Origin of the sequence: Duganella sp. HH101, assembly GCF_001758795.1 — a bacterium.
In the GTDB taxonomy this organism is placed as follows: domain Bacteria; phylum Pseudomonadota; class Gammaproteobacteria; order Burkholderiales; family Burkholderiaceae_D; genus Rugamonas; species Rugamonas rivuli.
In genome coordinates this window covers 338749-383360 of record NZ_LRON01000006.1, presented here as the reverse complement: position 1 = coordinate 383360, position 44612 = coordinate 338749, and the positions used below count along the sequence as shown (strand labels likewise).

At 65.5% G+C, this 44612-nt stretch carries 50 protein-coding genes (1 of these 50 running past the window's edge); 34 read left to right on the top strand and 16 right to left on the bottom strand.

Annotated features, from left to right (window positions below; genetic code table 11):
* Both DUGA2_RS13030 and DUGA2_RS13025 read right to left on the bottom strand, forming a co-directional pair.
* Positions 1 to 1245 (bottom strand): DEAD/DEAH box helicase (locus DUGA2_RS13030; RefSeq protein ID WP_070269688.1); only part of this gene is annotated, 1245 nt, incomplete at its 3' end.
* Between the two features lie 211 nt (positions 1246 to 1456).
* Positions 1457 to 2254: an inositol monophosphatase family protein gene (locus DUGA2_RS13025; RefSeq protein ID WP_043479992.1), complete on the bottom strand. Its 798-nt coding sequence runs from the start codon at positions 2252 to 2254 to the stop codon at positions 1457 to 1459.
* A 301-nt stretch (positions 2255 to 2555) separates the two neighbouring features.
* Here DUGA2_RS13025 and DUGA2_RS13020 point away from each other — a divergent pair, with 301 nt between their 5' ends.
* The 3 genes from DUGA2_RS13020 (at position 2556) to DUGA2_RS13010 (ending at position 4589) form a co-directional block, all read left to right on the top strand.
* Positions 2556 to 3080, top strand: a complete 525-nt coding sequence (locus tag DUGA2_RS13020) for a hypothetical protein (protein WP_229214680.1) — start codon at positions 2556 to 2558, stop codon at positions 3078 to 3080.
* A gap of 46 nt (positions 3081 to 3126) precedes the next feature.
* Positions 3127 to 3483 carry a MarR family transcriptional regulator gene (locus DUGA2_RS13015; protein WP_070269661.1) on the top strand — a complete coding sequence of 119 codons (357 nt, stop codon included), beginning with the start codon at positions 3127 to 3129 and terminating at the stop codon, positions 3481 to 3483.
* A 317-nt stretch (positions 3484 to 3800) separates the two neighbouring features.
* Positions 3801 to 4589 carry an RNA methyltransferase gene (locus DUGA2_RS13010; RefSeq protein WP_070269660.1) on the top strand — a complete coding sequence of 263 codons (789 nt, stop codon included), beginning with the start codon at positions 3801 to 3803 and terminating at the stop codon, positions 4587 to 4589.
* A gap of 5 nt (positions 4590 to 4594) precedes the next feature.
* Here the strand turns inward: DUGA2_RS13010 and DUGA2_RS13005 are convergent, their stop codons facing one another.
* Positions 4595 to 5386 carry a hypothetical protein gene (locus DUGA2_RS13005; protein ID WP_141753253.1) on the bottom strand — a complete coding sequence of 264 codons (792 nt, stop codon included), beginning with the start codon at positions 5384 to 5386 and terminating at the stop codon, positions 4595 to 4597.
* 135 nt (positions 5387 to 5521) lie between these two features.
* On the opposite strand from DUGA2_RS13005, the gene DUGA2_RS13000 reads away from it, so the two are divergent.
* The 16 genes from DUGA2_RS13000 (at position 5522) to DUGA2_RS12930 (ending at position 24751) form a co-directional block, all read left to right on the top strand.
* On the top strand, positions 5522 to 8173 hold the full coding sequence (locus tag DUGA2_RS13000) for a M1 family metallopeptidase (RefSeq protein WP_083296309.1): 2652 nt from the start codon (positions 5522 to 5524) through the stop codon (positions 8171 to 8173).
* A gap of 86 nt (positions 8174 to 8259) precedes the next feature.
* Positions 8260 to 8784 (top strand): twin-arginine translocation signal domain-containing protein, encoded by a 525-nt coding sequence (locus DUGA2_RS12995; protein ID WP_070269657.1) that lies wholly within the window; start codon positions 8260 to 8262, stop codon positions 8782 to 8784.
* Positions 8781 to 10442, top strand: coding sequence for a GMC family oxidoreductase (locus DUGA2_RS12990; protein ID WP_070269656.1), 1662 nt, complete (start codon positions 8781 to 8783; stop codon positions 10440 to 10442). The genes DUGA2_RS12995 and DUGA2_RS12990 overlap by 4 nt, the downstream gene beginning before the upstream one ends.
* 27 nt (positions 10443 to 10469) lie before the next feature.
* Positions 10470 to 11414 carry an alpha/beta fold hydrolase gene (locus DUGA2_RS12985; protein ID WP_070269655.1) on the top strand — a complete coding sequence of 315 codons (945 nt, stop codon included), beginning with the start codon at positions 10470 to 10472 and terminating at the stop codon, positions 11412 to 11414.
* A gap of 70 nt (positions 11415 to 11484) precedes the next feature.
* A complete protein-coding gene (locus DUGA2_RS34905; protein ID WP_307170231.1) occupies positions 11485 to 11823 on the top strand; it encodes a PAS domain-containing protein in 339 nt (112 codons plus the stop codon).
* Positions 11811 to 12974 carry a HAMP domain-containing sensor histidine kinase gene (locus tag DUGA2_RS12980; protein ID WP_307170229.1) on the top strand — a complete coding sequence of 388 codons (1164 nt, stop codon included), beginning with the start codon at positions 11811 to 11813 and terminating at the stop codon, positions 12972 to 12974. Before DUGA2_RS34905 ends, DUGA2_RS12980 begins: the two co-directional genes overlap by 13 nt.
* A 16-nt stretch (positions 12975 to 12990) precedes the next feature.
* Positions 12991 to 16647: an EAL domain-containing protein gene (locus DUGA2_RS12975; RefSeq protein WP_070269654.1), complete on the top strand. Its 3657-nt coding sequence runs from the start codon at positions 12991 to 12993 to the stop codon at positions 16645 to 16647.
* A 2-nt stretch (positions 16648 to 16649) separates the two neighbouring features.
* Positions 16650 to 17873 (top strand): hypothetical protein, encoded by a 1224-nt coding sequence (locus tag DUGA2_RS12970; protein ID WP_070269653.1) that lies wholly within the window; start codon positions 16650 to 16652, stop codon positions 17871 to 17873.
* 67 nt (positions 17874 to 17940) lie between these two features.
* The gene (locus DUGA2_RS12965) at positions 17941 to 19821 is read left to right on the top strand and encodes a S9 family peptidase (protein ID WP_070269652.1); all 1881 of its coding nucleotides are present in this window, start codon (positions 17941 to 17943) and stop codon (positions 19819 to 19821) included.
* A gap of 77 nt (positions 19822 to 19898) precedes the next feature.
* On the top strand, positions 19899 to 20537 hold the full coding sequence (locus DUGA2_RS12960) for a DOPA 4,5-dioxygenase family protein (RefSeq protein ID WP_070269651.1): 639 nt from the start codon (positions 19899 to 19901) through the stop codon (positions 20535 to 20537).
* 66 nt (positions 20538 to 20603) lie between these two features.
* The gene (locus DUGA2_RS12955) at positions 20604 to 21347 is read left to right on the top strand and encodes an ABC transporter substrate-binding protein (protein WP_229214679.1); all 744 of its coding nucleotides are present in this window, start codon (positions 20604 to 20606) and stop codon (positions 21345 to 21347) included.
* 63 nt (positions 21348 to 21410) lie between these two features.
* Positions 21411 to 21821 (top strand): phasin family protein, encoded by a 411-nt coding sequence (locus DUGA2_RS12950; protein WP_070269649.1) that lies wholly within the window; start codon positions 21411 to 21413, stop codon positions 21819 to 21821.
* 132 nt (positions 21822 to 21953) lie between these two features.
* On the top strand, positions 21954 to 22619 hold the full coding sequence (locus tag DUGA2_RS12945) for a TetR/AcrR family transcriptional regulator (protein WP_008446927.1): 666 nt from the start codon (positions 21954 to 21956) through the stop codon (positions 22617 to 22619).
* A 16-nt stretch (positions 22620 to 22635) separates the two neighbouring features.
* Entirely contained in the window at positions 22636 to 23418 is a 783-nt protein-coding gene (locus tag DUGA2_RS12940; protein WP_070269648.1) for a hypothetical protein, read from the top strand.
* Positions 23418 to 23954, top strand: a complete 537-nt coding sequence (locus DUGA2_RS12935) for a TIGR00730 family Rossman fold protein (RefSeq protein WP_070269647.1) — start codon at positions 23418 to 23420, stop codon at positions 23952 to 23954. Before DUGA2_RS12940 ends, DUGA2_RS12935 begins: the two co-directional genes overlap by 1 nt.
* 2 nt (positions 23955 to 23956) lie before the next feature.
* Positions 23957 to 24751, top strand: a complete 795-nt coding sequence (locus tag DUGA2_RS12930; RefSeq protein WP_070269646.1) for an ABC transporter substrate-binding protein — start codon at positions 23957 to 23959, stop codon at positions 24749 to 24751.
* Position 24752: 1 nt separating this feature from the next.
* On the opposite strand, the gene DUGA2_RS12925 is transcribed toward DUGA2_RS12930, so the two are convergent.
* Positions 24753 to 25262, bottom strand: coding sequence for a YgjP-like metallopeptidase domain-containing protein (locus DUGA2_RS12925; protein WP_070269645.1), 510 nt, complete (start codon positions 25260 to 25262; stop codon positions 24753 to 24755).
* A gap of 78 nt (positions 25263 to 25340) precedes the next feature.
* On the opposite strand from DUGA2_RS12925, the gene DUGA2_RS12920 reads away from it, so the two are divergent.
* Entirely contained in the window at positions 25341 to 25691 is a 351-nt protein-coding gene (locus DUGA2_RS12920; protein ID WP_008446934.1) for a VOC family protein, read from the top strand.
* Here DUGA2_RS12920 and DUGA2_RS12915 read toward each other — a convergent pair.
* The 3 genes from DUGA2_RS12915 to DUGA2_RS12905 form a co-directional block, all read right to left on the bottom strand.
* The gene (locus DUGA2_RS12915; protein WP_070269644.1) at positions 25688 to 26053 is read right to left on the bottom strand and encodes a cupin domain-containing protein; all 366 of its coding nucleotides are present in this window, start codon (positions 26051 to 26053) and stop codon (positions 25688 to 25690) included. The two genes, DUGA2_RS12920 and DUGA2_RS12915, sit on opposite strands and share 4 nt — an antisense overlap.
* Positions 26054 to 26153: 100 nt before the next feature.
* Positions 26154 to 26384, bottom strand: coding sequence for a hypothetical protein (locus tag DUGA2_RS12910; RefSeq protein ID WP_070269643.1), 231 nt, complete (start codon positions 26382 to 26384; stop codon positions 26154 to 26156).
* Between the two features lie 18 nt (positions 26385 to 26402).
* A complete protein-coding gene (locus tag DUGA2_RS12905; RefSeq protein WP_070269642.1) occupies positions 26403 to 27212 on the bottom strand; it encodes an AraC family transcriptional regulator in 810 nt (269 codons plus the stop codon).
* Between the two features lie 129 nt (positions 27213 to 27341).
* Here DUGA2_RS12905 and modA point away from each other — a divergent pair, with 129 nt between their 5' ends.
* Genes modA through DUGA2_RS12885 form a run of 4 tightly spaced genes read left to right on the top strand, consistent with a single transcriptional unit; the run spans position 27342 to position 30287 of the window.
* On the top strand, positions 27342 to 28091 hold the full coding sequence (modA, locus tag DUGA2_RS12900) for a molybdate ABC transporter substrate-binding protein (RefSeq protein ID WP_070269641.1): 750 nt from the start codon (positions 27342 to 27344) through the stop codon (positions 28089 to 28091).
* Positions 28092 to 28094: 3 nt separating this feature from the next.
* Positions 28095 to 28781, top strand: coding sequence for a molybdate ABC transporter permease subunit (gene modB / locus DUGA2_RS12895; protein WP_070269640.1), 687 nt, complete (start codon positions 28095 to 28097; stop codon positions 28779 to 28781).
* Between the two features lie 2 nt (positions 28782 to 28783).
* Complete coding sequence (locus DUGA2_RS12890) at positions 28784 to 29485, top strand: ABC transporter ATP-binding protein (RefSeq protein ID WP_070269639.1); 702 nt, start codon at positions 28784 to 28786, stop codon at positions 29483 to 29485.
* Positions 29475 to 30287 (top strand): TOBE domain-containing protein, encoded by an 813-nt coding sequence (locus DUGA2_RS12885; RefSeq protein ID WP_070269638.1) that lies wholly within the window; start codon positions 29475 to 29477, stop codon positions 30285 to 30287. The genes DUGA2_RS12890 and DUGA2_RS12885 overlap by 11 nt, the downstream gene beginning before the upstream one ends.
* Here the strand turns inward: DUGA2_RS12885 and DUGA2_RS12880 are convergent, their stop codons facing one another.
* A complete protein-coding gene (locus DUGA2_RS12880; RefSeq protein ID WP_070269637.1) occupies positions 30288 to 31085 on the bottom strand; it encodes an AraC family transcriptional regulator in 798 nt (265 codons plus the stop codon).
* 98 nt (positions 31086 to 31183) lie between these two features.
* Here DUGA2_RS12880 and DUGA2_RS12875 point away from each other — a divergent pair, with 98 nt between their 5' ends.
* Positions 31184 to 32008: an inositol monophosphatase family protein gene (locus DUGA2_RS12875; RefSeq protein ID WP_070269636.1), complete on the top strand. Its 825-nt coding sequence runs from the start codon at positions 31184 to 31186 to the stop codon at positions 32006 to 32008.
* Positions 32009 to 32040: 32 nt separating this feature from the next.
* Here the strand turns inward: DUGA2_RS12875 and DUGA2_RS12870 are convergent, their stop codons facing one another.
* From DUGA2_RS12870 to DUGA2_RS12860, 3 genes are all read right to left on the bottom strand, one after another.
* On the bottom strand, positions 32041 to 32397 hold the full coding sequence (locus DUGA2_RS12870; RefSeq protein WP_070269635.1) for a KGG domain-containing protein: 357 nt from the start codon (positions 32395 to 32397) through the stop codon (positions 32041 to 32043).
* 122 nt (positions 32398 to 32519) lie between these two features.
* Complete coding sequence (gene phaP / locus DUGA2_RS12865) at positions 32520 to 32963, bottom strand: TIGR01841 family phasin (protein WP_070269634.1); 444 nt, start codon at positions 32961 to 32963, stop codon at positions 32520 to 32522.
* Positions 32964 to 33069: 106 nt separating this feature from the next.
* Entirely contained in the window at positions 33070 to 34098 is a 1029-nt protein-coding gene (locus tag DUGA2_RS12860; RefSeq protein WP_070269633.1) for an NADP-dependent oxidoreductase, read from the bottom strand.
* Between the two features lie 124 nt (positions 34099 to 34222).
* Here DUGA2_RS12860 and purU point away from each other — a divergent pair, with 124 nt between their 5' ends.
* From purU to DUGA2_RS12840, 4 genes are read left to right on the top strand one after another with little or no spacing between them, the layout of a single operon-like run.
* Entirely contained in the window at positions 34223 to 35092 is an 870-nt protein-coding gene (gene purU / locus DUGA2_RS12855; protein ID WP_070269687.1) for a formyltetrahydrofolate deformylase, read from the top strand.
* A 31-nt stretch (positions 35093 to 35123) separates the two neighbouring features.
* Entirely contained in the window at positions 35124 to 35666 is a 543-nt protein-coding gene (locus DUGA2_RS12850) for a YaeQ family protein (RefSeq protein WP_008446962.1), read from the top strand.
* Positions 35667 to 35689: 23 nt separating this feature from the next.
* On the top strand, positions 35690 to 36130 hold the full coding sequence (locus DUGA2_RS12845; RefSeq protein ID WP_070269632.1) for a copper chaperone PCu(A)C: 441 nt from the start codon (positions 35690 to 35692) through the stop codon (positions 36128 to 36130).
* The gene (locus tag DUGA2_RS12840; protein ID WP_083296308.1) at positions 36130 to 36621 is read left to right on the top strand and encodes a YcnI family protein; all 492 of its coding nucleotides are present in this window, start codon (positions 36130 to 36132) and stop codon (positions 36619 to 36621) included. The genes DUGA2_RS12845 and DUGA2_RS12840 overlap by 1 nt, the downstream gene beginning before the upstream one ends.
* Positions 36622 to 36636: 15 nt before the next feature.
* On the opposite strand, the gene DUGA2_RS12835 is transcribed toward DUGA2_RS12840, so the two are convergent.
* Positions 36637 to 37941, bottom strand: a complete 1305-nt coding sequence (locus DUGA2_RS12835) for an amidohydrolase family protein (protein WP_070269630.1) — start codon at positions 37939 to 37941, stop codon at positions 36637 to 36639.
* 105 nt (positions 37942 to 38046) lie between these two features.
* Here DUGA2_RS12835 and DUGA2_RS34470 point away from each other — a divergent pair, with 105 nt between their 5' ends.
* Complete coding sequence (locus tag DUGA2_RS34470; RefSeq protein ID WP_229214678.1) at positions 38047 to 38289, top strand: Rpn family recombination-promoting nuclease/putative transposase; 243 nt, start codon at positions 38047 to 38049, stop codon at positions 38287 to 38289.
* Positions 38258 to 38701 carry a hypothetical protein gene (locus DUGA2_RS12830; RefSeq protein WP_229214677.1) on the top strand — a complete coding sequence of 148 codons (444 nt, stop codon included), beginning with the start codon at positions 38258 to 38260 and terminating at the stop codon, positions 38699 to 38701. Before DUGA2_RS34470 ends, DUGA2_RS12830 begins: the two co-directional genes overlap by 32 nt.
* Here DUGA2_RS12830 and DUGA2_RS12825 read toward each other — a convergent pair.
* Entirely contained in the window at positions 38688 to 39467 is a 780-nt protein-coding gene (locus DUGA2_RS12825) for a head GIN domain-containing protein (protein ID WP_070269629.1), read from the bottom strand. The genes DUGA2_RS12830 and DUGA2_RS12825 overlap by 14 nt on opposite strands.
* A 219-nt stretch (positions 39468 to 39686) precedes the next feature.
* Here DUGA2_RS12825 and DUGA2_RS12820 point away from each other — a divergent pair, with 219 nt between their 5' ends.
* The 3 genes from DUGA2_RS12820 to DUGA2_RS12810 all read left to right on the top strand — a co-directional run bounded on the left by DUGA2_RS12820 (position 39687) and on the right by DUGA2_RS12810 (position 42247).
* Positions 39687 to 40331, top strand: coding sequence for a hypothetical protein (locus DUGA2_RS12820; RefSeq protein ID WP_008446972.1), 645 nt, complete (start codon positions 39687 to 39689; stop codon positions 40329 to 40331).
* A 76-nt stretch (positions 40332 to 40407) separates the two neighbouring features.
* Complete coding sequence (locus DUGA2_RS12815) at positions 40408 to 41529, top strand: type IV pilus twitching motility protein PilT (protein WP_070269628.1); 1122 nt, start codon at positions 40408 to 40410, stop codon at positions 41527 to 41529.
* Between the two features lie 4 nt (positions 41530 to 41533).
* A complete protein-coding gene (locus DUGA2_RS12810) occupies positions 41534 to 42247 on the top strand; it encodes a YjjG family noncanonical pyrimidine nucleotidase (protein WP_070269627.1) in 714 nt (237 codons plus the stop codon).
* On the opposite strand, the gene arr is transcribed toward DUGA2_RS12810, so the two are convergent.
* From arr to DUGA2_RS12795, 3 genes are all read right to left on the bottom strand, one after another.
* Positions 42213 to 42602, bottom strand: a complete 390-nt coding sequence (gene arr, locus DUGA2_RS12805) for an NAD(+)--rifampin ADP-ribosyltransferase (protein ID WP_070269626.1) — start codon at positions 42600 to 42602, stop codon at positions 42213 to 42215. The two genes, DUGA2_RS12810 and arr, sit on opposite strands and share 35 nt — an antisense overlap.
* Positions 42603 to 42714: 112 nt before the next feature.
* On the bottom strand, positions 42715 to 43989 hold the full coding sequence (locus DUGA2_RS12800; protein WP_070269625.1) for a cytochrome c: 1275 nt from the start codon (positions 43987 to 43989) through the stop codon (positions 42715 to 42717).
* A gap of 10 nt (positions 43990 to 43999) precedes the next feature.
* Positions 44000 to 44612: the 3' portion of a c-type cytochrome gene (locus DUGA2_RS12795; RefSeq protein ID WP_070269624.1), read on the bottom strand. It continues 110 nt past the right edge of the window; the window shows 613 of its 723 coding nt (coding positions 111-723); the start codon falls outside the window, past its right edge; the stop codon is at positions 44000 to 44002.

Below are 44612 nucleotides of genomic sequence, written 5' to 3'. Positions count from 1 at the left end.
CGGTGCAGCTGCGCAGCGGCCGCCGCCGCCACCGCCGTTGCGATGGCCGGGGCCGCCGCTGCGCAGCTGCACCGGTTGCGGACGGGCGTTCAGGTCCGGCTCGAAGCCAGGGATCACTTCACGCGGCAGGGTTTGCTTGATCAGCTTTTCGATATCCTTCAGCATCTCGTGCTCGTCCACGCAGACCAGCGACACGGCTTCGCCGGTGGCGCCGGCGCGGCCGGTACGGCCGATGCGGTGCACATAGTCCTCCGGAATGTTCGGCAGGTCGTAGTTGACCACGTGCGGCAGCTGGTCGATGTCGATGCCGCGCGCGGCGATATCGGTGGCCACCAGCACTTGCAGCTTGTTGTCCTTGAACTCGGACAACGCCTTGGTGCGCGCCGACTGGCTCTTGTTGCCGTGGATCGCCATGGCGCCGATGCCGTCGTGGCCCAGCTGTTCGACCAGCTTGTTGGCGCCGTGCTTGGTGCGGGTGAACACCAGCACCTGGTGCCAGTCGTTGGCCTTGATCAGGTGCGCCAGCATCGGGTGCTTCTTGTCGCGGTCGACCGGGTGGATCAGCTGGGCGATCACTTCGACCGCCGAATTGCGGCGCGCCACTTCGATCATGGCGGGCTTGTTCAGCAGGCCGTCGGCCAGGGCCTTGATCTCGTCCGAGAAGGTGGCCGAGAACAGCAGGTTCTGGCGTTTCGGCGGCAGCGCGGCCAGCACTTTCTTGATGTCGCGGATGAAGCCCATGTCCAGCATGCGGTCGGCTTCGTCCAGGATCAGGATTTCCACGTGCGACAGGTTGACGGTGCGCTGTTCCATGTGGTCCAGCAGGCGGCCCGGGGTGGCGACCAGGATGTCGACGCCGTGCTTGAGCTGCTTGATCTGCGGGTTGATGCCGACGCCGCCGAAGATCACGGTGGAGTTCAGCTTGGTGTACTTGCCGTAGGTGCGCACGCTTTCCTCGACCTGGGCCGCGAGTTCGCGGGTCGGGGTCAGGATCAGCGCGCGGATCGGACGGGCGGTGGTGTTGCTGGTGATGGCCGCGCCTTTGGCGTCGGTCGACAGACGGTGCAGGATGGGCAGCGTGAAGCCGGCGGTCTTGCCGGTGCCGGTTTGTGCGCCTGCCAGCAGGTCGCCGCCATTCAGCACCGCAGGGATGGCCTGCTGCTGGATGGGGGTGGGCGTGGTGTAGCCGGCTTCGGTAACAGCGCGGACAATAGCGTCGGACAAACCGAGGGTAGAGAATGACATGATGACTTTTTGTTAAGATAGGCCTGTCGCATTTGAAGCGCCAGTCGCAGGCAATCAGAGTGGATGACACTGCGGCTAAAGGACTGGTCAGAGCGCCGCAGGCCTGAGTATAACAGCTAAGCGCATGATTTATTTCATTTAGGAAATGAAAAAAGGGAGCAAACGCTTCGTTTTGCCCCCTTTTTTGTAACAAACATTCTACTTTTACTAATTATGCCTTCGGCTGCTCGCCAAACTGCGACAGCAGGCCGACCATCTGGCCGAAGATCTTCGGGCTGGCGGCGATGATGTCGCCCTTGTACAGGTAGTCGGACTCGCCGCTGAACTCGCCGACGATGCCGCCCGATTCCGTCACCATCAAGGCGCCGGCGGCGATATCCCAGGGCTTCAGGCCTTTTTCGTAGAAGCCGTCCAGGCGGCCGGCGGCCACGTAGGCCAGGTCCAGCGCGGCGCTGCCAGGGCGGCGCACGCCGTGGCAGCGTTCGGCCATGATGCCGTACATCTTCAGGTATTCGTCCAGGGCCTTGGCGTTGCCGGCCACGTAGCCGGTCGACAGCAGCGCGTTGGCGATGCGGTCCAGCTTGGTCACGCGGATGCGCTTGTCGTTCAGGTAGGCGCCGGCGCCCTTGGTGGCGGTGAACAGGTCGTTGCGGACCGGGTCGTAGATGACGGCCTGGGTGATCACGCCGCGCTGCGACAGCGCGATCGAGATCGAGTATTGCGGGAAGCCGTGCATGAAGTTGGTGGTGCCATCGAGCGGGTCGATGATCCAGGTGTATTCAGTCTCGTCGTTGGCGTTCTTGGACGGGCCCGACTCCTCGCACAGGAAGGCGTGGTCGGGATAAGCTTTGGACAGCACCTCGATGATGGCTTGTTCGGCCGCCTGGTCGACGTCGGTGACGAAGTCCTTGTGGTTTTTCTCGGTGACGATGACGCGGTCGAGGTCGAACGACGCGCGGTTGATGACGGCGGCGGCGCGGCGGGCGGCTTTGATCGCCGTGTTGAGCATTGGGTGCATGTAAGCTTTTCCGTTAAAAGAACGCTAACGCCCACCGGGGGCCTCAGCCTGCCCGGCAGCACGTAAGTGTACAAGAGTGAATTAAAGAGCGGAGCGGCGCCGACAGGGTAAAATCCCGGGGGATTTGTGTGTCGATACCGCGCAATAGCGCTATTTTAAATGAACCTGCCTCAAATCAACACCAATCTTTTCAAACAGCCCCGATTTATTCCGGCCGAGGCCGGAATTATCAATCTTGAAATGTCATAAGAGCATGAGTCAACCCCAGTCGTCGTTCCGTATGCATTTATCCATGGTTGCGGGAACGATCTGCCTGCATGGGGCGATGATGGTGGCCAACGAGCTGTTCTTTCGGCGCGCCGAATTCCTGCAAGGCATAGGCTGGATTTACCTGCCGGCCGGAACGCGGCTGCTGTGCACGCTGATGTTCGGCGAGGCGGGTGCCGTCGGGCTGTTGATCGCGGGATGGTTTGCCTGCTACTGGTATTATTTTCCCGGCGACGCCTTGCGCGCGACCACCGGCACGATCGCCGGCGCGCTGGGGCCTTACCTGGTCTACCTGCTCGCGCAATCCAGGCTGGGGCTGCGCTCGTCGCTGACCAATCTGACGCCGCAGCGGCTGCTGATTTGCGCGCTGGGCTGTTCGCTTGCCAGTCCGCTGCTGCACCATATCTGGTTCGCCGTGCACGACGACGCCAACCTGCTGCCGGGGTTGGTGGTCATGTTCGTCGGCGACTTGATCGGCACCCTGATCGTGCTGTACACGGCAAAATGGCTGCTCTCGCTGCTGCCGGCGCCACCGCAACGGCTCCGGTAGCGGCGGCTATTGTGCTAAAATTTGTAGCAATTAACCAGGCCACCTTATGACCTCTGCCAAACGACCCGCCGACATCTACCTGCGCTTCCTGCAACTGGCGGATGCCTTGCGCGGCTTGCCGTCCCTGCCGCCGCTCGATCCGCTGGAAGAACGCATCCTGGCCGTCGTCGCGCGCGCCAGCCAGGACGACGAACGCCTGTCGGTCCGCGACATGATGGGCAAGAAGGAATTGGGCGCCCCGGCGACGGTCCATACTCGCCTGACATCGATGCGGGAGAAGGGCTGGCTCATCCTGACCGATACCGAAGACAGCCGGCGCAAGCAGGTCGAGCTGACGCAGGATGCCTTGAAGTACTTCGACAAGCTGTCGAAGTGCATGGTCAAGGCCGCGTCCATGAACTGATTTTTCATTTGCATAGCCCGCGTATTTCGCGTAAATTGCTCTAAAAATTAGATCAATTTGCGATGCCGGATATGAGCGAAGAAAAACCTGTCCATACGGAAGCTTCGATAGAAAAAGCGTATGCGGCGTATCTGCTGGCCTTGGCCGCCCGCCGGCCGGATGGCATCGTTCCGGCGCCCGAGCCCGTCCCCGTCCCCGTCCCCGTCCCTGTCCCCGCCCAAGCTGATGCCAGCTTGGGGCAGGCGGCAGGCGGGTTAAAATGCGGACTGTAGGGTGGCATAGCCGCGACCCCTGGTCTCTCGATACTGAACAAATTAATGAACCTGCCCCCAATCAACACCAATCTATTCAAACAGCTGCGATTCATCCTGGTCGAGACCAGCCGCGCGGGCAACATCGGGGCGGTGGCGCGGGCCATGAAAACCATGGGTTTCAGCGACCTGGTGCTGGTGACGCCCCGCTTCGAACATGCGCTGCAAGATCCGGAGGCGGTGGCCTTCGCCAGCGGCGCCGGCGACATCCTGGCCGGCGCGCGCGTGGTCGGCAGCATGGCCGAGGCGCTGGACGGCGTCAATTTCGCCGCCGCCGTGTCGGCCCGGCTGCGCGAGTATTCGCCGCCGGTGCTCACGCCGCGCCAGGTGGCGGAACAGTTGTCGGCCCAGCCCGGGCTGCGCGCCGCCCTGATTTTCGGCAACGAGCGTTTCGGCTTGCCGAACGACATCGTCGAGAAATGCAATGTCCTGATCAATATTCCGGCCAACCCGGACTACTCGTCGCTGAACCTGTCGCAGGCGGCCCAGGTGCTGGCCTACGAATGCCGGATGGCGGTGCTCGATGGCGCCCCGCGCGCGATGAATGTGCGCCAGCCGGCCGGCGACGCCAACGAGATCGGCTTCCAGGGCGAGGCCGCCAGCGCGGCGCAGATCGAGGGCATGTACCAGCACCTCGAACAGTCGCTGGTGGAGATCGGCTTCCTCGACGCCGGCAATCCGCGCAAGCTGATGCCGCGCCTCAAGCGCATGTTCGCGCGCGCCCAGCTGGAGCAGGAGGAAGTCAACATCCTGCGCGGCATCGCCCGCCACATGGTGGGCAAGCGGCGCGACTGAAGCGCCTATTTTTCGCGGGCCAGGGTGTGCGCGGCGTCGACCGCCTTGCCGAATTCGTCGCCAAAGCCGCCAGCCGTCCTCCAGTTGCCGCTCCTGGGATCGCGTTCGAAGGTGAATTCGCTGTCGAGCAGCGTGTGCGGATCGCGGCCGGCCTGCGCCAGCGCGGCATCGTTGCGTTCGACCAGCAGCCGGCAGATCAATACGGTGGAACCCCTGGCCGGGCGGCATGCCGAGGCTGCCACGACCTCGCCGATTTCCGCGCTGTTATGCGGCCCGCCGTGCCGCAGGCGCAGCACGCCGTCGAGGAAGGCTTGCTTCAGCCGCGCCCGTCCTATGGGCCCTACATAGTCGGCGAACCGGCCTTCCCGGTCGAGGCGGCTGTAGCCCGCCGCCAACACGGCGGGGGCGGCGCCGGCGAGGTAGTAGCCGCGGTCGGAGGTTTTATCCAGATGGATGGTAAAGGCCATTGGGCGCTCACCGCCGGCGATGGACAGCTTACCCTTGCAGGCCCGCACGCCGCGCCTGCGCGCATAAGCCAGTTCCGCGACCGACTTCACTTGCGGCGCGCCGTCCAGGCTGCCGGCGCTGCCGGTGATCAAGGCGCGCGCCAGCAGGTCGTTTTGCATCGCGCCGCGCAGGGCGAGGGCCACGCCGGGGTCGTCGCAGTCGGGCGCCTGCCTGGGCCGGGATTGCAACATCGCGACCGAGGTCGCCAGCACGAACAGGGCCACCCATATCCAGCGCGGTCCCGGTATTAAGGCGGCAGGGAAGTCGTTGGGGGTGTGCTGGGATGGCATGGGGCGGCGTCGAATGGAATTGCCTATTTTACAATCCATGGCGCGCCGTCGGCGCACGGCTCACGGGCGGCAAGCGGTGTTATAGTCTGCCGTTGTTAATTGAACATTGATTGATCACTTGGACAGGAGTTGGATATGCGTGCTCGCAGTGTGTTGTGCCTGGCGTTGGCCTTGGCTTTCCCTGTAACGTCGGCGCTGGCGCAGAGCGCACCGCCGCCGCGCTTCGAATTTGCCAAGGCGCCGGGGCGCTTGCCGAAAAACGTGGTGCCGCTGGAGTACACCATCGCGCTCACGCCCAACGCCGCCGAACGCACCGTGGCCGGCACCGCCAGCATCGCGCTGTCGTTTAAAACGGCCAGCGCCACCATCCAGTTCAACTCGCTGAACCAGAAGCTGAGCAAAGTCCTGTTGGACGGCAAGCCGGTGAAGACCGTGGTGTCGGACGACAAGGCGCAGCTGACCACGGTCACGCTGGCCAGGCCGGCCGCGGCGGGTCCGCACACGCTCAGTTTCAACTACGTCGGCAAGATCGAAAAAGAACCGCGCGGCCTGTTCCTGCAGGAGTACGTGACGCCGGCCGGCGCGAAGGACGCGCTACTGACCACGCAGTTCGAGGCCACCGACGCGCGCCGCATGTTCCCCTGCTGGGACGAGCCGGCCTTCCGCGCCGTGTTCAAGCTCAGCGTGACGGTGCCGGCCAAGTGGGCCGTGTACTCCAACATGCCGGAGGCGGCCCGCAGCGTGCACGGCGAGCTGGCCACCACCCGCTTCGCGCCGACGCCGAAGATGCCGTCCTACCTGGTCGAATTCACCGGCGGCAACCTGGCCCACATCAGCGCCGAAAGCGGCGGCACCATCTTCCGCGTGGCCGCGGTCCAGGGCCAGGAGCAGGGCGGCCAACAGGCGCTGGCCAATGCCCGGCAGATCCTGGCCGACTACAACGACTACTTCGGCGTGCGCTATCCGCTGCCCAAGCTCGATTCGATCGCCATCCCCGGCGGTTTCGGCGGCGCCATGGAGAACTGGGGCGCGATCACCTACAACGACCAGGCCTTGCTGATCACGCCGTCCAGCACCATGGGCAACCGCCAGAACGTCTACAGCATCCAGGCGCACGAGATGGCGCACCAGTGGTTCGGCGACCTGGTGACGATGGGCTGGTGGGACGAGCTGTGGCTCAACGAAAGCTTCGCCTCGTGGATGGCCGCCAGGCAGACCGACCTGCGCAACCCGAGCTGGCGCTGGTGGGAACACCAGGACGAGAGCAAGGAGGGCGCGATGAACGCCGACTCGCGCGCCACCTCGCACGCCATCGTCCAGCATGTGACCAACGAGCTGGAGGCCACCAACGCCTTCGACCCGGCCATCACCTACAGCAAGGGGCAGGCGGTGCTGCGCATGCTGGAGGCCTACATGGGCCCCGACACTTTCCGCAACGGCATCCGCGCGTACATGAAGGCGCACGCCTATTCCAACACCTTCGGCGGCGACCTGTGGAAGGCGCTGGACGCGGCCGGCGCCGGCAATGTCAGCGACATCGCCACCGCCTGGACGTCGCAGCCGGGCTACCCGCTGGTGTCGGTCTCGGCCAGCTGCGACATCTTCGGCAGCCGCACCATCAACCTGATGCAGCAGCGCTTCCTGCTGCAGGGCATGGGCAGCGGCAAGGGGCGCTGGCCTGTGCCTCTGCAAGTGCGCAGCGGCACCGGCGCGGCGCGGCCGGTGCTGTTCGACGGCGACCAGCAAAGCATGGCGGCCGGCCGCTGCGACGAGCCGCTCAGTGTCAACGCCGGCGCGCTCGGCTACTACCGCGTTGCCTACGACGGCTTCACGCTGACGCAGAACACCGCCTCCTTCGGCACCTTGCCCGAGGCCGACCGCATCGCGCTGCTGGACGACCAGTGGGCGCTGGTGGGCGCCGGCGAACAGCCGCTGGGCAGCTACCTGGCGCTGGCCTCGGCCATGGGCGCCACGCCCAACCAGCGCGCGTGGGAGCAGATCACCGGCGCGCTGGACACGATAGAAACCGCCGAACGCGGCACGCCGGGCCACGCCGCCTTCGCCGCCTATGCGCGCGCGCTGATCAAGCCGCTGTCGACGCAGCTGGGCTGGGAGGCGCGGCCGGACGAAGCGCCCGGCATGCAGAAGCTGCGCCGCGCGCTGCTGGCCGACCTGGGCAAGTGGGGCGACCAGGAGGTGATCGCCGGCGCCCGCCAGCGCTTCGCCGCGTTCGTCGCCGACCGCAAGGCCATCGCCGCCGACGACCAGGCCATGGTGCTGCAGACCGTGGCCGCCAACGCCACGGCGGCCGATTTCGCCCAGCTGCGCGCGGTCGCCAAATCGGCCCGGAATGAAACGGAAATGCGGCGCTTCTACACGGCGCTGATGCGGGTGAGCGATCCGGCGCTGGCCAAACAGGCGGCCGCGATCGCCCTGTCCGACGAGATCCCGCAGCAGGCCGACATGGTGCGCATGACCTTGGTGGGCGTGCTGGCCGACGAGCATCCGCAGCTGGCCTGGTCGGTCTTCGCCGAGCACACCGAGCGCCTGCTGGCGCCGCACCAGCCGTTCGGGCCGATGATACTGGCCCAGTACAGCCCGGAAATGTTCTGGCGCGCGCTGCCGCCCGAAGCGCTGGAGGCCTGGATCAAGGGCCGGGTGCCGGCCGACCTGCTGCCCAACCTGGGGCGCGGCATGGAGGCGGCGCGCTTCAAGCTGGCCGAGAAGGCCATGCTGGTGCAGTCCGCCGACGCCTACCTGGGCAGCAAGGCGGCGCGCACCGACTAGACGGCGCCCTCTATTTTTTGCGATCGGGGTTTTTCGTTCGTTCACGTACACTAGCTGGATTAAAAAAATACCAGACGGACGGAGACATGACTACCCGCAGATCTTTCCTGAAGATCGGCGCAGCCGCTGCGATCACGCTCGCAGCCGGCGGCGCCATCTATCGCCTGGCGCATCCGCCGGCGCTGCCCAACCCCTTCACGCTGGACGGCGAGGCCAGGGCCGTGCTGGCTGCCATCGTGCCGACGATGCTGGGCCCGGTGCTGCCGGCCGAGCCGGCCGCGCGCGCGGCGGCCGTCGACGACGCCATGGCGCGCACGCTGGCCGCCATCCATGGCTTGCCGCTGTCCACCCAAAAAGAAGTGCAGGACCTGTTCGGCCTGCTGGCGCTGGGGCCGACGCGGCGCCTGCTGGCCGGCGTTTCCGGCAGCTGGGCGCAGGCCGCGCCGGAGCAGATCGCCGCCTTCCTGCAAAGCTGGCGCCACCACCGCCTCGCCATGCTGCAGACCGCCTACCTGGCGCTGCACGACCTGATCCTCGGCCCGTGGTATGCGGAGCCGTCGTCGTGGACCGCCATCGGCTATCCCGGCCCGCTGCAGGAGCTGCTGAAATGAGCCGGCCGAACACCAACATTCCCATCCTCCCCTCCAGGGGCGTGATCCCCGACCCGGTGCGGGCCGGGCTGGCCGCCGGCTGGCGCGTGACCGACTGCGCGCGGCTGGAGGCCGACCTGACGCTGGAGGCCGACGTCATCATCGTCGGCAGCGGCGCCGGCGGCGGCGTCACGGCCGAGATCTTGGCGCTGTCCGGCCTGCGCGTGCTGATCGTCGAGGAGGGCGCGCTGCGCTCGTCGTCGGACTTCAACATGAAGGAGGCCGAAGCCTATCCGCAGCTGTACCAGGAATCGGCGGCGCGCAAGACGCGCGACAAGGGCATCAACATCCTGCAGGGCCGCACCGTCGGCGGCACCACCACCGTCAACTGGACCAGCAGCTTCCGCACGCCGGACATCACGCTGGACTATTGGACTAAACAGTATGGCTTGAAGGACTACACGCCGGCAGCGCTGGCGCCGTGGTTCGGGATGATGGAGCAGCGCCTCAATATTTCCGACTGGGCGGCGGCGCCCAACGAGAACAACGACGTGCTGCGCCGCGGCGCCGCCAAGCTGGGCATCCCGACCGCGCTGATACGGCGCAACGTCAACGGCTGCTGGAACCTGGGCTACTGCGGCATGGGCTGTCCGACCAACGCCAAGCAGTCGATGCTGGTGACGACCATCCCGGGCGCGCTGGGGCAGGGCGCGACGCTGCTGACGCGGGCCCGCGCCGAACGCTTCGTCATCCACGGCGACAAGGTGGCGCAGCTGGACTGCGTGGCGCTGGACGCCGCCGGCCAGGCGCCCACCGGCCGCCGCATCACGCTGAAGGCGCGCCACTATGTGGTGGCCGGCGGCGCCATCAATTCGCCGGCGCTGCTGCTGCGCTCGGGCGCGCCCGATCCGCACGGCCTGCTGGGCAAGCGCACCTTCCTGCATCCGGTGGTGATTTCGGCCGGCACCTTCGCCCAGCGCGTGGACGGCTACGCGGGCGCGCCGCAGACGGTGTATTCCGACCACTTCCTGCACGACCAGCCGATCGACGGCCCGATGGGCTACAAGCTGGAGGTGCCGCCGCTGCATCCGCTGCTGCTGGCCACCACCACCGGCGGCTTCGGCGCCCAGCACGCGGCCGACATGGCGCAGTTCCCGCACAAGCAGGCCATCCTGGCGCTGCTGCGCGACGGCTTCCACGCCGAGGCCGCCGGCGGCAGCGTGGCGCTGGACGCCCACGGCGCCCCGGTGCTGGACTACCCGCTGACCGATTTCATCTGGGACGGCGCGCGCCGCGCCATGCTGACCATGGCCGAGATCCAGTTCGCCGCCGGCGCCCGGGACGTGTCGCCGGTGCACGAGTCGGGGCCGCGCTACACCAGCTGGGCGCAGGCCAAGGCCGGCATCGCGGCGCTGCCGCTGAAGGTGCTGGCCACGCGCGTGGTGTCGGCCCACGTGATGGGCGGCTGCACCATGTCGGACGACCCGCGCCAGGGCGTGGCCGGCGCCGACGGCCGCTACCACGGCCTGGCCAATCTGTCGGTGTACGACGGCTCGCTGTTCCCGACCTCGATCGGCGCCAACCCCCAGCTGTCGATCTTCGGCATCGTGGCGCGGCTGGCCAGCGGCCTGGCGCAGCAGCTGACCGGCAAGCCGGCGGCGAGGCCGGTGCGCACCTGATCCGCGCGGCGGGGGTATGATGGCGGCATGATCAAACGCTGGATTATCCTCTTGCTGCTGGTGCAAGCCGGCGCCGCGCTGGCGCTGGCGGCCGGCTTGCATCATGCGTGGCGGCCCGACTGGGTAGTACCGCTGAACCCGCCGTTGACGGCGCTGGCCTACGTCGCCGCCGGCCTGGCCGCCGTGCTGCTGCTGCGGGCGGCGATCTCCGCCAACAACTTCTTGCTCAGTTCGCGCGCGGGCAAGGGCGCGGCCACGCCGGCCGCGCATGCGCTCAACCCGGCGCGCGCCGCCAGCCTGTTCCTGCACGAATTCCGCGCCTCGCTGCTGGCCTCCTCCTACGACATGCTCAAGCCGCTCGGCCTGCAGCTGCAGCCGCAGCCGCGCGGCCTGCCGGTGCTGCTGATCCACGGCTACGCCTGCAACAGCGGCTACTGGCGGCCGCTGAGCGCGCGGCTGGCGCGGGCCGGCATCAGCCACTACGGCATCGACCTGGAGCCGCCCGGCGCCTCGATCGATGCCTACGCGCCGCAGGTGCAGGCGGCGGTCGAGCGCCTGTGTGCCGCCACCGGCAGCGCGCAGGTGATCATCGTCGGCCACAGCATGGGCGGGCTGGTGGCGCGCGCCTGGCTGCGCCGCTATGGCGCCGCCGCCGTGGCGCGCATCGTCACGCTGGGCACGCCGCACCACGGCACGGCGCTGGCGCTGTTCGGCCCCGGCGGCAACGCCGCGCAGATGCGCCACAACAGCGCATGGCTGGCGGAGCTGGCCGCATCTGAGGCAAATTTGCAACGTGGCCTGATCAGCTCCATCTATTCCGTTCACGACAATATCGTCGCGCCGCAGGACTCGGGCGCGTTGCCCGGCGCCCGCAATCTGGTCTTCGGCGCCATAGGCCATGTGGCGCTCGGCCGCCACCCCGACATCCTGGGCTGCACCATGGACGAAATCGCCGCCGCCGCCGGGCTGTGATTTTCTGTGAGTATTGGCGTGGCCCATTGCTGTATGTTTATCATGTGTAACGGGCAGAAAAGGCGACGCGATGGCAACGGACTTCGGCACCCTCATCCTGAATGAAACGCCAGACGCTGTCGTGCTGACATCGCTGGATGGCGAAGTCGTATGCTGGAGCAATGGCGCGCAGGCGGTGTTCGGCTACAGCAGCGAAGAGGCGTTGGGCCGCCGGCTGGCCGAGCTGATCGTCCCGTCCGGCATGGCCGACCAGGAAAACGCCGTCTTGCTGCAGACGCTGCAGGACGGCGCCGCCAATTATGAATCGATGCGCCACGCCAAGGATGGCTCGCTGGTGTGCATCGACAGCTCGTCCAAGCTGGTGCACGACGACGACGGCCGGCCCGTCTACATTTTGTGGAGCAAATAGCAAAAGACGTACACGCGCTCAAGGTGCTGCGCGACGCCAAGCTGGTCGAGGCGCGCTTCGACGGCTTGCTGGAGTCGCTGCCGGACGCCATCATCATGGCCAACGCCAGCGGCCGCATCGTGCTGGCCAACACCCAGGCCGAAGCCTTGTTCGGCTATCCGCGCGGCGCCCTGCGCGGCATTCCGCTTGAACAATTGATGCCGCCGCGCTTCCGCGCGCGCCACGTGCAGCACCGCAGCGGCTTCCAGCACCAGCCGGTGGTGCGGCCCATGGGCGGCGGCCGCGAGTTGTACGGCCTGCGCAGCGACGGCATGGAATTCCCCGTCGAAATCAGCCTGAGCCCGATCGAAACCCTGGAAGGCACGCTGGTCATGAGTGCGATCCGCGACACCAGCGAACGCAAGCGGATCGAGCGCTCGCTGCAGGAGAAAAACGCCGAACTGGCGCGCGCCAGCGCCGCCAAGGACCGCTTCCTGACCGGCATGTCGCACGAATTGCGCACGCCGTTGAACGCGATCATCGGTTTTACAGGTACTATGTTGATGAAGTTGCCTGGGCCAATAAATGGTGAACAGGAAAAACAATTGCGGACCGTGCAAAGCAGCGCTCGCCATCTGTTGTCGATGATCAACGACATGCTGGACTTGACCCGGATCGAAACGGGCAAGCTGGAACTGGACTTGATGCCGCTGCAATGCCGCCAGCTTATCGACGAGGTATTGTTGCTGTTTAAGCCACAGGCCCGCCACAAGGGGCTGGAGCTGGAATTCGTCAGCGCGCCGCAAGACCTGACGGTGGTCGCCGACCGCCGCGCGCTGCAACAGATACTGATGAATTTGCTCCACAACGCGATCAAGTTCACCGACCATGGCAAGGTGATGGTCCAGCTGGACACCGGCACCGTCAGCGACCGCTCGTGCGTGACGATCAGCGTCAGCGATACCGGCAGCGGCATCGATGAGGAAGAGCAGGGCACGCTGTTCCAGGCTTTTTCGCAGCTGGAGGCCGGCAAGATGCGGCAGGACGAGGGCACCGGGCTGGGTCTGCACCTGAGCCAGCGGCTGGCGGAAATGCTGCGTGGTGAGATTTTGTTTGACAGCGAGTCGGGCGTCGGGAGTGTGTTCACCCTGGCGCTGCCGCTGGAACGCTGAAGAAGGGGAGCCTAACGTGTCGGCACGTATCCTGATCATAGAAGACAACGCCACCAACATGGAATTGATGGTGTATTTATTGCGCGCCTTCGGTTACGTGCCGCTGTCGGCCAGCGACGGCGAGGCCGGCGTGCAGGCGGCGCGGCGGGAGTTGCCGGACCTGATCATCTGCGACGTCCACCTGCCCAAGCTGGACGGCTACGGCGTGGTGGCCGCGCTCAAGGCCGACCCGGCGGTGCGCCACATCCCGACGCTGGCGGTGACGGCGCTGGCCATGATGGGCGACCGCGAAAAACTGCTGGAGGCCGGCTTCGACGGCTACATCGGCAAGCCGGTCGAGCCGGACACCTTCGTCACGCAGATCGAGTCTTTTTTAAACGGGGCGGTGTCGACCCCGCCTAAAAACGACATCGCCACCATCCTGATCGTCGACGACCATGTGCTGAACCGCGAATTCCTGATGACCTTGCTGGGCTACGGCGGACACCGCCTGCTGGAGGCGGCCAACGGCGCCGAGGGCTTGACCATGGTGCAGGCCGAGAAGCCCGACCTGGTGATCTCCGACATCCTGATGCCGAACATGGACGGCTACGAATTCGTCACCCGGCTGCACGGCAACCCGGAGACGGCCGACGTGCCGGTGATCTTCTACACCGCCACCTACCGCGAGCGCGAGGCGATGGCGGTGGCGCAATCGTGCGGCGTGCGCTGGGTGCTGCCGAAGCCGTCCGATCCCGAAGTCATCCTGCGCACCGTGCACGAGGCGCTGGGCCTGGCCGGCGTGGCCGGCGACGGCGGCCTGCCGTCGTTCGCGCCGGAGCCGCCGCAGGAGGGGCGCTTCCACAACATCGACGACAAGGTGGCCGAATACCTGGGCGAGCTGGAATCGAGCAGCCAGCTGCTGTCGCGCTTTGCCCAGGACACCGACGACACGGCGCCGGAAAACCTGACGCGCATGACGCAGCGGCTCACCAGTTCGCTGTCCAGCCTGCAGGCGGTGAGCCTGCGGCTGACCGCGCTGATCGAGCTGGGCATCGAGCTGGGCGCCGAGCGCGACCCCGGCGCGCTGATCGAGATCGGCTGCCGCGTGGCGCAGAACATCTGCGTGTCCAAGTATGCGTGCATCGGCGTGCTGGAGCCGGACGCGGCCGAGCTGAGCTACTTCGCCAGCTGCGGCGCCGGCGTGCCGGCGCGGCAGATCGCGCTGGCGCCGCGTTCCGGCGTGCTGCGCGGCCTGCTCGAACAGCGCCAGCCTTGCCGCATCAACGACTTGAACGGCGATCCGGCCGGCATCGGCCTGCCGGCCAGCCATCCGCCCGTGCATTCCTTCCTCGGCGTGCCGATCGCCTCGCGCGAGCGCATCCACGGCTGGCTCTACCTGGTCGACAAGCTGGGCGCCGACGGTTTCTCCGAAGTCGACGAGCGGGTCGCCGCCACGGTGGCGGCGCAGATCTCGGTGGCCTACGAAAACCTGCTGCTGTACGATGAAATCAAGCGCCACCACGCCCAGCTGACGCTGGACATGAACGCCCGCATCCGCCTCGACGAAGACTTGCGCCGCTTCCGCCTGGCGATGGACGCTACCGCCGACGCCATCTTCCTGGTCGACCGCGCCGGCATGTGCTTCGTCGACGTCAACGTCACCGCCTGCCGCATGCTGGGCTACGAGCGCGAGGACTTCCTCAAGGTCGGCCCCAACAAGTCCATCGAGGGCGATCTCAACCGGCTGGAAGAACTGTACGACAAGCTGCTGGCCGGCGACCAGAGCGGCGCCATGACCGAGCTGCTGCTGTACCGCAAGGATGGCTCGCCGCTGTCGGTGGAAGTGCAGCGGCGCACGCTGCGCTCCGGCCCCAGCTGGATCCTGGTGGCGGTGGCGCGCGACATCACCGAACGCAAGGAGGCCGAGCAGCGCCTGCTCAAGCTGGCCCACTTCGACACGCTGACCGGCCTGCCCAACCGCAGCCAGTTCTACGATTCGCTGAGCCACTCGCTGCGCCAGGCCAACGACCACAAGTGGTCGCTGGCGGTGCTGTTCCTCGATGTCGACCGCTTCAAGAACGTCAACGACACGCTGGGCCACACCATCGGCGACGAACTGCTGCGGCAGTTCTCCAGCCGGCTGGTCGATTGCCTGCGGGTGCGCGACACCATCGGCCGCTTCGGCGGCGACGAGTTCGCCGCGATCCTGATGCTGCCCGAGGGTGCGCAGAACGCCATCGCCGTGGTCGACAAGATCCGCGAATCGATGCGCCGGCCGTTCGACCTGAAGGGCCACGAGGTGACGGTGACGGCCAGCATCGGCATCGCCGTCTATCCGGACGACGGCAACGACCCCGACACGCTGATCCAGTACGCCGACACCGCCATGTACCGCGCCAAGGAAGCGGGGCGCGACGCCTTCCGCTTCTTCACCTCGGAGATGAACGCGCAATCGCTGGCGCGGCTGGACCTGGAGAACGCGCTGCGGCGCGCCATCGACAACGAGGAATTCGTGCTGCATTTCCAGCCCAAGGTGCACATCGGCAGCGGCCGCATCAGCGGCGCCGAGGCGCTGATACGCTGGAAGCGGCCGGGCCACGGCATGGTGTCGCCGGCGCTGTTCATCCCCATCCTGGAAGAGACCGGGCTGATCGTGCGGGTCGGCAACTGGGTGCTGCAAGAGGCTTGCCGCAAGATCGCCGAATGGGGCAAGTCGGGCGTGGGCGCGGTGCACCTGTCGGTCAACGTCTCGGGCATCCAGTTCTTCGTCGGCGGGCTGGAGGAGGAGGTGCTCAAGGCCATCAAGGAGCACGACATCGCCCCCGAGCTGCTGGAGCTGGAGCTGACCGAGAGCTCGCTGATGTCCAACGCCGAAGAGACCATCACCGTGCTGCAGCACCTGAAGGCGCTGGGCATCCAGATCTCGATCGACGATTTCGGCACCGGCTACTCGTCGCTGGCCTACCTGAAGCGCTTCCCGATCGACAAGCTGAAGATCGACATCGCCTTCGTGCGCGAAGTGACCAGCAACCCGGACGACGCCGCCATCGTGCTGGCCATCATCAACATGGCGCACAGCATGAAGCTGGAGGTGATCGCCGAGGGCGTGGAGAAGGATGCCCAGCTGGCCTACCTGCGGCGCCACGGCTGCGACGAGATGCAGGGCTATTACTTCAGCCGTCCGCTGCCGGAGGAAGACTTCGAGGCCATGCTGCGCGAAGGCCGCTACCTGCAGGCGCCGGCCGACGAGAACGTGGTCGAGCAGCAGACCCTGCTGATCGTCGACGACGACGCCTTCATGCTCGACGTGCTGACCGACTTCCTGTCGCAGGACGGCTACCGCATCCTGACCGCGCAGACGGCGGCCGAGGGCTTCGACGTGCTGGCGCAGAACCGCGTGCAGGTGATCCTGTGCGACCAGTGCATGCCGCTGATGAGCGGCACCGAGTTCATGGAACGCGTCAAGAACCTGGCGCCCGACACCTTCCGCATCATGCTGTCGGCCTATGCCGACCTGACTCCCATCATGGCCGCCATCAACCACGGCGCCATCGACCGCTTCTACACCAAGCCGTGGAAGGGCGCGGTGCTGCGCGAGAACATCCGTGAAGGCTTCCGCCTGCACGCGCAGGTGCACGGCGGACCGTTGCCGGCGCCGCTGGCGGTGGTCGAAAACGTCATCGAGGAGTGAGTTTGGGTATTTTCGACTTTTTCGCATCGACACCCACGCCCGAAAAATTTGCCCGGCTGGCCCTGCGGGCCTTTGCCGACGGCGGCCATCCGGGGCCGCTCAGCTACGACGCCGACGAGTTCCGGCTGGTCGGCGGCAGCGGCGGCGCCGAGATCTACCATCTGCACAATGCCTACCGCGACTACTGCGCGGCCCCGCGCAAGCAGCGGCCCGACGTGCTGGCCCATTACATCCGCAGCATGCAGGCGCCGGCCTTGCCGGCCACCTTCGCCGAGGCGCGCAGCGGCCTGCGGCCGGTGCTGCGCGGGCGCGCCATCATCGAATACATGCGCTTGACGCAGGCGGCCCAGGGCACGGGCAAGCCTTACCAGGACGGCTCGGCGCCGTTCAGCGCGGACAGCGTGCTGATGCTGGCCTACGACAGCCCGCACTCGATCCAGACGCTGTCGCAGACGGCATTGACGGACTGGGGCGTGTCCTTCGACGCCGCGCTGGCGGCCGCGCTCGACAACCTGCGCGACATCAGCGTCGCCAACTTCGTGCAGGTCGCGCCCGGCGTGCAGATGGCGGCGTGGGACGACTCGTATGAAGCCTCGCGCATCCTGCTGGCCGACCTGTTCTTCCGGCTCGACGTCGGCGGCGATCCGGTGGTCATGATGCCGACGCGTAACCGGCTGCTGGTGGCCTCGTCCAACAACAGCGCGGCGCAGCTGGCGATGCTGGCGCTGGCGCGCGGCTACGCCAGCGACGAGGGCCGCGTCATTTCCGCGCTGATGTACCGCTTCGAGCAGGGCAAGGCGGTGGCCTACCTGCCGCCGGACGCCGAGGTGCTGGCCCAGCTGGAGCAGCTGAAGAAGATCTACCTGGCCGACGACTACGCGTCGCAGAAACAGTTGCTGGACAAGGTCTACGAGCGCGAGCAGGTCGACATCTTCGTCGCCACCTGCCAGCTGGTGCAGAAGACCGACAGCGGGCGGCTGATCAGCTACGGCGTCTGGACCGAGGGCGTGGACACGCTGCTGCCGGAGGTGGACCTGGTGGCGCTGGTGCGCCCTGACGACGACAGCGACAGCGGCGTCGGCGCGCCCAAGCTGGTGGCCTGGGACGACCTGCGCGCCAGCACCGCCGAGCTGGCCAGCAGCGAAGAGGGCTATCCGGCCCGCTACCGCCTGCGCAGCTTCCCCAGCCGGCAGCAGGTCGACGCGCTGGCGGCGCGCGAGTTCTGACGAAATTAATTGCCGTACATAATTTTTCTGCCACAATGCTGGATTGATAACAGCGGACGAGGCGTGCATGAAGCAGATGTTGGCGGCCATATTGGCATGGGCGGTCATCTCGGGTGAGGCGGCGGGCGGGCCGCTGACGATAGAGCAGGCCGTCAATCCCCTGGGCACGCAGGCGCTGACCCTGTCGCCGGATGGCAAGCACATCGTCGGCATCGGCTACAACGGCACCAACACCAGCCTGATCCTCTACGACACCGAAACCTTGACGCCGCGCCTGCTGTCCGAAGGCAGGCGCGTCACGGAAGGCTATTGGATCTTCCATAAAGCGCCGCGCGCCGTCACCTGGGTCGACAACGAACTGCTGGCGGTGGACTATGGCATCGAAGCCGAGTCCATACGCCTGGATGGCAAGAAGGTGGCCGACCTGGGGGAAGCCGTCATCGGCAAGGCCGAGCGCGGCGACGCGCTGTCGCCGAAGCTGCTGGTGTACACCGACAAGGAAGATGGCGATATCGGACTGGTCGACGCCCGCACCGGTGCCTTGAAGAGGTTCAGCTACCCCCGGGGCAAGGCCATCAAGTGGGCGTTCGACAAGCGCGGCGAACTGCGGGCTGTCACGCTGGTCAATTCGGCTTTCTGGAAAGACGTCTCCACGGTCTCCAACTGGTACAAGCGTTCCGCCGACGCCGAATGGGAAAAACTGGCGGAGTTCGCCGTCACCGACGATTACTGGATGCCGATGTATGTGCCGGACGAGGCCGATACCCTGGTGGTGTCGTCGCGTTCCGGCCGCGACACCTATGCCATATATTCCTACGACACCAAACGCCGCGCGCTCGGCGAGTTGATGGCGGGCCATCCGACCCAGGACATCCTCGACGTCAACGGCATCGACCAGACGTCGTTCGAGCAGGTGACGACGCGCGGCTTGATGCCGCAGCAAGTCTGGTTCAACCCGGGCTGGAACGCGGTCCAGCTGGCCATCGACAAGGCGCTGCCGCAGCGCTACAACCAGATCACAGGCAACCCCAAGGGCATGGTGCTGGTGCATTCGAGCAGCGATATCGATCCGGGTTCATGGTATCTGGTGGACATGGCGACCGGGATGATGCGCCTGGTCGCCATCGCCAAGCCGAAGCTGGCCGGTGCCGACATGCGGCCGATGGAAACCCTGACCTACGCCGCGCCGGACGGCTTGAACATTCCTGCATTCCTGAGCCGGCCCGCAGGCGCGAAGGGCGCCGTGCCCCTGGTGGTGCTGATCCACGGCGGCCCCACGGCCCGCGACTACTGGGGATGGAACGCCGAGGTGCAAATCCTGGCGGCGCACGGCTATGCGGTGTTCCAGCCGCAGTTTCGCGGCTCCAGCGGCTTTGGCCGGCGTTTCCAGGAGTCGGGCTTTGGGCAGTGGGGGTTGGCGATGCAGGACGACATCACCGCCGGCGTCGAGTATCTGATCAAGCAGGGTATCGCCGATCCCAAGCGCATCTGCATCGCCGGCGCCAGCTATGGCGGCTACGCGGCGCTGTGGGGGCTGGTGAAGACGCCGGAGCTGTATCAGTGCGGCGTCAGCTTCGCCGGCGTCGCCGACATCGAATTCATGTTTCATGACAACTCGGATCGCACCGGCAACAAGGTGACGCGGGAGCTGATGCTGGCGCATATCGGCGATGCGCGATCGAAGCAGATGCGCTTCGACGACGTCTCGCCGCTCAAGCATGCCGACCGCATCAAGGCGCCAGTGTTGATCATGCATGGCGAGGACGATGTCAGGGTGCCGATCGCGCACGGCCAAAAGATGAAAAAGGCGCTGGAGGCGCAACAGAAAAAAGTGCAGTGGCTGGCCTTCGAGGAGGAGGGGCACGGCCTCCACTATGTGCGCAACGAGGTCATCTACTACAACACCTTGCTGGAATTCCTCGATCGATACATCGGGCCTTCAAACTAAAACGCATAAGCTAGCGCGAAACGATACCTTCCCGCATCAGCGCTTTGCCCTTACGCTGAGGCGCAAAGGAGAACAGCATGAGCGAATTGCATCCACACGAAGACCAGCACTGGGCCGATTTGTTGTCGCCGCGCCGGCGCAGCGTGCTGCGCGGCGGCGGCCTGATGGCGGCGTTTGCCGCTTCCAGCGTGGCCGGCGGCGCGCTGGCGGCCGACGGCAAGAGCCCCTGGGGCTACGACACCTGGAAGGAAGCCACCACGCGCCCGGCCAGCGTGCGGCCGGGCGAGCAGGTGCTGCCCGCCAAGCCGCGGCCCTACACCGACATCAAGAGCTACCACGCCCACATCTATTTTGACGAGGACAACTTCCACAAGGCGGCGCTGCTGCACAAGTGGGCGGCGGAGCGCTTCGTCATCGAGCTGGGCAACTGGAACCTGGCGCCGCGCGGCCCGCATGTGACGCCGTCGTTCTACTTCGGCTTCAGCAACGAGCAGCTGCACGTGATCGTGCCGTGGCTGCAGTTGAACAGCCTGGGCCTGACCATCCTGATCCATCCGAACACCGACGACCCGCGCGCCGACCACCTGTACTACACGCTGTGGGTCAACCGTTCGCAGCCGGTCAACGCCTACGCCATGCAGAAGCCCGGCCCCGGCGAACCGGCGGTCGAGCAGATTTTTCCCAACACCAGGCCGACGGTCAAGCTGGAGAGCTAGCGCGCGGCCGGGTAACTGGCTTAATATCGATCCTGATGACGGTTGAGTTCGGGGTGGATGATGCGCATGATGTACTGTTTGTCCATATTGCTGCTGCGCGCGGGCCTGGCGTGCGCGGCGCCGGACCTGCCTGCGCTGAAGATCTACGGCATGGACAGCAAGCCGGTCAGCTATGCCGAGGCCGGCCAGCCGGCCGGCATGGCGGTCGAACTGGCGCACCGCATCCAGGACCGGCTGGGCCGGCGCGACGCCATCGATATCGTGCCCTGGGTGCGCGCCCAGACGCTGGCCGAGTCCGGCCCCAATGTGATGCTGCTGACGGTGGTGCGCACGCCGGAGCGTGAGCGGCAGATGCAATTCGTCGGCCCCATCTTCACGACGCGCATGGTGGCCTATGCGGTCAAGGGGCGCCTGGCCGAACTGCAGCGCCTCGATCCCAGCCTGTACAAGCTGCACGCCGGCGCGCGGCGCGGCAGCATCTTCGCCAGCACGGCGCGCGGCCTGGGCTTCAACCTCACCGACGAAACCAATACCTCCGAGACCGCCGCCAAGATGCTGATGAGCCGCCGCTTCGACCTGTGGTTCGACGGCGAGGAGCTGATGCCGGGCGCCATGGAGCGCGCCGGCCACCGGCCGGACGAAGTCGAAGTGGTGCTGCGGCTGGGCACGGCCGAGGTGTATTTCGCCTTCTCCAATGGCACGCCGAAGGAGCTGGTCGATGCCTGGGCCGGCGCGCTGCGCGAGCTCAAGCGCGACGGCGGCTTTCAGAAAATCCAGCGCAAATGGCTGGCCCCGCTGCCCGAGCATTAGAAAACGTTCTCTAGTTTTGCCAACTACAATAAAATATTGGCAAAGCAATCTGGGGATAGTCACATGGCAAAGAAGTTGAAGCAGGACGGCGATCAGCAAACCGCCGAGGTGGTGCGCATGTCGTCGCAGGAGATCTGGCAGGCCGGCCTGAGCGCCTTCGCCAAGGCGCAGGAAGAGGAGGGCAAGTTTTTTTCGATGCAATTGTTCGAGGAGCGCGTGCTGCGCGCGCTGAGTTCGATCGGCGTGCCCACCGCCGAGGAGGTCGCGGCGCTGAACCGGCGCATCGACGAGCTGACCGAGCAGGTGGCTGCGTTGACCGGCAAGCCGGCGGCCTTCAAAAAACCGGCCGCGGCGAAGGCTGCGACCAAGCCTGCCGCCAAAAAGCCGGCCGCCGCCAAGGCCAAGGCCAAGCCCGCAGCCAAGCCGGCCGCCAAGCCTGCAAGCCGCGCGCGGAGCAAAACCGCCGCGAAATAGCCGCAGTTGGGCCTGCTTAGCCGCATCTTGCGGCATCAGGCCGGCATGTGCGCGTAAAAGCACGCACGGATGTTTCTAAGATCGACTCATCGGTGTTATGCTTGCAGGAGAATAAACAGAGGTTTCCTTGCTATGCTACAAAAAGCACCCCGCCGTACCCGCGAACGCATACTCGAACTGTCGCTGCGCTTGTTTAACGAATTCGGCGAACCCAATATCACCACCACGGTGATCGCCGAAGAGATGAATATCTCACCGGGGAATCTGTACTACCATTTCCGTAACAAGGACGACATCGTCAACTCGATCTTCGTCCAGTTCGAAGCCGAGATCGAACGCATCCTGACCGTGCCCAACGGCCGCCGCTCCAACATCGAGGACGTGTGGCTGTACCTGCACCTGATGTTCGAACTGATCTGGCGCTACCGCTTCTTCTACCGCGACCTGAACGACCTGCTGTCGCGCAACCGCAAGCTGGAGCTGCACTTCAAGCAAATCCTGGCGCACAAGATCAAGGTGGCCAAGCAGCTGTGCGAAGACTTGCGCAGTGAAAAATCGCTGGAAGCCTCCGACACCGCCATCGACGCCATGGCCACCAATATGGTGGTGGTGGCGACCTATTGGCTGTCCTACGAATACGTGCGCAATCCCCGCAAGTACAGCGAGCAGCAGTCCATGGCCGATGCGCTGGCGCGCGGCTGCTATCAGGTGCTGTCGCAGATCGGCCCGTATCTGCGCAACGAAACCAGTTTGCTGTTCCAGAAACTGTCCGAAGAATATCTGAAGAAGCTCAAGTAAGCTGACGGAGACTGCCATGGCGTGGAACCCCTTTCCGTATCCTGATCCCGCGTATCAGTACACGGCGGCCAGCCTGGAGGCGGCCTGGCCGCAGCTGCACAGCGGCGACCGGGAACCGTTCCCCAGCCACCCGTTGCTGGTGCAGGCGTGGATCGCTTTCCATGCCGGCGAGTTCGAGCGGGCCGCGCGGCTGGGGCTCGATGTGGGTGTGAACGGCTACTCGGTGGCGCACAAGGCCATCTGCATCTACGCCCATTACCTGGAGCGCAGTCCGCAGAAAAAGCTGGCCACCTTCGAGTGCGTGGCCGAGCGTTGCGAACGGCAGCAGCTGGAGCAGCCGGACAATCCGTCCGGCTACTACTGGCACGCCTACGCGCTGGGCCAGTATTCGCAGGGCATTTCGGTGGTCAAGGCGCTGGCGCAGGGCTTGGGCGCCAAGGTGCGCAACAGCCTCGACACGGCGATCCGGCTGGCGCCGCAGCGCGCCGACGCGCATATCGCGCTGGGGGTCTACCACGCCGAGATCCTCGACAAGGTGGGCGCCATGATCGGCGGCCTGACCTATGGCGTGAAAAAGGAAGAATGTTATAAACAGTTTGAAACCGCGCTGGCGCTGACGCCGGATTCGGCGATTGCCCGCGTACGCTATGCGCGGGCGATGATGATGTTGGAAGGTAAGAAGAAGCAGGCCGTCGCCATCGGCCTGTGCGAAGCGGCCGCCCGCTGCGCCATCCACGATGCGACCGAGCGCCTGGACACGGATGCGGCGAAACGAGAATTGGAAGAGGAAAAACAGTAGTGAAAGCGATTTGCGTATATTGTGGCGCCAATGCCGGCGTCAGTCCCGTGTATGCCGAGGCGGCCCGCGCCCTGGGCCGCGCCCTGGTGGAAAGTAATCTGTCGCTGGTCTATGGCGGCGGCAATGTCGGCCTGATGGGCACCATCGCCGACGAAGTGCTGCGCGTGGGCGGCGAGGTGACGGGCGTGATCCCGACCGCGCTGGTCGAGCGCGAAGTGGGCCACACCGGCCTGACGCGCCAGTTCATCGTCAAGGACATGCACGAACGCAAGGCCATGATGGCCAGCCTGGCCGACGGCTTCATCGCCATGCCCGGCGGCATGGGCACGCTGGAGGAATTGTTCGAGATGCTGACCTGGTCGCAGCTGGGCATCCACGCCAAGCCCATCGGCCTGTTGAACGTGGACGGTTTCTATGACGGCTTGAACGGCTTCATCCAGCACGCCAGCGCGCAGGGCTTCATCCGTCCGCAGCATGCGGCGCTGATGATGTCCTCGCCCGATCCCCAGGCGTTGTTGCAGCTATTAAAGGCCTAAGCATGGCGGGCGGGACGTCATCCCGCCGCATGCTGTTTGCCGTGCTGGCGGCCGCCTTTGCGGTGCGGCCGGCAGCGGCGGCGGACGCCATCACCGTGGTGGCTCCGGACTTCTGGTGTCCGTTCAGCTGCAAGGCCGGCGCGGCGCAGGAGGGCTTCACCGTCGACATCCTGCGGGCCATCTTCAAGCCGCTGGGCCGGCAGGTCCGCTACGAAAATCTCAACTATGCCCGTGCCCTGGTGGCCGTGCGCGCCGGCCGCTACAACGCCGCGTCGCCCGCCTACAAGGACGAGGCGCCGGATTTCATCTTCCCGTCCACGCCCATCTCGCGCAACCGCTACTGCTTCTACACCGCGCCGGACAGCCGCTGGCAGTACAAGCACGCCGCCTCGCTGGCCGGTCAGCGCGTGGGCATCGTCCAGGGCTACACCTACGGCAAGGAAATCGACCAGGCCGTCGCGCAAGGGCTGGCGGCGTTCGAACTCAATTACGGCGAGGATCTGGGCTACCGGCTGGCGCGCAAGCTCATGCTGGGCCGCCTGGACAGCTTTATCGAGGATGAAAACGTGGTCAGCTACATGATGGCCAGGCATGCCGATGTGCGGCTGCGCCAGGCGGGCTGCGCGCCGGTGAGCTATTCGTATTTCGCCTTGTCGCCGGCACTGGCGGAATCGAAGACGCTGGCGAAAGAGTTCGACGAGGGCATCGCCAGGCTGCACGAGTCCGGGCAGCTGGAGCGCATCCTCAAGCCCTACGGCCTGCGCGACTGGATGGGGCAGTACCGCAGGGGACAGTGAATCAGCTCCACAGCTTGGCGCCTGTGCTATCCAGATGGGTCAGGTACAGGCGCAGGTCGAACTCATACTGGTGATAGTTCGGTTCCATGTAGGTGCACAGCTTGTAGAAGGCCTTGTCGTGCTGCTTTTCCTTCACGTGGGCCAGCTCGTGGACGGCGATCATGGTGAGGAATTCCTGCGGCACTTCCTTGAACATGGTGGCCACGCGGATTTCGTGCTTGGCCTTGAGCTTGCCGCCCTGCACGCGCGAGATCGAGGTGTGCAAGCCCAGCGCGTGGTTGATCACATGGATCTTGCTGTCGTACTCGACCTTGTTGATCGGCTCGGCGTTGCGCAAATGTTCATTTTTCAATTCTTGCACATACTGGTAAAGTGCCTTGTCGGTACGCACGTCGTGCGCCTTGCTGTAGCGCTTGAGCAGCACTTCGCCCAGCCGGTTCTGGGACAGGAGTTGCGATACTTGTTGCTGGGTTTGCTCGGAATAGGCGCTGAGGTACTTCAGGGAGGACATGTTGGGCACGGCTGGAAAGAATCGAGGCGTGAATGTACCACACCCGGCCGTCCCGCTCATCGTTGAAAGGAGATGCACATGCAGGTAACACGTATCGTCACCAATATCGCCACCGCCGACACCGAGGCGGCCAAGGCGTTTTATAGCGGCGTGCTCGGGCTGTCGGTGGTCATGGACCACGGCTGGATCGTCACGCTGGCCGGGGCGGGGGAGATGGTGCCGCAGATTAGTTTTGCGTCCGAAGGCGGATCGGGCACGCCGGTGCCGGACCTGTCGATCGAGGTGGACGACCTGGACGAGGTGCACCGCCGCCTGGTCGCCGCCCGCGTGCCGCTGGAATACGGCCCGGCCAGCGAACCCTGGGGCGTGCGGCGGCTGTTCGTGCGCGATCCGTTCGGACGGCTGCTCAATATCCTGATGCACGACTAGCCGAGCTGCTCGGTGATCGAGCGGGTTTTCGCGGTCATCGTGGTGCCGGTGTGCAGCGTGGCTTTTTTCTCGATCAGCATGATCAGGCATTCCTGCTCCGCGACCGGGTTGTGGCGCACGCCCTTCGGCACAACATAAGCCTGGCCTTCATCCAGCTCCACCGCGCCGTCTTCCATTTCAATGCGCAGCCGGCCCTTCAGGATGAAGAACAGTTCGTCTTCGGCGTCATGGCTGTGCCAGGCCAGCGAGCCGAATACTTTGGCGACCTTGATGTAGCTGTCGTCCAGCTCGGCGATGACGCGTGGCGACCAGTGCTCGGACAGTGCGGCGGCGCTGGCGGCGGGAGTTACGGGAAGATTCATGATGGCTCCGGTGGTGGTGGGGGAGCCGTCATTCTGGACAGTTCCGCGCTCGGAGTCTTGAACGTTTGTGCGGCCGGCCGGAATTGAAATAATCGCATCCTCACAGCGAATCGGCGACGACCTTGGCCCACTGCTCGAAGGATTCCGCGGGCCAGTTGTTGTCCACGCGCAGGCGCGTGACGTCATATCGCTGCGGGGTGCCGCCGAACCAGTTGTGCCATTCAACCTTGCCGTCTACCGGCACTTTGGCCAACGGCAGGTCGAACTCCTTGATGATGAATTCGGTCCCGGGAGGGAAGTCCGACCATGCGGGAATACCTGTTGATTTCATACTTCTCCTTTGAAAGCGTTATTGGCGCCGGTTCAGGCGCAGCCAGCGGCCAGGCGAGATGCCGTAGGCGGCGACGAAATGGCGGGTCAGATGCGGCTGGTCGGCAAAGCCGGCGTGGACGGCGCTGTCGGCCAGCGGCATGCCGTTCAACATCAATTGGCGCGCAAGCTCCAGGCGGCGCAGCGTCACATAGCGGTGCGGGCTGGTGCCGAAATAACTGCGGAAGTCGCGCGACAGGCTCCAGCGGTCGCGGCCGCCGGCCTGCGCCAGCTGCTCCAGCGTCAGCGGCGAGAGCAGGGCGTCGTGGATGTATTCGCGGGCGCGCTGGGCGGCCAGGAAGTCGCCGCCCGGCAGGTCCGGCTGGCCCGCCACCTGGCGCAGCGCGGTGGCGATGTCGACCAGCGCGTCATCGCGCTCCAGCGAGCCGGCCGGGGCGTCGAAGTTCGACAGCAGCCCGCGCGCCGCCCTGACCAGCCTGCCGTCGGCCGACACGCCGCCGTCGACAAACGGCAACGGCGCACCGCCCAGCACCTGTTGCAGCAAGGACGGCGCCAGATAGGCGATGCGATAGTGGAAGCCGGCGTCGGTGCCGGCCTGGCCGTCGTGGACTTCGTCCGGATGCAGCACCAGGGCCTGCCCCGACAGGCTGTGCCGCATCGACGAGCGGTAGCGGAACGACTGCACGCCGGCCATGGTCAGGCCGATGGCGTAGCTGTCGTGGCGGTGCGGCCCATAGGCGGCGCCCTGGAAGAAGGCTTCGACCAGATCTACGCCCTCGGCCTGATGGCCGCGCCGCAGCCAGTCCGCGGCTGGGCGGGAATTGCCCATGTTGATTCCTTTCATATTCCCTGTGCTGAAGACTATGTATATCACGTATATCCGGATGCATAGCGCCGTCATCCGCCTTGCGCTATATAATCGAGTTTATTGCGTGTTCATTACTTAAAGGGAATAACGATGCGTGGATTGAAACTTGGCGTGATGGCGGTACTGGCAGCGATGGGCGCAACGGCGTCTGCGGCGGAGATCACGGTGTCGGCCGCGGCCAGCCTGACCAATGCGTTCAAGGAAATCGGCGCCGCCTACGAGAAGGAGCATGCGGGCGACAAGGTGCAGTTCAACTTCGCCGCGTCCGATCCGCTGGTGCAGCAGATCGCCAAGGGCGCTCCGGTCGACGTGTTCGCCTCCGCCGACCAGGATGCGATGGACAAGGCCGACAGCCTGAAGCTGCTGGCCGCCGGCAGCCGCAAGAACTTCGCCAGCAACAGCCTGGTGCTGATCGCGCCGCTCGCCGCCACCTTGCCGATCAAGGGCATCGCCGATTTGCAGCAGGCCGCCGTCACCCGCGTGACGATGGGCAATCCGGCCAGCGTGCCGGTGGGCCGCTACACCAAGCATGCGCTGGAACAGGCCAAGCTGTGGGCCGCCGTCGAGCCGAAAGCCATCTACGGCACTTCCGTGCGCCAGAGCCTCGATTACGTGGCGCGCGGCGAAGTCGATGCCGGCTTCGTCTACGCCACCGACGCCGCCGTGATGAAGGACAAGGTCAAGGTCATCGCCACCGTGCCGACCGACACCCCGGTCAGCTATCCGATCGCCGTGATCACGGCCGGCCCGCAAGCCGCGGCCGGCCGCCAGTTCGCCGACTACGTGCTGTCGGGCAGCGGCCAGGCGATCCTGGCCAAGTACGGTTTCGGCCGCCCGTAAGCGGTGGACGGTTTTCTCGCCGAACCGGCATGGATCGCGCTGCGGCTGTCGCTGAAGGTGGCGTGCTGGGCGACCCTGCTGGACCTGGTGTTCGGCGTGGCGCTGGGCTATCTGCTGGCGCGCAAGCGCTTTCCGGGGCGCGAGCTGCTGGATGCGCTGCTGACCTTGCCGATGGTGATGCCGCCGACCGTGCTCGGCTACTACCTGCTGGTGGTGATCGGCCGCCACGGCCCGCTCGGCGCCTGGCTGCAGCAGACGTTCGGCATCAACCTGATCTTCACCTGGCAGGCGGCGGTGATCGCGGCGGCGGTGGTGGCGTTTCCGCTGGTGCTCAAGGGAGCGCGGGCGGCGTTTGAAACGGTCGATACGCAGCTGGAGCAGGCCGCGAAGGTGCTGGGCATTTCGCCGTTCGGCGTGTTCCTGCGCGTGACGCTGCCGCTGGCCTGGCGCGGCGTGCTGGGCGGCACCTTGCTGGCGTTCGCGCGCTCGATGGGCGAGTTCGGCGCGACGCTGATGGTGGCCGGCAGCATCCCCGGCAAGACGCAGACCTTGTCGATCGCCGTGTACGAGGCCGTGCAGGCGGGGCAGGACGATACCGCCAACCTGCTGGTGCTGATTACTTCCGTGGTCTGCATCGTGGTGCTGGTCGCCGCGAACAAACTGACGCCCAACCGCAATCCGCAGGCTTGACCATGCAAATACAGATCGACATCTGCAAGACCCTGCGCTCCGGCGCGCGCACCTTCTCGCTGCGGGCGCGGTTGGCGTCGGCCAGCCAGCGCATCGTCGTCTACGGCCCGTCCGGCGCCGGCAAGAGCATGCTGCTGAAGGCGGTGGCCGGGCTGATGACGCCCGACCATGGCCGCATCGAGGTCGCGGGCCGCTGTCTGTACGACAGCGTCGACGGCATCGACCTGGCGCCGCAGCGGCGCAAGCTGGCCTATCTGTTCCAGGACTACGCGCTGTTCCCCCATTTGAACGTGCGGCAGAACATCGCCTTCGGCCTGCAGCGCGGCTGGCGCAATCCGCTGGCGCGGGTGGATGGCGAGGCGGTGCGCTACTGGCTGCAGGCGTTCGAGCTGGAGCATGTGGCGCAGCAGTTGCCGCATCAATTGTCCGGCGGCCAGCGGCAGCGGGTGGCGCTGGCGCGCGCGCTGGCGCCCGAACCGGCGGCGCTGCTGCTGGACGAGCCCTTCGCCGCGCTGGACCCGGCGCTGCGCCAGCGCATGCGGGCCGAGCTGGACACGCTGCAACGCCGGCTCGGCATACCGATGATACTGATCACGCACGACCCCGACGATGTGAACGCTTTCGGCGACCATGTGCTGCGCATGGAAAATGGTAGCATGGCCGACATCGAAAATCTGGAGCTTGTGGAACGCGATGAAGCCTGAAGAAAACGCCATGGAGTTGCAGGGCAATGTATGGCTGACCGTCGGCGGTCAGAAGCTGGGCGGGCAGGACCGCATGGCGCTGCTGGCGGCCATCGCCGAACACGGTTCGATCACGGCGGCGGCCAAGGCTGTCGGCCTGAGCTACAAGGGCGCGTGGGACGCGATCGAGGCGATGAACAACCTGGCCGGCGAGCCGCTGCTGGAACGCCTGGCCGGCGGCAAGGGCGGCGGCGGCACGCGCCTGACCGCGCGCGGCGCGCAGCTGGTGGAAAACTTCCGCAAGATCGATGAGGAGCACCGCAAGTTCGTGGCGCACCTGAGCAGCCAGTCGCACGCGCTGGCCGACGATTTTCTGTTGATACAAAGGATGAAGATGAAGACCAGCGCGCGCAACCAGTTCAGCGGCAAGGTCGTGGACTTGAAAGAGGGCGCGGTGAACGATGAGGTGACGCTGGAAATCGTCGGTGGCCAGCACATCGTCGCCACCATCACGCGCGACAGTTGCGACAGCCTGAGCCTGGTCGTCGGCGCCGAGGCGTTCGCGCTGGTCAAGGCGTCGTCGGTGATCGTGGTGACGGAGCTGGGCCATGCCCGGCTGTCGGCGCGCAACCAGCTGACCGGCAAGATCACGCGGGTGCAGGAGGGGGCGGTCAACACCGAGGTCAGCATCGAGCTGCCGGGCGGCGGCACGATCGCCGCCATCATCACCCGCGACAGCGGCGTCAAGCTGGAGCTGGCGGTGGGCATGGAAGCCACCGCGATCTTCAAGGCGTCCAGCGTGATCCTCGGCACGCCGGCCTGATCAGGCGTCCTGCTGGGCGAAGCGCGCCGGCGTGGTGCCCAGGATGCGGCGGAACAGCGCGATGAAGCTGCTGACGCTGTCATAACCCAGGCTCAGCGCCACGGTCGTCACCGAGGCGCCGCCGTTCAGCAATTCCATCCCCTTTTGCAGCCGCGCCACCTGGCGCCACTCCACCAGCGACATGCCGGTCTGGTGGCGGAAGTGGCGCGTCAGGCTGCGGCGCGACCAGCCCAGCTTGCCGGCCCAGTCGTCGAGGTCGGTTTCGTCGGCGGGGTTTTCCGCGATCGCCATCGCCATCGCCTGCAGTCTTGGATGGCTGGGCATGATCAGGTGTAGCGGCTCTTCCTCGGCCATGTGCATTTCATCGAGAAACACCGTCATCAGGCGCCGCCCTGCGGCGTCGGCCGGCATGCCGCCGGGCCAGGAGGACATGCGCTCCAGCAGCGATGCCGCCAGCGGCGACATCGACATCACCCGCGACTGCGCCGGCAGCTCCGCGCACAGCGACGGCGCCAGGTGGACGGTGTAGCCGGCCAGCCCGGGCTTGATCGAGTTGCCGTGGGCGCTGGCGCCGTGCGGCATATTCGGCGGTATCCAGCCCAGCCGGCCGCGCGGCAGCACCTGGCGCACGTCGCCAGCCTCGATCACGATCAGGCCCTGCATCGGGATGTACATCTGGCCTTCCGGATGATGGTGGACGTTCTTGATGCTGCTGGCGTTGCCGTCGGCGTGCTGCGCCGACACCAGGATGGGCATCTCGTCCGTCAGCCGCCTGTCGCCGTAGTAATTGTTGCCCATGGTTTTGGCCCGATTGCGATATCACTTGTCTGCCGCCAGTTAGTGAGCTTGTCAAATTACTGGCAATCTATGGCTTTAGTTTATAACAAGGAATCGGCATGACTGCAATCGATACGGACGAAGTGCTGGCGCTGCTGCGCGAGGCCGGCGCCGATTTGTGCGAGACCTTTTGGCAGGGCGTACCGGTGATCGAGGCGGACGAGATGGTGGCGGCATTCCGCCGCATCGACGGCCCCGCCAACGCCGGCCTGAAGCGGGCACTGGCCCGGCTGTACCCGGCCATCGGCTGGATGGAAGATGAACTGGGCGGCACCGAGGCAGAGGATGCCGAGACCGCCGCCATGGCCGAGCGCGGCGAGTACTGGATCTGCGACGCCATCGATGGCGCCGTGCAATTCCTGCGCGCGATTCCGAATTGGGCCATGTCGCTGACGCTGATGCGCGAAGGCGTGCCGGCCTTCACCGCCATTTTCGACGCGGTGCATGACGAGATGTTCCATGCCGCATGGGGCGAGGGCGCTTTCCGCAATGGCGAACGCATCCGTGTGAACGGCCGCAGCGCCCACTACCAGGGCATGTTCGCCACCAGCCAGCCGCCGTTTGCCGGCCGCGACCCGCGCGCCGTGCGCCAGGCCGGCGTCGCGTTGAGCGCGATGCTGCCGGACGTGGTGGCGGTGCGCAACCTGAGCGCAACCTCGCTGCAACTGGCCTATGTGGCGTGCGGCCGCATCGACGGATTCTGGGAATTCGGCGACGACGGCTTCAATTGCATAGGCGGCGCGCTGCTGGTGCGCGAGGCGGGCGGGCTGGCGACGCAGATCGACGGCAAGCCCTACCAGCTGGGCTCGCCCCACATCGCCGCCGCATCGCCCGGCGCGCATGCCTCCATGCTGCTGCGCTTGCAGGAAGCGCTGGCGGCATAGGCGGGCGGCGGGGGTGACGGCCGGATGGCCGTTCAGCGCTCGGCGGTTTTGCCGCCTTGCTGGCTGCCTCCCTTGGCCGTTTGTTCGGACACGGCTGCGCGCGCCGCAGCGTTTTTCTCGGCATTGGCGCGGGCTGCGGATTGCCGGCTTTCCCCGCCTTTGCGCCCGATCTGCGCCATGTGTTCGCGGTCGCGGCTGACCGCCTCGCCGCCTTTCTGGCCGGCGCGGCGCGCTTCTTCCGAATCGAATTCGTGGGCCGTGCCTTTTTGGTGCGCGGCTTGCCCGCCCTTGCTGGCGATGGCGCGTTGGGTTGCCTCGTCCATTGCCGCGAAGCCGCGTTTGGCCGTGCCCTTGGGCTTGGCTTGATCGTTACCTGAATTACTGGCCATAAAACCTCCTCATGAGTGTTATGAAATTCCGTCAGGATTCCCAGGGCAGCCCGCCGCAAAGCCGGCTGCTCTGTATGGTTAGAGGTGCAAGGTTGACGGAAGTTCCACGAACGTCGAGTCGGTCAATGGTGCATCTGGCTGGCCATCTGGTACCTGGACATCTGCTCGGCGGCGCGCGCGGTCTGTTCGGAGGCGGTATGCATGAATTCCTCCGCCATGCCGGTGGCGGCGCGGCGCACCGCCGGCATGTGGGTGGCCGCCGTTTGCGCCATGCTGGAATTGGCGCGGCTGAACAGCTCGGCCAGGTGCTGCTGGTAGTTTTGCAGCGCGGCGGCGCCCGGCGTCAGCTGCGCGCTGAAGGCGGCGCCCAGTTGCGCGGCGTCCTTGCTGGCCATCAGCCGCTGGGTGTTGCCGCCGATTTCGGCGATCAGGTCGCGGCCCAGTTGCATGTTCAGCTCGCTCAAGCCTTGCAGGGTTTCGAGTGCGCGCTGGGTCAGGTCGGTGGTCAGCGTAATCAGGATGTCGATGTGCGATCGGATCGCGGGGGTGATGAGTTGCGGGAGCATGGGTCTTCCTCGTCGGGATTCTTCAATGAAAAACGCCGGGCTTGCGGCCCGGCGGTGTGTGCAGCAGAAGAATAGACGCGGCGTGCGCCGGAAAGTTCCCTGGAATTTATTCGGCGGCCACCTGCAGCACCAGCTTGCCGAAGTTCTTCCCTTCGAACAGCATGTTCAACGCCTGCGGGAAATGCTCCAGGCCCTGCACGATGTCTTCCTTGCTCTTGACCTTGCCTTCCTTCATCCACTTGCCCAGCGCGGCGACGCCCAGGTGGTAGCGGTCGGCGTAGTCGAACACGACGATGCCTTCCATGCGCGCGCGGTTGACCAGCAGCGACAGGTAGTTGGCCGGACCCTTGACCGGCGTGGTGTTGTTGTACTGCGAGATGGCGCCGCAGATGACGATGCGCGCCTTCATGTTGATGCGGGTGAGCACGGTGTCGAGGATCTCGCCGCCGACGTTGTCGAAGTAGACGTCGACGCCGTTCGGGCAGTGTTCCTTCAGGCCGTCCTTGACCGAGCCGCCCTTGTAGTCGATGCAGGCGTCGAAGCCCAGCTGCTTGACCACGAAGTCGCACTTGTCCTTGCCGCCGGCGATGCCGACCACGCGGCAGCCCAGCTGCCTGGCCACCTGGCCGACGGTCTGGCCGACCGCGCCGGCCGCGCCGGACACCACCACGGTGTCGCCGGCCTTGGGCTGGCCCGATTCGATCAGGCCGAAGTAGGCCGTCATGCCGGGCATGCCCAGCGTGTTGAGGTAGGTGGGCAGCGGCGCCAGCTTGGCGTCGACCTTGCGGAAGCCATGGCGCTTGTCGCCGGCCGGGCCGACCCAGTAGCGCTGTACGCCGGTGCCGCCCTGCACATGGTCGCCGACCGCGAAGTCCGGCGACTTCGACGCCACCACCACGCCGACGCCGCCGGCCCGCATCACCTCGCCGATGCCGACCGGCGGGATGTAGGATTTGCCTTCGTTCATCCAGCCGCGCATGGCCGGATCGAGCGACAGGTACAACACTTTGACGACGACTTCGCCGTCGGCCGGCTCGCGCACCGGCTCGCTGACCTGCTGCCAGTCGCTGTCCTTGACCATGCCCACCGGACGGGCTGCCAGGCGGAATTGAAGATTTGTCTCGTTGATCGTCATTTTGTATCCTCAAAGAAGAGTGTGGCAGCCAATATAGCGTAAATTGAACGAGCGTGCTATTTTTACGGATGGTGGCCAGCCGTGCGACAATACCGGCCTTGTTAGACCTATAACGATGGTGGATATGAGCAATCCCGAATACATTTTGACACTCTCTTGCCTGGATCAGCGCGGAATCGTTCATCGCGTGTCGGGTTTCCTTGCCGAGCACGGCTGCAACATCATCGACTCGGCCCAGTTCGGCGACAGCGAATCGAAGCTGTTCTTCATGCGCGTGCATTTCGCGCTGGAAGACCGCACCATGAACGACGACCTGCTGCGCGCCGATTTCAGCCTGCTGGGCGCGGACATGAAGCTGGACTGGGAGCTGCGCGACGCCCACTACAAGCCGCGCGTGATGCTGATGGTGTCGAAGATCGGCCATTGCCTCAACGACCTGCTGTTCCGCTACAAGAGCGGTCTGCTGCCGGTGGAAATCCCGGCCATCGTGTCCAACCACATGGACTTCTACCAGCTGGCCGCCAGCTACAATATTCCGTTCCACCACCTGCCGCTGGCCACCGGCGCATCGCAGGAAGCCAAGCTGGCGCAGGAAGCCAAGGTCATCGAGCTGATGAACTCGCACAACATCGACCTGGTCGTGCTGGCGCGCTACATGCAGATCCTGTCGCCCGGCCTGTGCACGGCGCTGAAAGGGAAGGCGATCAATATCCACCATTCCTTCCTGCCGAGCTTCAAGGGCGCCAAGCCGTATGCGCAGGCGCACCACCGCGGCGTCAAGCTGATCGGCGCCACCGCCCACTTCGTCACCGGCGATCTGGATGAAGGCCCGATCATCGAGCAGGACGTCGAGCGCGTCGACCATTCGATGGATGCCGACACGCTGTCGGCCATCGGCCGCGACGTCGAGTGCGTGGTGCTGGCGCGCGCCGTCAAATGGTTTGTCGAACACCGCATTTTGCAGAACGGCGACAAGACTGTCGTCTTTAAATAACAGAATAAATTAGAAACGAAGAGATTCACCGATGGCCCTCAAAGCAACAATTTACAAAGCCGACTTGCAGATCGCGGACATGGACCGCAACTTCTACGAGACCCAGTCGCTGACCTTGGCGCGTCACCCGTCCGAAACCGACGAGCGCATGATGGTGCGCCTGATCGCCTTCGCGATCCACGCCAACGAAGCGCTGACGTTCACCAAGGGCCTGTTCGACGTCGAAGAACCGGACCTGTGGCAGAAGGACCTGACCGGCGCGATCCAGCTGTGGATCGAAGTGGGCCAGCCGGACGAGAAGGTGATCCTGAAGGCCAGCGGCCGTTCGGAGCACGTCTATGTCTACAGCTACGCCGCCACCAGCCACATCTGGTGGAAGGCCCTGGCCAACAAGGTCGAGCGCTGCAAGAACCTGACCGTGATCAACCTGGACGCCGACGCCACCGAGCAGCTGTCCAAGATGGCCCAGCGCAGCATGCAGCTGCAATGCACGATCCAGGACGGCCAGATCTGGCTGACCGACGGCACCACCACGGTGGAAGTCGGCCGCGAAACCTTCAAGGGCGAGCGCTGATCCAAGGTTGCTATAATCGGTCGATGAAAAAAATTCTCTACGCATTGCTGCTGGCGGCGCCGCTGGCGTCGGCCCAGGTCGAAGTACGCGACGCCTGGATACGCGCCACCGTGCCGTCGGCCAAGTCCACCGGCGTGTTCATGCAGCTCAAGTCCGCGCAGGGTGGGCAACTGGTGGAGGTGCGCTCCGGCGTGGCGGGCGTGGCGGAGATCCATCAGATGCAGATGGATGGCCAGATGATGAAGATGCACGCCGTGCCGTCGTTGGAACTGCCGGCCGGGAAAATGGTGGACCTGGCCTCCGGCGGCTATCACGTGATGCTGATGGATCTGAAGCGGCAGTTGAAGGAAGGCGAGACCGTGCCGGTCACGCTGGTGATCCGCAAGAAGGGCAAGCAGACTGAAACCATCGCCGTCGACGTGACGGTCAAACCGCTGACGTACACACCACCGAAAGGGCAGTGATGAAAACGACTTCCTCCATGCTGGCGCTGGTTTTCTCTGCTGCGATGCTGGCGCCTGCGGCGCAGGCGCATGTGACGCTGGAACAAAGCACCGGCCTGGCGGGCAGTTTTCAGAAGCTGAGCTTCCGCGTCGGCCACGGCTGCGATGGCACCGCCACCAAGGGCTTGACCGTGTCGCTGCCGGAAGGCGCGACCAACGCCAAGCCCATGCCCAAGGCGGGCTGGAAGATCAACGTCGGCACCAGCGGCGGCGTGCAGGAAATCAGCTGGAAGGGCGGCCCGCTGCCGGACGCCTATTTCGACGAGTTCGTCGTGCAGGTCAAGCTGAGTTCGCAGCCGGGCAAGTTGTACTTCCGCGTCGTGCAGCAGTGCGACAAGGTCAGCGTGGCCTGGGACGAGATCCCCGGCGACAGCGCCGTCAAACTGAAGGCGCCGGCACCGGTGCTGGAAGTGCTGCCGGCGCCGTCCGGCACGGACCTGCGCCAGCATTGATCCAGGCCGCGCGGCTTATTTGACGACCGCGCCGCCCTTCATTACCCACTGGACGCTTTCCAGCGTCTTCACATCTTTTAACGGCTCGCCGTCGACCGCGATCAGGTCGGCGAACTTGCCCGCTTCGATAGTGCCCACCTTGTCGGTCCAGCCCAGCAGCTCGCTGGCGTTGAGCGTGGCTGCGCGGATCGCCTGGATCGGCGTCATGCCCAGCTTGACCAGGGTGCCGAACTCGCGCGCGTTCAAGCCGTGCGGGTAGACGCCGGCGTCGGTGCCGAAAGCGACTGGCACGCCGGCCTTGATGGCGCGGGCGATGTTCAGGCGCGCGGTCGGCAACACCACCTTGGCTTTTTCCAGCAGCGGTGGCGGCAGCTTGATTGCCTCGGCGTTGTCGATCAGCCAGTCGCCCAGGTAGACGGTCGGCACCAGCCAGGTCTTGTGCTCCTTCATCAGCTTGATGCCTTCGTCGTCGATGTAGGAGCCGTGTTCGATTGAGTCGATGCCGGCCAGTACCGCCAGCTTGATGCCGTCGCCGCCATGCGCGTGGGCGGCGGCTTTGCGGCCAAGGCGGTGGGCGTCGCTGATGATGGCCTTCAATTCTTCCTGCGTGTATTGCGAAGTGCGCGGGTCGTCGCCGAAGGACAGCACGCCGCCGGTGGCGCAGATCTTGATGACGTCGGCGCCGTACTTGATGTTGCGGCGCGTGACTTTGAGCGCTTCGGCGGCGCCGTCGGCCACGCCGAGTGCGGTCTGCTTGTATTCGGGCGCGTGCATGGTGTCGTCGCAGTGGCCGCCGGTGATGCTCAGCGGCGGGCCGGAGGCGGCAATGCGCGGGCCGGGCACGTCGCCGTCGTTGATGGCGTCGCGCAGGCCGATGTCGGCATAGCCGTCGGCGCCGACGTCGCGCACGGTGGTGAAGCCGGCTTGCAACGTCAGGCGGGCGTTCTTGGCGCCGGTCAGCGTGCTGCGGGGGATGGATTTGGCGATGATGGAATAGCCGGCGTCCTGCGGGTCGCCGGTCAGGTGGGTGTGCATGTCGATCAGGCCGGGCAGCAGGGTCTTGTTGCCGAGGTCGATGACCTGGGCGCCGGCCGGGATCGCCAGCTTGCTGCCGGCGGCGGTGATGCGTTCGCCGCTGACCAGCACCACGGCGTTGTCGATCAGCGCGCCGCTGCGCACGTCGAGCATGTGGGCGGCTTTGATGGCGGTGATGGCGGTCGGGGCGGTGTCGGCGGTGGAGGCGGCGCTGGCGGTGGAGCAGGCCAGCAGCAATAGCGGCAGCGCGAAGGCGCGGCGGATGGACATGGCGATGACGTTCAAGCGGATCTCCTTGTTGTGGTTGTTGTAGTCGCGCCGGATTGATGCGGGCCAAACCGCGCCCGCCTAGGCTACCCGCGTCTTCAGGCGAACGCTACAATTTTTTGGATGAACACCCGCAGCGACACGCTATACCGCCAACTCTTCGCGCATCCCGAGATCGTGCGGGATTTGCTGGCCGGTTTTTTGCCGGCCGGCTGGGCCAGGTCGCTGGAGGTCGGCGCCTTCGAGCGCGTCAATGCCAGCTATGCCAGCGACTGCGGCAAGCAGCCACCAGGACATGGTGTGGCGGGCCAAGGTTGGCGGGGAGTGGGAGAGTATGAAAGCGCCGGATGTCGCAATGGCTTGTGACAGCCTGACGCGCTGGGTATGCACGATCTTGCAGGAAGAATTTGACGAAGCTAATATGAACTCAGGGGAGGAGCCAGTGATGCTATTTAACCGGCGATTCAAGACCTATGAAGCCTTGCTGGAATATGAGGCCGTCAAGCGTGGCCGCCTCAAGGGGCTGAAAGAGGGGCGGCGCAAAGGGTTGAGGCAGGGAATGCAACAAGGCATACAACAAGGCATGCAACAAGGCATGCAACAAGGACGGGTGGAGGGGCTGCAGCAGGCGCTGCATGCGCTGCTGGCCGGGCGTAACGCCACTCTGCCGGCTGAACTCGCAGAAAAAGTGGCCGGTGCCGACGCCGCCCAACTCAGCGCCTGGATCGAGGCGCTGGGTGACGGCCGCGATCCGGCCCAGGTCTTTACTGCGGCGTAGCGCCCAGCCGCTTGATCGTACCCGAACCCATCACGCTCTTGGTCAGCTGCGGATCGCCGTAGTAGGCGATGTCGCCGGAGCCGGCCACGCTCAGGTTCAGCGTCTGCCTGGCCCACACCGTCGCCTGGCCCGAGCCGCCGATGCTGACCGTCGCGTCGCGCGCCGCCAATTGGCCGGCCTGCACCCGCCCCGAACCGCCTATTGAGATCTGCAAGCGCTCGGTATTGCCGCTTGTCTTCAGATTGCCGCTGCCGCCCAGCGCGATCGCCACCGACTCGCTTTCCAGGTTGCGCGCATTGATCGAGCCCGAACCGCCCACGTCGAAGGTCAGGCTCTCGGCGCGCAGCTTGTCGACGTCGACCGAGCCGGAACCGGTCACGGCGATCTTCTCGATCGAGCGCGCCTGCACCACGATCTTCATCGTGCGCGACTCCAGGTTGACGTCCTTGCGCGTTGGCCGGATGCGCAGCGTGCCGTTGTCGACCACCGTCTCGATCAGCGCCTGCAGATTGTCGTCGGTCTCGATACTGATGCTCTCGGTATTGCCGATGCGGATCTCGACGTTGCCGCTGACGCTGGTCGCCAGCGAGGTGAAGTGGCCCAGTTCGCGGTTCTGCTTGACGATCTTGCCGCTGCCCTGCACGCGCTCGCCATGGAACCAGCTCAGCGGGCCGGCCCAGGCCACGCTGGCGGGCGCTGCGACGGCCAGCAGGCCGGCGGACAGGAACAGGGTGCGCAGGGCGCTGCGGATGGATGGTTTTGCCATGATGGTCTCCTCGTAATGGTTGGTACGGCTCTTGAGGTTGGATACTACGGACTCCACCGCGCGCACGGAACCCGGCTGCGACAGATTGCAGCAGCGGCGGAACAGAATGCAGCAGGCGGGGATGGGGCGGCACGCCCGGCGGCTGCCGGGCCGGCATGAGGTATCATTCGGGCTATCCCGCAACACCGCACGCTGCAACGCAGCACACATTGGACTTACATGCTGATCATCACCATCAAACAGGGCAAGGAAAAGAGCTTGCTGGCCGGCGACCCCTGGATTTACGCTTCCGCCGTCGAGCGCGTCGAAGGCCGGCCGCAGGAAAAGAACAAGCCCGGCGCCACCGCCACCGTGCAGACTTCGTCGCGCCAGTTCATCGGCCGCGCCGCCTACAACGCCAAGTCGCAGATCTGCGCCCGCATCTGGACCTACAAGGAAGACGAACCGGTCGACCACGCGCTGATCAAGCGCCGCGTCAAGGCCGCCATCGCCAAGCGCGCGGCCGCCGTGCGCGCCGCCGGCCCGAACGACCTGGTGCCGGTGGTGCGCGGCGACGAGGACGGCCTGTCCGGCCTGCTGGTCGACAGCTGGGGCGGCGTCCAGGGCTACCTGATCTGCCAGTTCCAGTCGGCCGGCGTCGACGCCTGGAAAGTGCCCATCGTGCAGGCGCTGCTGGCGGAAACCGGTTGTCCGAATGTCTACGAACGCTGCGACGACCTGGTCCGCAAGGGCGAGGGCTTGCCGATCTTCTACCGCGCGCTGGCCGGCGAGGAACCGCCCGACCACGTGCTGGTCACGGAAGGCAAGCAACGCTACAGCATGGACCTGCGCACCGGCTTCAAATATCCCAAGGTCCGCAGCTGAAAAAATTTCGGTACTGCAAGTTTTCTCTTATAATCGTCCGTGGAGCTTCACCGACCCCACGGAGATCAGAGTAGAGATGGAAAATTACCAGTCGTCGCAAATTCGTACCCTGACTTACATCGAAAACGAAGACCATCCGGTCTTCGGCACCCTTGTCGAGCAGATCCTGCATCTGCTCAATTCCAAGCTGATCTTCAGCGACATCCTGATCCACCAGAACAGCCCGCTGTTGCTGCGCCAGCCGAAAGGGCTGGTGGCGGTGACGGATTCGCCGATCACGCGCGAGGAGCTGCAGGAATTTTTCGAGGTGGTCGAGCCGAACTGGGCCGAACGCATCCAGGACCGCGCCTTCGACCGCGCGGTCGATTTGCACACGGCGCGCATCCGCGCCAACTGTTTCAGCTTCCAGGGCAAGAAGCGATTGGGCTGCGTGATCCGCCGCTTCCCCAAGGAACCGATGGCGCTCGGCCAGTTGGGCCTGCGCCAGGCCGAGCAGAACTTCGCCAAGCTCACCAGCGGACTGGTGCTGATCATCGGCGACACCTGCCAGGGCAAGTCGACCACCATCGCCGCCATGCTCGACGAGATCAACAAGCACCGGTCCGGCCACATCATCACCATTGAAGATCCGGTGGAAACGCTGATTCCGCAGCGCCAGTGCGTCATCACCCAGCGCGAAGTGGGCTTCGACGGCGACGTCGAGAGCTTCTACCTGGGGGCGCTGGACGCGCTGCGCGAACGGCCGGACGTGATCGTCATCGGCGAGATCCGCGACGCGCAGACGGCGCAGGAAGCGCTGGCGCTGGCCGAATCCGGCCCGCTGGTGCTGGCCTCGCTGCATGCGCGCTCGACCGAGCTGGGCTTGCAGAAGATGGTGCGCCTGCTGGGCAACGCCGAGCCGCAGTCGCAGGCGCTGGCGCACGCGCTGCGCGGCGTGCTGTGCCAGGCGCTGCTGCCGTCGGTGGACGGCGACCGCTACCACCTGGCCACCGAGTGCCTGACCTCGAATCCGGACGTGGTCAACATGATCGCCAGCGGCCAGGTGTCGGCGCTGCGCAACTGGATGGAAACCAGGCCGGGCGAGGGCTGTCACACGATGAACGCTTCGCTGCGCGCGTTGCTGGCTGCCGGCAAGGTCAGCGTGGATGATGCCCGCAACGCCACCACCGACCGCATCGGCTTTGCCGAGCACTACTAAGACAATGAAATATAAACTGTTTTTATTCGACCTGGACGATACCCTGCTGGACTTCAGGGCGTCCGAAAAGCTTTCCTTCGTCCGCACCATGCAGGCGCTGGGCCTGCGCGATGGCGTGGACGGGATTTTCCAGCAGTACCAGGCAATCAATGTGGAGTTGTGGCGTCGCTTCGAGACTGGCGATGTGACCAAGGATTTCCTGAAGGTGGAGCGCTTCCGCAAGACCTTCGAGGCGAATGGCATCGAGCTGGACCCGGAGGCGGCAAGCAGCCTGTATCTGGAGTCGCTGCCGGACACCGTGGTCCTGATCGATGGCGCCAGGCAGGTGTGCGAGACGCTGTCCGCCATGGGCGAGGTGGGCATCATCACCAACGGTGTCGAAGCCATCCAGAACCGCCGCATCGCCAGCTCGGGGCTGGCCGGGTACATTTCCTTTGTCGCCACGTCCGAAGCGTGCGGCTACGCCAAGCCTGATGTGCGCTTCTTCGAATATGCCGCAAAAATGGCCAGGCCGTTTGCCAAGGAAGAAGCGATCATCGTCGGCGACCGGCTGGACGCCGACATCCTGGGCGCCAACCGGTATGGCATCGAAAGCTGCTGGTTCAATCCCGATGGCCTGGACAACGCATCGGCAGCGCTGCCCGACTACGAGGTGGCCAGCCTGAACGACATCGCGCCCCTGCTCAATCGTCGACTGCCTCAATGCCCTGTAACCTGAGTTTCTCGACGTGGTCCTTCATCGCCTGAAGCACTTCGGGCGCATGCCCCTGCCAATCCTTGACCTCGCCGACAACCCGTAGCGCCTCGCGCGAGCGGTAGGACTTGGTCGGGTTGCCGGGGAATTTTTTGTCCGTCAGATTCGGGTCGTCCATGATCGGGCCGGTCGGCTCCACGATATAGATCCTGCCGGGCGCGTCGCCCTGCGCCAGCTCAGCGCCCCAGGTCGCCGCCTCCAGCGTGGCGGACAGATACACATGATTGGCCTTGCGCCTGCTGCCATAGTTGGATGCGTAGCCCGGCTCGATCAGATCGCCTTCCTTCAGGTCGGCACGAGTGCCGTGGTAGTACTCCATGAATACCTCCTAATGCTAATGCCGGGGTCAAGTCTGACATTCGGACACGAGCGCTACCGTAGTCCTCACTACAGCAGCGTCTGTGTCCAAATGTCAGACTTGACCCCAGGGTTTAATCCAGCGGAATCGCGCGATAGCGGTTGACGTCGTTGCCGTTGACCGGCGGCGCGTTGTTGCCCCAGGCGCTGCGCAGGTAGGACACCACTTGCGCCACTTCCGTATCGTTCAGCACATGGCCGAACGGCGGCATGCCGTAGGGACGGGGATTGCCTGCCGTGCCGGGTGCAAAGCCGCCGTTGAGCACGATGCGGATCGGGTTGACCGCCTGCTCCATCGTCAGCGCGCGGTTGCCTGCCAGCGGCGGATAGCCGGGCGGCAGGCCGCCACCGCCGGCGCCGTGGCAATCCGCGCAGTGCTTCTCGTACAGCTTGGCGCCTGCGGCCAGATAGGCCGCCGCTTCCGCGCCCTTGTCGCGCTCGAATTCGGATTTCTTGCCGTCACCCGGCAAGGCTTTCAGGTAGACCGCCATCGCGTTGATGTCGCTGTCGCTCAGGTATTGCAGGCTTTGCTGCACCACTTCCGCCATCGGCCCGAACACGGTCGCGCGCGGCGATACGCCGGTCTTCAGCAACTGCGCGATGTGCGGCTGCATCCATTCTCCCAGCCCGGCCTCGGCGCCGGAATTGAGCGACGGCGCATACCAGCCCAGCACCGGTATCAGGCCGCCGGACAAGCCTTCGCCATCGGTCGCGCCCAGCGTGTTGCGCGCGCTGTGGCAGGCGCTGCAATGGCCCAGGCCTTGCACCAGGTAGGCGCCGCGATTCCAGTCCACCGACTGTTTCGTGTCTTCGCGGAACACGGCGGGCTTGAAGTACAGCGCGCGCCATCCGGCCAGCATGAATTGCCGGTTGTAGGGGAAGCGCAAGGTATGCGCCTGGTTGGCCTGCGACACCGCCGGCACCGATTGGAAATAGGCGTACAGCGCATCGGCATCGTCACGCGTGATGCGGGTGTAGTTGGTGTAGGGGAAGGCCGGATACAGCAGGCGGCCGTCTTTGGACTTGCCGTTGTGTAGCGCGCGCCAGAAGTCGTCGGAACTCCAGCTGCCGATGCCGGTCGCCTGGTCCGACGTGATGTTGGGCGAGATGACGTTGCCGAACGGCGTAGGCAGCGCGCGGCCGCCGGCGTATTGCGCGCCGCCGCGCACGGTGTGGCAGGCCATGCAGTCGCCGGCCTTGGCGAGGTAGGCGCCGCGCGCGACTTTCTCGGCCGGCGCCAGTTTGGCGGTGACGGTGGGCGCCGGGCCGGTATCGTCGGAACTCCCGAACAGCACGAGCAACAGGCCGGCCGCCAGCAGCGCGATAACGGTATAAATAATTTTCTTCATGTGCGGCCCCTTATGGTGCTGGCACGCTGCCGCAGTTCAGCGGCAGGGGCATGGCGATGCTGTCGGCGGCGCCGGGGCGGGCGGCGGGATCGGGCGTTTGTTTGCTGAGCCAGCCGGAGACGGCGGCGATGTCGGCCTCGTTCAAGCGGTTGGCGATCTCCGCCATGCAATCCGGCGCGGCGGCGCGGCGCACCTTGTTCTTCCATGCGCCGAACTGGGCGTTGACGTAGTCGCTTGGCAGGCCGATCAGGCCGGGGATGGCGGGCACCACGCCGGTCAGCGTGCTGCCGTGGCAGGCCACGCAGGCCGGGATCTTCTTGGCCGGATCGCCTTGCTGCACCAGCGCCTGGCCGCGCGCCAGCGAGGCCGTGCTGGCGCTGGCGCCGCTGCCGGCCTGGGCCGGCGGGTAGGGCGGATGCTGCTGCGAGAAGTACTCGGCGATCTCGCGCAGATAGGCGTCCGGCAGGTGGTCGACCATATAGGTCATCATCGGATAGTGGCGCCGGCCTTCGCGGAAATTCACCAGCTGGTTGTACAGGTAGCCGGCCGGCTTGCCGGCGATGCGCGGGAAGAAGGCGTCGCCGCGCTCCTTGACGGCGTGGCAGGCGATGCAGGCGGCCACG

Bases quoted from the DNA above. Each gene is read 5' to 3' on its own strand.
- DUGA2_RS13025 (WP_043479992.1), bottom strand. From the start codon at position 2,254: ATGCTCAACACGGCGATCAAAGCCGCCCGCCGCGCCGCCGCCGTCATC.
- DUGA2_RS13020 (WP_229214680.1), top strand. From the start codon at position 2,556: ATGGTTGCGGGAACGATCTGCCTGCATGGGGCGATGATGGTGGCCAAC.
- DUGA2_RS13015 (WP_070269661.1), top strand. From the start codon at position 3,127: ATGACCTCTGCCAAACGACCCGCCGACATCTACCTGCGCTTCCTGCAA.
- DUGA2_RS13010 (WP_070269660.1), top strand. From the start codon at position 3,801: ATGAACCTGCCCCCAATCAACACCAATCTATTCAAACAGCTGCGATTC.
- DUGA2_RS13005 (WP_141753253.1), bottom strand. From the start codon at position 5,386: ATGCCATCCCAGCACACCCCCAACGACTTCCCTGCCGCCTTAATACCG.
- DUGA2_RS13000 (WP_083296309.1), top strand. From the start codon at position 5,522: ATGCGTGCTCGCAGTGTGTTGTGCCTGGCGTTGGCCTTGGCTTTCCCT.
- DUGA2_RS12995 (WP_070269657.1), top strand. From the start codon at position 8,260: ATGACTACCCGCAGATCTTTCCTGAAGATCGGCGCAGCCGCTGCGATC.
- DUGA2_RS12990 (WP_070269656.1), top strand. From the start codon at position 8,781: ATGAGCCGGCCGAACACCAACATTCCCATCCTCCCCTCCAGGGGCGTG.
- DUGA2_RS12985 (WP_070269655.1), top strand. From the start codon at position 10,470: ATGATCAAACGCTGGATTATCCTCTTGCTGCTGGTGCAAGCCGGCGCC.
- DUGA2_RS34905 (WP_307170231.1), top strand. From the start codon at position 11,485: ATGGCAACGGACTTCGGCACCCTCATCCTGAATGAAACGCCAGACGCT.
- DUGA2_RS12965 (WP_070269652.1), top strand. From the start codon at position 17,941: ATGAAGCAGATGTTGGCGGCCATATTGGCATGGGCGGTCATCTCGGGT.
- DUGA2_RS12960 (WP_070269651.1), top strand. From the start codon at position 19,899: ATGAGCGAATTGCATCCACACGAAGACCAGCACTGGGCCGATTTGTTG.
- DUGA2_RS12955 (WP_229214679.1), top strand. From the start codon at position 20,604: ATGATGTACTGTTTGTCCATATTGCTGCTGCGCGCGGGCCTGGCGTGC.
- DUGA2_RS12950 (WP_070269649.1), top strand. From the start codon at position 21,411: ATGGCAAAGAAGTTGAAGCAGGACGGCGATCAGCAAACCGCCGAGGTG.
- DUGA2_RS12945 (WP_008446927.1), top strand. From the start codon at position 21,954: ATGCTACAAAAAGCACCCCGCCGTACCCGCGAACGCATACTCGAACTG.
- DUGA2_RS12940 (WP_070269648.1), top strand. From the start codon at position 22,636: ATGGCGTGGAACCCCTTTCCGTATCCTGATCCCGCGTATCAGTACACG.
- DUGA2_RS12930 (WP_070269646.1), top strand. From the start codon at position 23,957: ATGGCGGGCGGGACGTCATCCCGCCGCATGCTGTTTGCCGTGCTGGCG.
- DUGA2_RS12925 (WP_070269645.1), bottom strand. From the start codon at position 25,262: ATGTCCTCCCTGAAGTACCTCAGCGCCTATTCCGAGCAAACCCAGCAA.
- DUGA2_RS12920 (WP_008446934.1), top strand. From the start codon at position 25,341: ATGCAGGTAACACGTATCGTCACCAATATCGCCACCGCCGACACCGAG.
- DUGA2_RS12915 (WP_070269644.1), bottom strand. From the start codon at position 26,053: ATGAATCTTCCCGTAACTCCCGCCGCCAGCGCCGCCGCACTGTCCGAG.
- DUGA2_RS12910 (WP_070269643.1), bottom strand. From the start codon at position 26,384: ATGAAATCAACAGGTATTCCCGCATGGTCGGACTTCCCTCCCGGGACC.
- DUGA2_RS12905 (WP_070269642.1), bottom strand. From the start codon at position 27,212: ATGGGCAATTCCCGCCCAGCCGCGGACTGGCTGCGGCGCGGCCATCAG.
- modA (WP_070269641.1), top strand. From the start codon at position 27,342: ATGCGTGGATTGAAACTTGGCGTGATGGCGGTACTGGCAGCGATGGGC.
- DUGA2_RS12890 (WP_070269639.1), top strand. From the start codon at position 28,784: ATGCAAATACAGATCGACATCTGCAAGACCCTGCGCTCCGGCGCGCGC.
- DUGA2_RS12885 (WP_070269638.1), top strand. From the start codon at position 29,475: ATGAAGCCTGAAGAAAACGCCATGGAGTTGCAGGGCAATGTATGGCTG.
- DUGA2_RS12880 (WP_070269637.1), bottom strand. From the start codon at position 31,085: ATGGGCAACAATTACTACGGCGACAGGCGGCTGACGGACGAGATGCCC.
- DUGA2_RS12875 (WP_070269636.1), top strand. From the start codon at position 31,184: ATGACTGCAATCGATACGGACGAAGTGCTGGCGCTGCTGCGCGAGGCC.
- DUGA2_RS12870 (WP_070269635.1), bottom strand. From the start codon at position 32,397: ATGGCCAGTAATTCAGGTAACGATCAAGCCAAGCCCAAGGGCACGGCC.
- phaP (WP_070269634.1), bottom strand. From the start codon at position 32,963: ATGCTCCCGCAACTCATCACCCCCGCGATCCGATCGCACATCGACATC.
- DUGA2_RS12860 (WP_070269633.1), bottom strand. From the start codon at position 34,098: ATGACGATCAACGAGACAAATCTTCAATTCCGCCTGGCAGCCCGTCCG.
- purU (WP_070269687.1), top strand. From the start codon at position 34,223: ATGAGCAATCCCGAATACATTTTGACACTCTCTTGCCTGGATCAGCGC.
- DUGA2_RS12850 (WP_008446962.1), top strand. From the start codon at position 35,124: ATGGCCCTCAAAGCAACAATTTACAAAGCCGACTTGCAGATCGCGGAC.
- DUGA2_RS12845 (WP_070269632.1), top strand. From the start codon at position 35,690: ATGAAAAAAATTCTCTACGCATTGCTGCTGGCGGCGCCGCTGGCGTCG.
- DUGA2_RS12840 (WP_083296308.1), top strand. From the start codon at position 36,130: ATGAAAACGACTTCCTCCATGCTGGCGCTGGTTTTCTCTGCTGCGATG.
- DUGA2_RS34470 (WP_229214678.1), top strand. From the start codon at position 38,047: ATGAACACCCGCAGCGACACGCTATACCGCCAACTCTTCGCGCATCCC.
- DUGA2_RS12830 (WP_229214677.1), top strand. From the start codon at position 38,258: ATGAAAGCGCCGGATGTCGCAATGGCTTGTGACAGCCTGACGCGCTGG.
- DUGA2_RS12825 (WP_070269629.1), bottom strand. From the start codon at position 39,467: ATGGCAAAACCATCCATCCGCAGCGCCCTGCGCACCCTGTTCCTGTCC.
- DUGA2_RS12820 (WP_008446972.1), top strand. From the start codon at position 39,687: ATGCTGATCATCACCATCAAACAGGGCAAGGAAAAGAGCTTGCTGGCC.
- DUGA2_RS12815 (WP_070269628.1), top strand. From the start codon at position 40,408: ATGGAAAATTACCAGTCGTCGCAAATTCGTACCCTGACTTACATCGAA.
- DUGA2_RS12810 (WP_070269627.1), top strand. From the start codon at position 41,534: ATGAAATATAAACTGTTTTTATTCGACCTGGACGATACCCTGCTGGAC.
- arr (WP_070269626.1), bottom strand. From the start codon at position 42,602: ATGGAGTACTACCACGGCACTCGTGCCGACCTGAAGGAAGGCGATCTG.
- DUGA2_RS12800 (WP_070269625.1), bottom strand. From the start codon at position 43,989: ATGAAGAAAATTATTTATACCGTTATCGCGCTGCTGGCGGCCGGCCTG.